The 57,671-nt window shown below is 61.0% G+C and carries 48 protein-coding genes and 1 pseudogene (2 of these 49 running past the window's edge); 19 read left to right on the top strand and 30 right to left on the bottom strand.

What is annotated here, in order from left to right; translation table 11 throughout:
- From ATC00_RS21145 to ATC00_RS21135, 3 genes are all read right to left on the bottom strand, one after another.
- Positions 1-741: the start of an ABC transporter ATP-binding protein gene (locus ATC00_RS21145; RefSeq protein WP_064254265.1), read on the bottom strand. 1,152 nt of this gene lie to the left of the window's left edge; only the first 741 of its 1,893 coding nucleotides appear in the window; the start codon lies at positions 739-741; the stop codon falls past the left edge of the window.
- 210 nt (positions 742-951) lie between these two features.
- Positions 952-1,923 carry a polysaccharide lyase gene (locus ATC00_RS21140; RefSeq protein WP_082912474.1) on the bottom strand — a complete coding sequence of 324 codons (972 nt, stop codon included), beginning with the start codon at positions 1,921-1,923 and terminating at the stop codon, positions 952-954.
- 7 nt (positions 1,924-1,930) lie between these two features.
- A complete protein-coding gene (locus tag ATC00_RS21135; RefSeq protein ID WP_037384582.1) occupies positions 1,931-3,277 on the bottom strand; it encodes an adenylate/guanylate cyclase domain-containing protein in 1,347 nt (448 codons plus the stop codon).
- A 403-nt stretch (positions 3,278-3,680) separates the two neighbouring features.
- On the opposite strand from ATC00_RS21135, the gene ATC00_RS21130 reads away from it, so the two are divergent.
- Positions 3,681-5,024: a nucleotide sugar dehydrogenase gene (locus ATC00_RS21130; RefSeq protein WP_082912473.1), complete on the top strand. Its 1,344-nt coding sequence runs from the start codon at positions 3,681-3,683 to the stop codon at positions 5,022-5,024.
- Positions 5,025-5,030: 6 nt separating this feature from the next.
- On the opposite strand, the gene ATC00_RS21125 is transcribed toward ATC00_RS21130, so the two are convergent.
- On the bottom strand, positions 5,031-6,209 hold the full coding sequence (locus ATC00_RS21125) for a DUF3095 domain-containing protein (protein ID WP_064254264.1): 1,179 nt from the start codon (positions 6,207-6,209) through the stop codon (positions 5,031-5,033).
- A gap of 272 nt (positions 6,210-6,481) precedes the next feature.
- Between ATC00_RS21125 and ATC00_RS21120 the strand changes: the two genes are divergently transcribed.
- A complete protein-coding gene (locus ATC00_RS21120) occupies positions 6,482-7,312 on the top strand; it encodes an MBL fold metallo-hydrolase (protein WP_064254263.1) in 831 nt (276 codons plus the stop codon).
- On the opposite strand, the gene ATC00_RS21115 is transcribed toward ATC00_RS21120, so the two are convergent.
- From ATC00_RS21115 to ATC00_RS21100, 4 genes are all read right to left on the bottom strand, one after another.
- Positions 7,299-8,069 (bottom strand): polysaccharide deacetylase family protein, encoded by a 771-nt coding sequence (locus ATC00_RS21115; RefSeq protein ID WP_064254262.1) that lies wholly within the window; start codon positions 8,067-8,069, stop codon positions 7,299-7,301. The genes ATC00_RS21120 and ATC00_RS21115 overlap by 14 nt on opposite strands.
- Positions 8,066-9,163 carry a glycosyltransferase family 4 protein gene (locus ATC00_RS21110; RefSeq protein WP_064254261.1) on the bottom strand — a complete coding sequence of 366 codons (1,098 nt, stop codon included), beginning with the start codon at positions 9,161-9,163 and terminating at the stop codon, positions 8,066-8,068. The genes ATC00_RS21115 and ATC00_RS21110 overlap by 4 nt, the downstream gene beginning before the upstream one ends.
- Before the next feature lie 74 nt (positions 9,164-9,237).
- Positions 9,238-11,343: a mechanosensitive ion channel family protein gene (locus ATC00_RS21105; protein ID WP_064254260.1), complete on the bottom strand. Its 2,106-nt coding sequence runs from the start codon at positions 11,341-11,343 to the stop codon at positions 9,238-9,240.
- Between the two features lie 203 nt (positions 11,344-11,546).
- Positions 11,547-12,725 carry a glycosyltransferase family 4 protein gene (locus ATC00_RS21100; RefSeq protein WP_064254259.1) on the bottom strand — a complete coding sequence of 393 codons (1,179 nt, stop codon included), beginning with the start codon at positions 12,723-12,725 and terminating at the stop codon, positions 11,547-11,549.
- 318 nt (positions 12,726-13,043) lie between these two features.
- Between ATC00_RS21100 and ATC00_RS21095 the strand changes: the two genes are divergently transcribed.
- Positions 13,044-14,279, top strand: a complete 1,236-nt coding sequence (locus ATC00_RS21095; protein ID WP_234782390.1) for a hypothetical protein — start codon at positions 13,044-13,046, stop codon at positions 14,277-14,279.
- Between the two features lie 46 nt (positions 14,280-14,325).
- On the opposite strand, the gene ATC00_RS21090 is transcribed toward ATC00_RS21095, so the two are convergent.
- From ATC00_RS21090 to ATC00_RS21075, 4 genes are all read right to left on the bottom strand, one after another.
- Positions 14,326-15,513, bottom strand: coding sequence for a DegT/DnrJ/EryC1/StrS aminotransferase family protein (locus tag ATC00_RS21090; protein ID WP_064254258.1), 1,188 nt, complete (start codon positions 15,511-15,513; stop codon positions 14,326-14,328).
- 91 nt (positions 15,514-15,604) lie between these two features.
- Positions 15,605-16,291: a PIG-L deacetylase family protein gene (locus ATC00_RS21085; RefSeq protein ID WP_064254257.1), complete on the bottom strand. Its 687-nt coding sequence runs from the start codon at positions 16,289-16,291 to the stop codon at positions 15,605-15,607.
- A 126-nt stretch (positions 16,292-16,417) separates the two neighbouring features.
- Entirely contained in the window at positions 16,418-17,092 is a 675-nt protein-coding gene (locus ATC00_RS21080; RefSeq protein WP_064254256.1) for a sugar transferase, read from the bottom strand.
- 55 nt (positions 17,093-17,147) lie between these two features.
- Positions 17,148-18,305, bottom strand: a complete 1,158-nt coding sequence (locus tag ATC00_RS21075) for a polysaccharide biosynthesis/export family protein (protein ID WP_234782392.1) — start codon at positions 18,303-18,305, stop codon at positions 17,148-17,150.
- A gap of 393 nt (positions 18,306-18,698) precedes the next feature.
- Here ATC00_RS21075 and ATC00_RS21070 point away from each other — a divergent pair, with 393 nt between their 5' ends.
- Together ATC00_RS21070 and ATC00_RS21065 are read left to right on the top strand one after the other, a co-directional pair.
- Positions 18,699-20,027, top strand: a complete 1,329-nt coding sequence (locus ATC00_RS21070; protein ID WP_082912471.1) for a lipopolysaccharide biosynthesis protein — start codon at positions 18,699-18,701, stop codon at positions 20,025-20,027.
- 45 nt (positions 20,028-20,072) lie between these two features.
- Positions 20,073-20,909 (top strand): sulfotransferase family protein, encoded by an 837-nt coding sequence (locus ATC00_RS21065; RefSeq protein WP_064254254.1) that lies wholly within the window; start codon positions 20,073-20,075, stop codon positions 20,907-20,909.
- A gap of 18 nt (positions 20,910-20,927) precedes the next feature.
- Here the strand turns inward: ATC00_RS21065 and ATC00_RS21060 are convergent, their stop codons facing one another.
- The 7 genes from ATC00_RS21060 to ATC00_RS21030 all read right to left on the bottom strand — a co-directional run bounded on the left by ATC00_RS21060 (position 20,928) and on the right by ATC00_RS21030 (position 29,775).
- Positions 20,928-21,821 carry a hypothetical protein gene (locus ATC00_RS21060; protein WP_064254253.1) on the bottom strand — a complete coding sequence of 298 codons (894 nt, stop codon included), beginning with the start codon at positions 21,819-21,821 and terminating at the stop codon, positions 20,928-20,930.
- Positions 21,822-21,888: 67 nt separating this feature from the next.
- Positions 21,889-23,379, bottom strand: coding sequence for a hypothetical protein (locus ATC00_RS21055; RefSeq protein WP_064254252.1), 1,491 nt, complete (start codon positions 23,377-23,379; stop codon positions 21,889-21,891).
- A gap of 29 nt (positions 23,380-23,408) precedes the next feature.
- The gene (locus ATC00_RS21050; RefSeq protein ID WP_064254367.1) at positions 23,409-24,335 is read right to left on the bottom strand and encodes a sulfotransferase family protein; all 927 of its coding nucleotides are present in this window, start codon (positions 24,333-24,335) and stop codon (positions 23,409-23,411) included.
- Positions 24,336-24,732: 397 nt separating this feature from the next.
- Entirely contained in the window at positions 24,733-26,004 is a 1,272-nt protein-coding gene (locus ATC00_RS21045; RefSeq protein ID WP_412458410.1) for an O-antigen ligase family protein, read from the bottom strand.
- Between the two features lie 30 nt (positions 26,005-26,034).
- Positions 26,035-27,225: a glycosyltransferase family 4 protein gene (locus ATC00_RS21040; protein WP_064254250.1), complete on the bottom strand. Its 1,191-nt coding sequence runs from the start codon at positions 27,223-27,225 to the stop codon at positions 26,035-26,037.
- Positions 27,226-27,387: 162 nt separating this feature from the next.
- A complete protein-coding gene (locus ATC00_RS21035; protein ID WP_064254366.1) occupies positions 27,388-29,388 on the bottom strand; it encodes a polysaccharide biosynthesis tyrosine autokinase in 2,001 nt (666 codons plus the stop codon).
- A 189-nt stretch (positions 29,389-29,577) separates the two neighbouring features.
- Entirely contained in the window at positions 29,578-29,775 is a 198-nt protein-coding gene (locus ATC00_RS21030; RefSeq protein WP_064254249.1) for a hypothetical protein, read from the bottom strand.
- Between ATC00_RS21030 and ATC00_RS21025 the strand changes: the two genes are divergently transcribed.
- The 3 genes from ATC00_RS21025 to ATC00_RS21015 all read left to right on the top strand — a co-directional run bounded on the left by ATC00_RS21025 (position 29,774) and on the right by ATC00_RS21015 (position 33,252).
- Positions 29,774-30,688: a methionyl-tRNA formyltransferase gene (locus tag ATC00_RS21025; RefSeq protein ID WP_064254248.1), complete on the top strand. Its 915-nt coding sequence runs from the start codon at positions 29,774-29,776 to the stop codon at positions 30,686-30,688. The genes ATC00_RS21030 and ATC00_RS21025 overlap by 2 nt on opposite strands.
- 189 nt (positions 30,689-30,877) lie before the next feature.
- Positions 30,878-32,611, top strand: coding sequence for a sensor histidine kinase (locus ATC00_RS21020; protein ID WP_161951935.1), 1,734 nt, complete (start codon positions 30,878-30,880; stop codon positions 32,609-32,611).
- A complete protein-coding gene (locus ATC00_RS21015) occupies positions 32,572-33,252 on the top strand; it encodes a response regulator transcription factor (RefSeq protein ID WP_064254246.1) in 681 nt (226 codons plus the stop codon). Before ATC00_RS21020 ends, ATC00_RS21015 begins: the two co-directional genes overlap by 40 nt.
- Positions 33,253-33,295: 43 nt before the next feature.
- Here the strand turns inward: ATC00_RS21015 and ATC00_RS21010 are convergent, their stop codons facing one another.
- Positions 33,296-34,627, bottom strand: a complete 1,332-nt coding sequence (locus tag ATC00_RS21010; protein ID WP_064254245.1) for an SGNH/GDSL hydrolase family protein — start codon at positions 34,625-34,627, stop codon at positions 33,296-33,298.
- Between the two features lie 426 nt (positions 34,628-35,053).
- On the opposite strand from ATC00_RS21010, the gene ATC00_RS21005 reads away from it, so the two are divergent.
- The 3 genes from ATC00_RS21005 to ATC00_RS21000 are packed head-to-tail and all read left to right on the top strand — an operon-like array spanning position 35,054 to position 37,539.
- Complete coding sequence (locus ATC00_RS21005; protein ID WP_064254244.1) at positions 35,054-35,485, top strand: hypothetical protein; 432 nt, start codon at positions 35,054-35,056, stop codon at positions 35,483-35,485.
- Between the two features lie 59 nt (positions 35,486-35,544).
- Entirely contained in the window at positions 35,545-35,694 is a 150-nt protein-coding gene (locus tag ATC00_RS33000) for a DUF5989 family protein (protein WP_082912469.1), read from the top strand.
- 12 nt (positions 35,695-35,706) lie between these two features.
- Positions 35,707-37,539: a carbamoyltransferase family protein gene (locus ATC00_RS21000; protein ID WP_064254243.1), complete on the top strand. Its 1,833-nt coding sequence runs from the start codon at positions 35,707-35,709 to the stop codon at positions 37,537-37,539.
- A gap of 78 nt (positions 37,540-37,617) precedes the next feature.
- Here the strand turns inward: ATC00_RS21000 and ATC00_RS20995 are convergent, their stop codons facing one another.
- A complete protein-coding gene (locus ATC00_RS20995; RefSeq protein WP_064254365.1) occupies positions 37,618-38,109 on the bottom strand; it encodes a hypothetical protein in 492 nt (163 codons plus the stop codon).
- 635 nt (positions 38,110-38,744) lie between these two features.
- Here ATC00_RS20995 and ATC00_RS20990 point away from each other — a divergent pair.
- From ATC00_RS20990 to ATC00_RS20975, 4 genes are all read left to right on the top strand, one after another.
- On the top strand, positions 38,745-40,898 hold the full coding sequence (locus ATC00_RS20990; RefSeq protein WP_412458411.1) for a polysaccharide biosynthesis protein: 2,154 nt from the start codon (positions 38,745-38,747) through the stop codon (positions 40,896-40,898).
- A 57-nt stretch (positions 40,899-40,955) separates the two neighbouring features.
- Complete coding sequence (locus tag ATC00_RS20985; protein WP_064254241.1) at positions 40,956-42,152, top strand: glycosyltransferase family 4 protein; 1,197 nt, start codon at positions 40,956-40,958, stop codon at positions 42,150-42,152.
- Between the two features lie 168 nt (positions 42,153-42,320).
- Positions 42,321-43,403, top strand: a complete 1,083-nt coding sequence (locus tag ATC00_RS20980) for a glycosyltransferase family 4 protein (protein ID WP_064254240.1) — start codon at positions 42,321-42,323, stop codon at positions 43,401-43,403.
- A 230-nt stretch (positions 43,404-43,633) separates the two neighbouring features.
- Positions 43,634-44,797 carry a calcium-binding protein gene (locus tag ATC00_RS20975; protein ID WP_064254239.1) on the top strand — a complete coding sequence of 388 codons (1,164 nt, stop codon included), beginning with the start codon at positions 43,634-43,636 and terminating at the stop codon, positions 44,795-44,797.
- A gap of 83 nt (positions 44,798-44,880) precedes the next feature.
- Here the strand turns inward: ATC00_RS20975 and ATC00_RS20970 are convergent, their stop codons facing one another.
- The 9 genes and pseudogenes from ATC00_RS20970 to ATC00_RS20935 form a co-directional block, all read right to left on the bottom strand.
- Positions 44,881-45,825 (bottom strand): NAD-dependent epimerase/dehydratase family protein, encoded by a 945-nt coding sequence (locus tag ATC00_RS20970; RefSeq protein WP_064254238.1) that lies wholly within the window; start codon positions 45,823-45,825, stop codon positions 44,881-44,883.
- A gap of 15 nt (positions 45,826-45,840) precedes the next feature.
- Complete coding sequence (locus ATC00_RS20965; RefSeq protein ID WP_064254237.1) at positions 45,841-46,833, bottom strand: ATP-grasp domain-containing protein; 993 nt, start codon at positions 46,831-46,833, stop codon at positions 45,841-45,843.
- Positions 46,830-47,570, bottom strand: a complete 741-nt coding sequence (locus tag ATC00_RS20960) for a PHP domain-containing protein (RefSeq protein ID WP_064254236.1) — start codon at positions 47,568-47,570, stop codon at positions 46,830-46,832. Before ATC00_RS20960 ends, ATC00_RS20965 begins: the two co-directional genes overlap by 4 nt.
- Positions 47,571-47,609: 39 nt before the next feature.
- The gene (gene asnB, locus ATC00_RS20955) at positions 47,610-49,571 is read right to left on the bottom strand and encodes an asparagine synthase (glutamine-hydrolyzing) (RefSeq protein WP_064254235.1); all 1,962 of its coding nucleotides are present in this window, start codon (positions 49,569-49,571) and stop codon (positions 47,610-47,612) included.
- A 41-nt stretch (positions 49,572-49,612) separates the two neighbouring features.
- On the bottom strand, positions 49,613-50,416 hold the full coding sequence (gene cysQ, locus ATC00_RS20950) for a 3'(2'),5'-bisphosphate nucleotidase CysQ (RefSeq protein WP_064254234.1): 804 nt from the start codon (positions 50,414-50,416) through the stop codon (positions 49,613-49,615).
- Positions 50,413-52,314, bottom strand: a complete 1,902-nt coding sequence (nodQ, locus tag ATC00_RS20945) for a bifunctional sulfate adenylyltransferase/adenylyl-sulfate kinase NodQ (RefSeq protein ID WP_064254233.1) — start codon at positions 52,312-52,314, stop codon at positions 50,413-50,415. Before nodQ ends, cysQ begins: the two co-directional genes overlap by 4 nt.
- Positions 52,314-52,650, bottom strand: a pseudogene (locus ATC00_RS33675) (phosphoadenosine phosphosulfate reductase domain-containing protein); the annotation flags it as partial. The gene nodQ and the pseudogene ATC00_RS33675, both read right to left, overlap by 1 nt.
- A gap of 1 nt (position 52,651) precedes the next feature.
- A partial coding sequence (locus ATC00_RS33670) for a phosphoadenosine phosphosulfate reductase domain-containing protein (protein WP_234782391.1) occupies positions 52,652-52,954 on the bottom strand: 303 nt, incomplete at its 3' end.
- Positions 52,955-53,175: 221 nt separating this feature from the next.
- Positions 53,176-54,405 (bottom strand): ROK family transcriptional regulator, encoded by a 1,230-nt coding sequence (locus ATC00_RS20935; protein ID WP_064254232.1) that lies wholly within the window; start codon positions 54,403-54,405, stop codon positions 53,176-53,178.
- A 204-nt stretch (positions 54,406-54,609) separates the two neighbouring features.
- Between ATC00_RS20935 and ATC00_RS20930 the strand changes: the two genes are divergently transcribed.
- The 4 genes from ATC00_RS20930 to ATC00_RS20915 form a co-directional block, all read left to right on the top strand.
- On the top strand, positions 54,610-55,848 hold the full coding sequence (locus tag ATC00_RS20930) for an extracellular solute-binding protein (RefSeq protein WP_064254364.1): 1,239 nt from the start codon (positions 54,610-54,612) through the stop codon (positions 55,846-55,848).
- Positions 55,849-55,943: 95 nt separating this feature from the next.
- Positions 55,944-56,825 carry a carbohydrate ABC transporter permease gene (locus ATC00_RS20925; protein ID WP_064254231.1) on the top strand — a complete coding sequence of 294 codons (882 nt, stop codon included), beginning with the start codon at positions 55,944-55,946 and terminating at the stop codon, positions 56,823-56,825.
- A complete protein-coding gene (locus tag ATC00_RS20920; RefSeq protein WP_037384314.1) occupies positions 56,825-57,670 on the top strand; it encodes a carbohydrate ABC transporter permease in 846 nt (281 codons plus the stop codon). Before ATC00_RS20925 ends, ATC00_RS20920 begins: the two co-directional genes overlap by 1 nt.
- On the top strand, positions 57,667-57,671 hold the start of the coding sequence (locus ATC00_RS20915; protein ID WP_064254230.1) for an SIS domain-containing protein. 1,021 nt of this gene lie beyond the right edge of the window; 5 of the gene's 1,026 nt are visible here — the first part of the coding sequence; the start codon lies at positions 57,667-57,669; the stop codon falls past the right edge of the window. The genes ATC00_RS20920 and ATC00_RS20915 overlap by 4 nt, the downstream gene beginning before the upstream one ends.

Here is a 57,671-nt window from a genome sequence, read left to right as displayed (position 1 = left end):
GGCCTCGACGATGTCGCCGTGATAGATGACGACGACCTCGTCGGCCATGTTGGCGACGACGCCGAGGTCGTGCGTGATCAACAGCATGGCCATGTTGAGCTTCGACTGGAGCTCGCGCAGCAGCTGCAGGATTTGCGCCTGCACCGTCACGTCGAGCGCCGTCGTCGGCTCGTCGGCGATCAGCAGTGCCGGGCGGCAGATCAGCGCCATGGCGATCATCGCCCGCTGGCGCATGCCCCCGGAAAGCTCGAACGGGTACATGTCGTATGCCCGCTTCGGATTGCCGAAACCGACATAGCCCAGAAGCTCCTCGGTTCGCGCCCGCCGCTCCGCCTTGTCAGCGTCTGTGTGGATCTTCAGCACTTCGGAAATCTGGTTGCCGATCGTGTGGAGGGGCGACAGCGAGGTCATCGGCTCCTGGAAGATCTTGCTGATCCGCGCACCGCGGATTTCCTGGATCTCGCTGCCGTCGGTTTCGAGCGAGAGCAGGTCGACCGGCTTTGCCCCGGCCGCGGTATCGTTGAACAAGACCCGGCCGCCCACCTTAGCGACAGTCGGCAGAATGCCCATTATCGCCTGGCTGATCGCTGACTTGCCCGAGCCGGACTCGCCGACGAGCGCCGTCACCTTGCCTGGCAAAATCCTGAAATTCGCTCCCCGGACGGCCTCCACATTGCCGCCAAGCACGGAGAATGTGATCCGCAGACCCTCAACCCTTAGTAGGTCCGCTCCTGAAGTCATTGCAACACACCGCCCTCATTACCCCTCCTGCATGATCCCCAGCCTTATGGCAGGGATATTATGCAGCAATTTCAAGTGTCACAGCGACCTTGACATGCCCCGCGGCGCTGTAGCGTCCGCCACCGTCGAAACAGTAGCTTAGCTTCCGCAGGCTGTCCAGCGCACCGCCGGTGGGGCGCGTGGAGGGGCTAGTCAGATGGCGCCCGGACCTTATGGAAAGGGGCAAACACCGTCCGTCAGGACATCGGCACAACGCGATGAGCGGCGGAAGTCGTCGTAATAGAGCGTCCAGTCCGTCGTGTCGGCAGCGCGATAGGGGCCGAATTTGAAATACTGGTTCTCTCCCAGCCCCTTGTCGGCGTGGCCGATATGGCCTTTGACCGTTATGATCGGCTTACCGTTGGCAAATAGCTCGATGTGCCCCGTGCCGTCCGGCCCGGGCTTGGTGAAGATGGCGAAATCGATCCAGCCGGAACTCGGCTCCGGAAGAGCGTTGCCGTGGCTGGTGACCGTCACCGCCTTCGTGCAGGAATTGAAAAGGCTGCTGTCCTCAGTCGTCCAGTTCGGGTCGGTGGCCACTAGGATGCGCACCTGGTTGACGTCGGGCCGGGCCCAGGCCGCCACCTCGCCCGGCCCGCAACGGGCCGGCTTGCCGTCGGGGCCTGTCGAAACCGGCTGCTGATAATTGGTCTCGACTGTGGCGAAGAGCTTCCCGAGGTCCATCCGCAGCGCCAGGAAGGGGCTGAAATCGCCATCCGCGCCAGGATCGATCTCGCGCTTCCATTGGGCGATCAGATAGCGATGATCGCCGCTCGGAATCGGCTCTTCGAACTTGACGGCGAAGCCGTACCAGACGCCCTGGTCATAGGGGACGCGCAGGGCCGTCTTTTCCCAGATTTCCGCCCGCTCGCTGCAGCCGTCATTCAATGTCGGGCAATGCGGCTCGACGCTGAGCTTCAGCCCACCATTGCCCGTCCGTTTGACCGCAGTTTGAAACTCGACGGTGCCGGCGCTCTGCTCGAAGTTCTCGCGGTAATAGAGGCCGCCTTCCGGCGCAAAATCCTTGCCTTCGAAACCGTCGACAAGTTTTTGCTCCAGAGGCGGTTGTTGTTGCTGCAGTGCTTGAGCATTTGCGATGCTCGGTACGAAAAGAGTCACGGCCAGCAAAGCGACGCGAAGCATATATCCCTCATTGGAGCATCTTGTCGATCAGGCCGCGAGGCCCCGGCGGCCCGATCTTGTTGCGATAGAGCAGCATGACATGCTCCGCTTCGGAAAGTCCATCCTCCGTCTCGTCGAAGGCGCGTTCCTGTGCGATGGCAGCAAGGGCCGCGTCCTTGGGGTAAAGGACGGTGAATTTCTGGCGCACGCCGCGCAGCCTCTCCTGCCCGAGCGTCAGCCATTCGCCGCCGCAATAATTGACGAAGGCTTCGCTGGCGACGACGTTGTGGCCGTATTTCTTCGTCAGGTTCTGCAGCCGCTGCACCTCGTTGACTGACGAGCCGAAGGCCGAGAACGTCAGCCGGTCCCGCAGTCCGACATTGCCGAACATGACATTGCCGACATGCAGGCCGACGCCGTAGCCGATCGGCTCGCGGCCCTGCCTCTTCCGTTCGGCATTGAGTGCGGCGAGCCGGGCCCGCGCCGTGCCGACCGCGGCGAAGGCCTCGCGGCTCGCAAGCTCGGAAGGTTCCTTGTGCCGGCCGCAGGGATAGACGGCGATGAAGCCGTCGCCGACGAAGCTCAGGATCTGGCCGCCATGGCGGTTGAACGGCGTCGCGATCGCGTCGAAGAACCCGTTCAGCGTTTCGATATAGGCTTGCCGGCCCTCCCGCTCCGCAAGAACGGTCGAATCGCGCATGTCGGCCATGACGAGCACCGCGCGAACCGTCTCGCCATCCCCCCGGCGAACCTGGCCGCTCAGCACCCGCCGACCGGCATTGGCTCCAAGATAGGTCGTCAACATGTTGTCGGCGAGCTTGCCGAGCACGGCGACCTTGGCGGCGATCGCCAGATGGTTCTGCAGCCTCAGCAAGGCCGCGATGACGTCGTCGCTGAAGCCGCCGTGTCGATCGGTCGTCCAGGAGCCGACCATGCCATGCTCGGAGACGGCGCCGAGCGGCTGCATGAAGGCGATATAGTCGGTCGCCCCCTGCTCCTTGAGCTCATCGAAGATCGGGAATTCCGAAGGCTGCGCCGGATCGATCCGTCGCCGCACATGGTCGAGGTTGTTGCTGAGCAGGTAGTAATAGGGGCTCTTGAGGAACCGATCGGGGTTGAGCGCCAGCTCCTCGTGGCGAAGGCCGCTGACCTCGACGCCGCGGCCGCGCCACCAAGTGAAGCCGAGCGCGTCATAGAGCGGATGGAGCATCGAAAAGGACAGGTGGACGCGCATGAGGGGCAGGCCCGCCGCGGCCAACCGCTCGCAGAAGCCACGCACGATCGTCTCCAGCGATTCGTCGCTGAGCGATGTCCGCATCAGCCAGTCCGCGACCTTGTCGAGGAGGATTTCGGAAACATTGTCGTTGATACTCATTCCACGTCCTCATCTGTCGCGATGGCGGATGTCGGCAACACTCCCGCCGCGCCCGGCGAACAACATCGCCTGCCCGACAGCATCGGCTGTGGCACCCGTCCGTATTGAAAGGCTCCGGCCGCATCTGACTGCGGCGCGCGCGGCGATTGGATCGCCGCGATTTCGCCTTGCAGATATTCACCGCCGGACCCGATTTCCAGAGACGTTCGCGATTTTTAATCGTGGAGGAATGCTACACGGAACTACCCCTCCGATTACACCCTGCAATTGTCGGGGTTACCGATCGGACGCTGCTCGACGATCCTGGCCCGCGCTTGACTTCGCGCCGCTTTGTCGCCAACAAAACCGAACCAGCTCGCGCGGCTGCCGGTCGAAAAAGCCGCGTGTCCGCCAACAATCGGAAATGATCTTGACCTCCGCTCATCACGACAGGCTGCTCGAATCGATTATCGCACGCACGGGCAGGATCGGTGTCATCGGGCTCGGCTATGTAGGCCTGCCGCTTGCCATCGCGGTTGCCCGCTCGGGTTTTCCGGTGACCGGCTTCGACATCGATCCGGCAAAGATCGTCGCGCTCGACGGCGGCCGTTCCTATATCGAGGCCGTGCCGGACGATGCGCTGAACCGGGAGGCCGCAGCCGGGCGGTTTCGCTCGACGACCGATTTCAGCGCGCTCGGCGGCTGTGACGTCATCGTCATCTGTGTACCGACGCCGCTCACCAAGCATCGCGATCCGGACCTCTCCTTCGTGGAGAAAACGTCGCGGTCGATCGCAGCTTGCCTGCGGCCGGGCCAACTCATCGTTCTCGAGTCGACCACCTATCCGGGGACAACGGACGGGATCGTCCGCACGATCCTGGAAGAGACCGGCCTGAAATCGGGCGAGGATTTCTTCCTGGGCTTCTCGCCCGAGCGGGAGGACCCTGGCAACCGGAAATTCGAGACGGCGAGCATCCCCAAGGTCGTCGCCGGCGACGGGCCGCTCGCGGCAGCGCTGATGGAGCGCTTCTACGCGGCCGTGGTCGACACCGTCGTGCCCGTTTCATCGAATGCGACGGCCGAGGCGGTGAAGCTCACGGAAAACATCTTCCGGGCCGTGAACATCGCCCTCGTCAACGAGCTCAAGGTCGTCTACGAGGCGATGGGCATCGACATCTGGGAAGTCATCGAGGCGGCGAAGACCAAGCCGTTCGGCTACATGCCGTTCTATCCCGGCCCTGGGCTTGGCGGCCACTGCATTCCCATCGACCCCTTCTATCTCACGTGGAAGTCGCGCGAATACGAACTGCCGACCCGCTTCATCGAACTGGCAGGGGAGATCAACTCGGCCATGCCGCGCCACGTGGTGACGCGGCTTGCCGAGGCGCTCGACCGGAGACAGGGCAAGGCGCTCAGCCGATCGAACGTGCTGATCATCGGACTTGCCTACAAGAAGAACGTGCCGGACATCCGCGAAAGCCCCTCGCTCCGGCTGATCGAACTCATCGAGGAACGCGGCGGCAAGGCTGCCTTCTACGATCCGCATGTCGAGGAAATTCCGCCAACCCGCGAGCATATTGCCCTCAAGGGCCGCCGGTCGATCGTCTTGGACGAAGAGACCGTGCGTAGCTTCGATGCCGTGCTGGTGGCGACGGACCATGATGCCATCGACTATCCCGCACTTTGCGAATGGGCGCCGTTGATCCTTGATACGCGCAATATCTTTGCCCGCCGTGGCCTCGCCTGCGATCACATCGTCAAGGCGTGATCGCGATCAGGCGGCTGTACCGTGAACCGGTCCCGAAAGCGTGGCCTTAAGATTTCTTGCCGCCATCGCATAACCACCGGCCGCGCCATCGATGAAATGCATGTGGTCGCGGCTCATCGGTGAGGGAACGATGCATGTCATCAGGGCGGAGTCCTGCTGGTGCAGCCCGTAGCTGCATATGCTGGCCGCGACACCCTGCTTCAACCGCTCCTCGATTCGCTGCAGCCGATCGATGCTGACGTCGATCGTCATCTTCAGGCCGTCGTCGAATTTGCGGAAATCGGAATTGCTGGCAAGGTCATGCGCGTAGCGTGTTACATCGAACGGCCCGAAATTCACCCCGAGCCTGAAGCAGAGAAAAAGCAGGAAGCTCTGCACGGCGACCAAGGGCCAAATCAACAGCCGGCGGGCGGCCGAGGCCCTGGCGCGCGTTTCCATGGTCACCCCTCGCAGCGACAGGTGGGGCTCCGGACCGGTTTCCGGAACGGGATGGCCCCCGCGCTCCTCGCCCTCGGCCAAAGCCACGATGTCGGCGATCAACGCCTGGAACTCCGGGCCGTTGCCGAGCGCTGCGGGAACGGCGATGATCGAGACGATGGACCCGTGCCGGGAGGCTATCGGATTCCAGCGGCAGGAAAGCCCGGTCAGGTCCGGCCTCGTGCCCGGCGCCGCAGCGTCGATCTGGTAGCGGCCCGCCTTCATCTCCGCCTCCGCCCAGCTTGCACCGCCGCCCGAAAACATCGCATAGGAAACCTCTTCGCTCGCCTTGAAGCGGGCGACGCGCATATCGAGACCTTTGGCTCGAATGTCGGCGACCGGAACGAGGGCGGCGCGGAGTTCAAGGCCGAGCTCTTCGGCCACCCAAGTCTTGGCCGCGGCGAGAGCCGTGCGCGCCCTTGCCGCCAGGGCGGTGGGTATTGCGGCTAGCGCACCGTCGCCGCCGAAGACGAAAGGCAGGTCCCTTTCCTCGAGCGCGTTCATGAGAGCCGAGATCACGCTGGCGCCGGCCATGTTGACGCTCTTGTAGCGTCCCTCGGCGATCGCCCCGGTCGAATTGACGATGTCGGCAACGGCCAGCGACCAGCCCTCCGGCAAAGGCCGGTAATTCGCCTCGTCGGCCACGCCTTCGAACGCTTCGAAAAGCGGCAGGCTTTCGTAGAATCGCATTTCGGCTGGCTCTGCCATCGATGCTAGACCCCTTGGCCAGGTGGAATTTGGCCGCCACCAATTTTTAGGGTGGGAGCGGAACGTCTCAGTCCTGAAACGCTCCACACAACCTTTAAATCACGTTGGGGCTGACGATAAGGCTTTCAATTCAGGACCGGTACGGGAAATCGTCGACAAGCATTCCGCGGCGCCGAGTGCCAATGGCATTGCAGGACCCTCATGATTTGTGCTTGTCTAGTCAGCGCGCCTGGGCAAAGTGCCCGCGGCGGGTAGGATGAAATCGAAACGGAATGCAGGACGACACCTTTCGAGTGAAGTTTTGGGGCGTCAGGGGCAGTTTGCCGGTGTCCGGCGAGCAGTTCCTGCGCTATGGAGGCAACACGCCCTGCATCGAAATTCGTTGCGGTGCCGAGGTGCTGATCTTCGATGCCGGCTCGGGATTGCGCGAGGCCGGCCTGTCGCTGATGTCCGAGGGCGTCTCCGAATTCGACGTCTTCTTCACGCACACCCATTACGATCACATTATCGGGCTCCCCTATTTCAAGCCTATCTACCGCTGCAGCTCGGCGGTGCGTTTCTGGTCCGGGCATCTCAACGGTGCAATGTCTACGGCGGAGATGATCAGCGACTTCATGCGGCCACCGTGGTTTCCGGTGGGCCCGGGCATCTGTCAGGCGAGCCTCGATACGGTCGATTTCCGTCCGGGCGATACGCTTTCGCCGCGCAAGGACGTTTCGATCCGCACGATGAGCCTCGTCCATCCGGGCGGCTGTATCGGCTACAGGGTCGACTGGGGCGGCCGCGCCGTCGCGCTCATCTATGACACCGAGCACGAGCCGGGCATACTCGATCCCGCCCTCCTCGATTTCATCGCCGGCGCCGATCTGCTGGTTTACGACTGTACCTATCTCGAGTCGGAAATGGCCGCCTTTCGCGGCTACGGCCACTCGACCGGGATACACGGTTCGCGCTTGGCGATGGCCGCCGGCATTCCACGGCTTGCCATGTTCCACCATGACCCGTCGCGCACCGACGCCGCGCTCGCCGCAATGGAACAGGAAGTCCAGGCATTCTTCGCGGGCGCCTTCGCGGCCCGCGATCACCAGGTCATCGACCTATGAGATCGGACACCTTCCGCCAGCAACTGGCCGGATGAGTGACGGTGACCTCGAACAGCTTCGACAGAAACGCCCAGACATTCTCGTCATGGACGAGGTGATGCGTCAAAATACCGACCGAGCCTCCGCCGTTCACCACCTGCTCCAGCCTCGCGAGAATGTCTCGAACGATCTGCGCATGATCGCGGCAGCCGCGCGTTCCGCGCCAGTCGATGACATCCACGTGGGTATTGATGATCTGTAGGCCGGGCCGCAGAAGAGTGGCGGCCTTGCCGCTTCTCTCCGGACCGAAGACGGACAGCGCCCCGAATCCGATGGCGCCCAGGCCCGATATGACTTCCGCATCGATCCGGTTCCATGGCGGGACGAGCAGCGGCACGAAGAAGGCGGGAAAAAGGGCCTCGAGGCGCGCATATCCGGCGCGCAATTCGTCGGAGACCGTGCCGCCCGGTCGATGGCTGCCGAGTTCCTGGCGCTTCTCGCCTGCGAGCGCATGGTTCTCGTGTGACCAGCCATGGACCGCGACGCTGACGTCCCGGCGGCCGGCGAGGCAGCGCTCGAGGCGCTCGTCGGTATGTGCCGGAATCACCGCCAGGGTCAGCGGGACCGAAAACCGTTCCGTCAGATCCAGCAAACGGTGGAGCGCCGCGGTCGGTTCGACCGCATCGTCGTCGCGCAACCAGAAATCGGCGCTCTGACCGGTCTCCTGCATCTGGTCGAGCCTGTCTATCAGCGCCTGCCAGATGGCTTCAGTCTTCATCCTGCCCTCCTGACAAACGCGCCGAAAATCGTCTCCAGACGCTGAGCAGCGGCCGTGAGCGAGCGCTCCTCGAGCACGAAACGGCGCGCCCTGCTGCCGAACTCCGCGCGCATGGCAGCGTTACCGAGCAAGCGTCGGATGGCTTCGGCGAAATGCGCGATGTCGCTCGCCGCGGTTAGCAGCCCGGTCTCCTCATTTCTGACGACCTCAGGGACGCCGGCGGTCGCCTGCGCCACAACCGGCAGGCCGGCCGCCTGCGCCTCCAGATAGGAAAGCCCGTAAGCCTCGCCGCATCCCGGCCAGACATAGAGGTCGCTCGCAAAGAGCAGGTCTGCCACCGCTTCCGGCGCATTTTCGCCGACCCAGGCGAGCCGCTCCGCCGGCAATGCTGCGAACGCCTGCTGCACCTCCGCGCGCGCCGGGCCGTCGCCGACGACGGTCAGCGTCCAGGGTATGTCGACGACCAGTTGGAGCGCGGCCGCGAGCATCCTGTAGCTGTCCATCTTGTCGCCGGGGCGCATCATGGCGACCGCGATCAGGCGGGCCGCGCCCTGCATCTTCCGCGGCGTTCCCTCAAATCGCGCTGCGTCGATGAAGGGAGGCAGCATGGCATATCGCCCCTCCGGTATCGCCTCTTCGAGCCCTTTGCGGTCGCGCGCGGTAAAACAGATGTTCACCGCCGCCTGTCTTGCGCCGGCTGCGATCGCCTCCTGGGCAAGCTTCCGCGCCCCCTCATTGCGACGCGAAGAATAGGAGCTTTCGGCCGTCACATAGGGAATGGAAAATCCGCCGGCCAGAGCAGGCCCGATAAGATCAGGGGACTTGTAATAAGGATGGTAGCAGAACCATGCGTCCGGCGGGCCCCCGCTCGCCCACTTCCGGCGAAGCCGGGCGATTTCCGCCTCCGCTTGCTTGCTCAGATCCAGATAGGCCGCATCCGATGCTTCGCGTGAATAGGCGCGCAGTTGCGACGAGATCTCGACCTCATGTCCGCACAGCCTGAGTGCCTCGATTAGCATGCGCGCCATCTGCCTGTCGCCAGAGGGGACAGGATGATCCGGGGACTTCAGCGGCGCGTAGAAGGCGATCCTCATGCGCCGCGAGCTATCCCGTCTTCTCCTCCTGATGTCAACACGGACCGGCAGGCCGCGGCGCCCCCTGCCCCGATCTACTCGGCCGCGGCCTCCCCTCCTTGCTGCGCGGCCAGAGCCGCCTTTTTCTTCTCGATGGCATCCCGGGTCGCCGCGGCGGCGGCGGTCGCTTGCCCCTCGTCACCGGCGACCTGAACGGTCGGCGAGGCAAAATTGATTCCGTTGGCGTCAAACGCCTCCTTGATCATCGCCTGAGCCCGGCGCCTGATCTGGGTCTGGTGACCTGGCTTGGTCGTCATGGCGAAGCTCAGGGTGATACCGTAGTCGCCAAACTGCTCGACGCCCTTCATCTTGACGGTCTCGATGATCAGCGGCCCGAGTTCCTCATCCTCGAGGAGCGCAGCACCTATGCCCTTCACGACCTTCTTCACCTTGGCCACGTCGGCATCGTAGGAGACGTTGATCATGAACTTGTCGATGACCCAGTCGCGGCTCATGTTCTGGACGGCGCCGAGCGAGCCGAAAGGCACGGTGAACACGGGCCCCCGGTGATGGCGCAGCTTGACGGAGCGGATGCTGAAGGATTCGACCGTTCCCATATAGCTGCCACTCTGGATGTATTCGCCGACCCGGAAGGCGTCGTCCATCATGTAGAAGATGCCGCTGATGATGTCCTTGACGAGCGTCTGCGAGCCGAAGCCGATCGCGACGCCGAAGACGCCGGCGCCGGCGATCAGCGGGCCGATTTCGACGCCGAGGCCGGAGAGCACCATCATGCCGGCGACGACGGCAATGAAGGCCGCGAGAAAATTGCGCAGGATCGGCAGCAGCGTGCGCAGCCTCATGCCGCGGGCAAGCTGAACCGGGTCGGCGACGTCGACACTCGCCCGTTTGACGTGCAGGTTGATGAACTCCTTCGTCAGTTGCCAGATCAGATCTGCGGCGAGCAGGATGACGATCCCGGAAAGTACGCCCCGGAAGACGCGGTTGAAGACGTCGTCCTGCATCATCGCGCTGCCGTTGAAGCGGAAGACGATGGCGAGCCAGGCGGCCGCAAGCGCGATGATGGCGAACCGCGCCCCGCGGTCGATCAGCACATTGCGCATCACCCGGACATTGTCAGCCGCCTCTGCAACCAGCATCGTCCGCGTCGCGGCACTGACGAAACGCAGCAGTGGCGGCAGACCGAGGACATAGACGCCGAGCCAGAACAGAACCTTCATGCCGGCAACCCAGACGACCCACAGCAGGATGAGGAAAGCAACGAGCAGCGCGTTGCGCAGGATACGCCGCCCGCCCGTCAGTTCCTGGGCCGGCCGGCGGAGCACCGTGTCGACGCCGATGCCGAGCACGACGAGGCCAAGGCCGGCGCCGGTGAGATCCCGGACGTCGGGGGGGAACGAAAGCGCCTGCATCATGTCCATGACTGCCCACAGGACCGCTACGGCACAGACCATGACGACGAAGCGCTTGTACCAGAACCTTGTCACGTCGGCGGCGGGCGACACGCCTGCCTCCTCCGCATTCTCATCTGCCGGCTTCGCCATGGCCGCAGCGACGGCAATCAGCAGGCGCGCTACGATCCAGGCGATCAGGAGCGGTGCGACCGCCGCCTCCAGCTGCCTCGGCCAATCGGCGAGGACGAAGGCGGCGATCGCCGCGACCGCAAAGACGACGAGGGGCGCAATGCGAACAAAGGCCGCAAGGCCTGGCCCAGACTGTCCTGCGCTTCGGTTTGCACTCCGCCGCAGCAAATAGCGCAGAAGAAATTCGGCGCCGTAGCCGACCAACAGCACGAAGCCGAAGCCGCGCAGGATCGGCATTGTTCCTTGGTCCATGTCTGCCGTTATGCGCTGTCTTGCCGCCATCCATTCGGGAACCAGCCGCGGGGCGGCTTCACGCATGCCGCCAAGATGTCTCCTGATTTGCGCAACCCATTGCGAAGCAACGCCGCTCGGCGGCGTGGCGGCCGCAGACGGGGGCGTGGTCTGCTTGGCGGAAAGCCATTGCCGCACCTCGGGATCGTCCAGCAGCTCGATCAACTGCTGGACCTTGGCCGGCGGCGCCGTCGCCGCGGCCTCCTGCGCAGCCAGAGAAGAGCGGGAACCCAAACCCAGTTGCAGAACGAAGACGAACAGGGCCAGGACTGCGCCTTGCCCAACAAGCCTGAACATCGAACTCATGGAAACGCCCCCCTCACCGCACGGGATAATCGCGCAACGCAAATTGTATCAAATATTTGCGGCATGCGTCAGGCCGGAAACCCAGCCGCTCAGACAGGCAGTGCAACGGCGCTCGGCCGAAAAGGCGCTCGGGATCGCTGCAGCCACAGCGAGAGCCCGGCTTCCGGTCACCTTGCCATGGGCGCAGGCCGACAAAGCGCGGATTAGCCTGCATTATCAGAGATCTGCGAACCCCTCTTCGAATCCTGCTTTAACACGCATGCGGCCAGCATATCCCATTCGGCGAGGACCTGCTCGGGCCTGTACCTTTGGGCGCTCGCCGCAGCCCTTTTTCCCAGTCGTTCCCGGAGGTTACGATCGGAAAGCATCCTGTCGAGGGCCTTCGCAAGCGCTTCGACATCCTCCTTCGGCACAAGTATGCCGTCGCTCTCATGCGTTATCATGACCCGTGGACCCCACTCGCATTCAAAGGAAACGACAGGCAAGCCGGCAGCCATGGCTTCCAGCAGGACAATTCCCCATCCCTCGTAACGGGAGGAGAGGACGAACGCATCCGCGGTTTCAATCCAAAGCCCGGGCCGTTCGGTGATCCCGGGCATGTCAACACGCTTCTGCAGTCCGAGCGTGTCGCGCAAGGTCTCGAGATTACGCCGTTCATCGCCCTCCCCCCAAATGACCAGGCGCCATTCGGGATGAGTGTCGGCAATCCTGGCGAAGGCTTCGAGCAGGAGGTCGAAGCCTTTCTGCCGGGTCAATCGGCCGACCGCTGCCAGGATGTTCTTGCCGCGCCGGTTCTGCCAATCCCGCGGTAGGTCGACCGGATTGGCGATGACCCAGCCCTTTCGGCGAATGTTCGATGGAAAAAAATCCAACGCGCCTTGGGTCATCGTCACCAGGCCGAATGCCCGAGGATATAGGCTTGCCTGAAGCCGCCTCCAAAACGGCCCGAAGGGCTGTGAAGCCGGGTTGTTGCGCTCGGAGACGATGACCGGAACCGTAGAGCCGATCATCGCCAGCAGCGTCAGGACATTCGTTCGCGTCAGAAAACTTAAGACGAAATCCGGGCGAGTGCGCCGAATGGCAGACCGCAAGCGTCCCAATCGCTGCAGCACCAGGAGGGACGACCGCAGCTTCGATGCTTTGCGGGGCGGTACGCCCAGGCGGACGACGTCAATCTCGGGATCAAACTCGTAGTAGGGCTGCGCATCCGGCCGTTCCAGGGTGATGAGTGTCACCGCGCACCCGACGCTTTTCCAATGGTTGGCAACGAGATTGACGATGTGCTCGGTACCCCCCGCGCCCAAGGCCGGCACGACGATCGTTATCCTTGCCCCGGCGATCTGCGGCAGTGCGAGTTCTCCAGAATCTGAACCTTTGTCCATCCCGAATTACCCTCCCCATGCTGAGGTTTCTACTGGCCGCGTCACTAAACACATGGTAGAAATTACGGGAACAAGACTTTGCAGTATAGAAGCACTTGTATTTCTAGACAGTACGCAAATGCATTCCTTGGGGCACAACAAGTTTCGTTCCCTCGCAGAGCAACTGTGAATTGCAGAAGGGGCGCTAATACTAACCGCTTCGTCTAGCTTTCCAAAACCGCAGCCATCCGGCCGTAGCCGGATCACGGTAGACAGCGAGCCGGATCGCTATGCGAGCGCGATCTCGTCTGATCGTTGCGAAGAGGCGGGAGGGGGCACTTGAAAAACCTGATCGCACTCCTGGTTTCGGTGATCCTGGCGTTCGGAGCCGGAGAAGCCATGCTGCGCATGTTTACGCCGTTTCCGATCGGCACGCAGTCGCATCGCAATATCGACGCGAAGTACGGCTATCGCCTCGATCCCGCTCTTGGCGACGTTGACGAGCAGGGCTTCCGGAACCTGGCTGGCGCGTATCATGGCTTTCAGGTCGCGGCGGTCGGCGATTCGATGACATACGGCAACAACGTCGAAAGTGCCAATGCATGGCCGGCGGTCTTCGAGGCAATCACAGGTGAACGCACCTACAACTTCGGAATCGGCAGCTACGGCATATACACCTATCACGCGATCGTGGTCGATGCACTGGCTGCCGGCGCCAAGGGGGCTATTGTCGCCGTTTACCCTGCCAACGACTTCGCGATCGTATTTTCCGCTTGCGATATCATGGACGCACGGTCCGACTTCTGGCTTGCAGAGCAGAAGCGACTTCAGCTGCAAGCCCTTATCGGTCAGTCCGCAGGTCATTCGCAATGCACCAAGGCCCGATCGGCAAGCCTCAAGACGAAGCTCTTCGAGAATGTCGCGATTTTGAGCGCCTATCATTACGCGATCAGGGATCGGGCAAAGAGCTTGTACGCGCGCTTTTTCGCTGCCAGCGATCAGGAATTATCCGAATACTATCGCTTTCCGGACGGATGTCCGCCAGTGTCGAAGCGCTATGTCGACGAAGATGCTCGGATGGCCGATCTGAGCTCGCCCGAGGTCGCAGCAATGCTGGCGGATTTTGAGCGCTTTGCGACCGATTGGGCTGATCGAGGGCGCGGCCGGGTCGGACTTTTGGTGCTTCCGACAAAAGAGCGGGTGATCTACGAATATCTGCGCCGTCGTGACCAGCTCGCAACCGCCGAACCTGGCTTCATCGCCAGCGTTGAAACGCAGATTGCGCTCGAGGAAAAAATCCGGCAGATCGCCGACCGGCTCGATCTGCCGCATCGCAGCGCCGCTGCTGCAACTGCCGACGCTTTGCAGGAAGCTATCCTGGCCGGGCAACGCTTTTACCCTGACAGCGACGGCCATCCGTTCGAAACCGGGTATAAAGCTTTCGCAAGAACCGCATCGGCGCTGTGGGATGAAATGAAGGCGGCGGCTTCCGAGAGACGCGCCATTAGCTGCGACGGCGTTTGCCCGAGCACGATGCTGCAAAAAGACGGATCCGACGTGGATCAACATAGGTAGCAGGACCAAGGGTTTGTTGCCCGTTCCTCAATTCGTTCCTGCGGAACTATGATGTCCGACGGCGCGCTTCTGCCGTCGAGCTGGCGCATGCCATGACCTCGCGGAGAACCTGTGCAGCCCTCCCGACGGCAGCCGTGTCGAGAGCCGGATCGACGAGGAATGCGAGGCTTGTTTCTCCGAGCTCCCGCGCGCTCGGTAATCGCTTAACTGGACCCATGTTCAAGTCCGCAAATGCCTTCTCGAGGTAAATCTCCGGGCAGCTGCCGCTGAAGCAAGCGACCCCGGCACTATTGATTTCCGCGACGATCCGGTCCCTGCTCCATCCCGGCATCAGTAGCTCCGGCTTCAAGAACGTGTAGAACCTATACCAGGCATGTTGGACGCCTCGGGGAGGAAGGGGCGTCCGCAGAGCGTCTATCTCAGTGGCCGCCTTGGCGAGGATGGCAGCATTCTGCGCCCTGATGCTGCGCCATTGCTCGAGGCGCCGCAATTGACGCGATCCCAATACCGCCTGGAGAGATGTCATACGCCAGTTTGTCCCGATCGACTCGTGCAGCCAACGAAACCCGGGCGGGTGCGTTCTGTTGTAGACGGCGTCGAAGGACTTGCCGTGGTCCTTACGGCTCCACGCCTTCTTCCACAGTTCGTCATCGTTCATCGCCACGAGGCCGCCCTCGCCTCCGGTCGTGATTATCTTGTCCTGGCAGAAGGAGAAGACTGCAATGTCGGCGAAACTGCCGACCGGGCGACCGTCTATTTCGGCGCCGTGCGCCTGGGCGCAGTCCTCGATGACCCACAGCCCGTTTTCGCGGGCGAATTCCATGATCGCCGGCATGTCGCAGGGCCAGCCGGCAAGATGGACGGCGATAATGCCCTTGGTCTTCGGCGCCAGTTTCTCGCTCACGGTCTCTACCGTGATGTTCTGGCTGTCCCGGTCGACATCGGCAAAAACCGCTACCCCGTCCGCCATCGGCACCGAAGAGGCCGAGGCGATGAAGCTGCGCGGCGTAACGATCACCTCGTCGCCGGGCTGAAGCCCAAGCGCAAAGAGCGCGAGGTCCAGCGCAACGGTTCCGTTCGCCAGGGCCACCGCGTGCTTCACGCCAAGAAAGCGCTCATAGTGCGCCTCGAAGTTGCGGACATGCGGTCCCGTCCAGGCATTCACCTCGCCCGATCGAAGGACCGAGACGACGTCCTCGATTTGCTCCTCGTCGTAGATAGGCCAGCGCCCCATGTTTCCCTCCCGCTCCTTTCACCGCCTCCGGCCAGGGCCGAAAGAGTGCATCGAATGTCGACGGGCAATGCCGCGGCCGGTGGTCCGCGGTTCAAACGACGTGTCGAACCAGAACGAAGGCTTCGGCCGCAGCACACATCACCGTCGATCCACGCAAGGTGGCGAGCGCGCGCAGGGCCGCGATGGAGCGCTCGTGCGGTGGTTCGCGCAATTGCGATGCGAAGAGCTGCATTGCCTTGACCTTCGCCTCGACATGCTCGCTGATGTCGACGAAAAAATTCGGCAGAAAGCCCGGCGATAAGTACGGAGCGTTCCAGTTCGTTTCCGAAAGCGTTTCGTAGGCGAGGATCAGCTTCGGAAACCCAGCCTGGTGCGGTCGACAGGCAACCAGCGCCGAGGTGAAGGTCAGCTGATGATCCATGTGCATGTCGCCCACAAAGGGAACGAGCACTGTTTGCGGGCGGAGACGGCGAACAAGGTCAAGCAGTGCGCCGTTGACGGAGGCGTGCGCGGTTTCCGCGAGCTGTGCAGCAGGCAAGCGCAGCCAAAGGGTTTCACGCACGCCCAAGGCCCGGTGTGCCTCCGTCGCCTCGGCCTGCGTCCTGGCGATGATTGCGGCGTCGAAAGTCGGCGGCTTTCCCTCGGTTACAATCGCGACGAAAACCTCCTCGCCCTTCGAAGCCAGCTTCGCGATTGTCCCGCCGGCGCCCAGCACCTCATCGTCAGGATGCGGCGCGACGACCAATGTCCGTCCGAAAGAGAAATGCGAACCGTCCATTGAACCTCCAAGAGACCCTGCCGCCATCCACGCGCATCCGCCTGGCGACTAGGTTTGCGTGAGGCGCCCTCTGCCAGGGGCCGACCCTCGCCTCCTCACCGAACCTCCTGTCCCGCCGCTGTCACATCATTGTCCGTGGCTGCGGCCCGCACGAATGACATGCAGGAAATCCTTGGCGGCTTTTACATGCATATCGTTGACACGCTCGCCGAAGACGATTGTCTTCAGTGTCAACAGGAGAATTCGCAGATCGAGCCAAAGACTGGCATGCGCGACATACCAGAGGTCAAGTGCGATCTTCTCCTCGTCCGACAGCAGCGTATTACCATTCACCTGCGCCCAGCCCGTCATGCCGGGAGCGACAAGTGAGCGCAGGCGGCCAAGGTCGCCGAAGCTCGCGACCGTCGCCAATGGAAGCGGGCGGGGGCCGACGATCGACATGTCGCCTGCCAACACCGCAAGCAGTTGCGGCAGCTCGTCGCAGCGAAGCCTGCGCAGTAGCGCGGTCGCAACCGTCTGTCGCATTTGGTCCGGCAACAATGCGCCGTCCGGTCCGCGCGCGTTCGTCATCGTTCGAAACTTGGTAACCGTGATGACTCGCAGGTCCGCACCGGCGCGCGTCTGGGTGAAGAGCAACGGCAAACCGAGGCTCGCCCAAACTGCCATCACCGTTACCACCATCAGCGGTAGACAGAGGATGACAAGCAAGCCGCCAAGCGCACACTCAACTATGCGCTTGAGACGGTATGATCCCGAGGAGGCAGGCAGAGCGAAAACTGCATGCTCTCGACTGGGCTTCACTTCAATGTCCCTTGGCGCGTGGAGCACGGTTTCCAATATCACTTGGCAGCGAACGCTACATTCCGGCGATACTCACGACGACGACATCGCCCGGCAGCAATTCTGTGACGAGGGACGCCTGCAGGCTGGTCGGCTTGCCGCCAACCGCGCTTCGACGGACCTCATAAGCATAGGAGATCTGATTTTTCTTCGATTCATCCCGGGCCACCGCGGCCAGGAGGAGTATCTGCTCTTCAGCCGAGCGTTGCTCCGCTATCAGTTTCTTGATGGCAATCTCACGCTCCTGGAGCTGGGTCAGGATATCCTTCTTCCTGTCTGCTGCGAGCTTTGCCAGTTGCAGTTTCAGCTCACTCATTTCCTGGCGCGTCCGCGCAAGGGTTGCGAAGGTTTCCAGGAGCTGCGCCTTTTCCGTTGCCGCGCTGTTCTCCGCACGAGAGAGCTCGCTCTCCGTGTTCAGACCACGTTGACGGAGCGCGCCGACCCGCGCCACATCGTCGACGCTGTTGCTCACGATATCCTTCTGCTGCTGCACCAGCTCGTTCAGGATCTCTATCCCACCCTCGGCCTGGGCAATTCCTTCCGTCAGAATTTGCGCTTGCGATCGATAGGCGGCGAGATCCTCCTTCAGGATCTTCTCCTCAAGTTCGATGACGCCGTCGACAGGCAACTCCTCGACATGCGTGCGGGCGACTTCCGGGACGTCTTTCAGGTCGACCTTCTCGCTGGATTTCAACTGCGCGGCAAGTCTCGCCGCATAGACGGCCTCGTGAACGATTTCGGCTTTTGCGGCCTCTATCTCTGCACGCAGGCGGGCGCGTACGATGAGCCGGTCGGACGCGTTCGCGGTGACGACCTGCATACCGCCCGCGAGGCCGATCGCCTGCTCTACCGTCAGGCCGCTGTAGAAGGGGAACGATCCGGGGCTCCTGACTTCGCCGAGGACGAAAATCGGCCGGAAGGTCGAAATATTGAGAGACAGCTTTGGATCGACGAGGATGTCGCGTCTCCGATACTCGCTGCGAAGCTTTTCAATCGCCTCCGTAATCGTAAGACCCACGATGTTGACCCCACCGATAAGCGGAAACTGTGCTTCGCCGTTACCGGAAACGGTCGCCGTTATGGGAAGCTCGGCGTCGTCGAGGAAGTCGAAGGTCAGAACATCCCCTGCGTTGAGCCGATAGTCACTGGCAGACGCACGCGGCGTCGGGCCCATCAAGAGTCCGGCTGCCAGCAGCACGATTGCCAAAATATACGTGCCCCAAACCCTTAGGGACGAGCTCGTGGCCGATAGCGGAGGTAACGTCCCCATCGCAACCGCCTCCAAAAGCAACAAAGAAAAGGCTATCAAAATATCTGGCGCGACTATATTCTCCCTCATACTGTCCCGTCAAAGGATTTTAGTTGTTTTTTGCGCCGGTGACCGGCAAGGCGACTTGGCCGGACGCTCAAACTCGATTGCGCCGAGGGGGCCGTGCGGGTGTTCCTGCCCTGCGGAGTCAGGCTCACTCCTGATAGATTTATGCGTGCATCACATCGGCCCTGCGCCACGGGCGAAGGGCGGCGCCTTTTTTGATCAGGCGGCCTCGCTGGAGGCGGGAGGTCTCGTTTGGCGATACGAGAAGAGCTGGCCGGATATTTCAACCGCCTTCACAAGATGCTCGCTCGGGAAAAAGGCCTGAAGGGTCGCCTGGGAAATATAAGGCACCTCCTTACCGGGAATGCGCTTACCTCCCTGCTGGGGCTTGTTGGATTCGCCTTGACAGCCAGGGCGCTTGGTCCGTCAGAGTATGGCATCCTGGCGCTTTGCTTCACCTACACGAGCGCCATAGAGCGGCTCGTGAACTTCCAGTCCTGGCAGCCACTGATCAAGTTCGGCGCAGAATCGAAGAGCGCGGAAACACTTACTTCGTTGTTCAAATTCGGCCTTCTGCTTGACGTTTGCGCGGCCGCGACCGGTTGCGTGATTGCCGTGGCGCTCGTGTGGGCCTTCGGTCCCTCGCTCGGGATCTCCTCCGAGATGTCCGGACTCGTCACCCTCTTTTGCGCCATTCTGCCGTTTCGCATCTCCGGCATGCCGTTGGCCGTGCTGCGCCTGTTCGGGAAGTTTCGATCAATCGCCTATGGTCAAGTCGCTGCCAGTATTTTCCGCGCCGGATTGTGCGCAACCGGCTTTGCCTTCGGCGGCGGCTTGCAGGAATTCGTCCTGATATGGATGGCGGCCCAGATCTTTGGCTCGCTGTCTGTTGTCTTCCTTTCGTTTGCGGAGTTGCGAAGACAGGGGATGTTGGCGAGCATGCTTCGGGCTCCCGTTCGCGGTATCACCGCTCATTTTCCAGGCCTCTGGAAATTTGCGATCTCGACGAACCTGTCATTGACCCTGCGCTCGAGCGCCAACCAGCTCGACACGCTTCTCGTCGGTTACCTGGCCGACCCGACTGCGGCGGGCCTTTATCACATTGCCAAGCGCATTGGCCGAATGACGCTGCAAATCGGAGATCATGTGCAGGCCGTGCTATACCCCGATCTAGCTCGGGCCTGGGCCGCAAGCGCGATTGAAGCGTTTCATCGGGCCGCCTCACAGATGCGAGCGCTTCTTCTCGGCTTCGGAATATTGCTGGTCGGCGCCGTATATTTGACGATCGATCCGGTGCTACAACTGGCCGTCGGTCCGGAATTCGAGGCGGCGGGCCCTTTGGTCGTCGTTCAGTCCATCGCGGCGGCTATGACGTTGTATGGTACAGTCACACGCTCAGCGCTTCTGGCCATGGGGCGGGAGGACCGGGTTCTAACGAGCGTGCTCGTCGCGACAATCGCGTTTCATGGCACCGCCTTGGCGCTGATCCCGCGGATCGGCCCAATGGGCGCCAATTTGGCCCACATCGTCATGGCCGTCATCTGGCTTTGGATGATGGCGGTCGCGTATCGGCAGACATAGGCGAGATGGCAGAACGCTTCTCCCGGCACCTGACGGAGGGAATCCATGAAGCTGCACGATATCGATTTCCTGATTATCGGCGCGACCAAGAGCGCCACGACGTGGCTGCAGCAATCGCTGCAACAGCACCCGTACATCTACATGCCGGCTCCCGAGCTGCATTATTTCAGTCGTTACTATGACCGCGGAGACGAATGGTATCTCTCGAACTTCGAAGGGCAGAAGGATCGACGTCTCGTCGGCGAAAAGTCCAATTCCTATCTGGATACAGAGGGCGCAGCCGAGCGGATAAGCCAGAAGCTTCCCGAGGCGATGCTGATCGCCCAGCTGCGCAATCCCATCGAGCGCGCCTACTCGGACTACTGCATGCTGTACCGCAGGGGCGAAGTCGGCGGCGATATCGCCAAATATCTTGATCCACGCATGGGTGCCGGCGGGCGTTTCCTGAACGGCGGCCTCTACTTTCAGCAATTGCGCGCCTATTTTGATCGGTTTCCGGCCGAGCAGATCCTTGTCGTTCTTTACGAGGACATGAGAATTGATGCGTCCGCACAGCTCGATCGGGTTCGAAAGTTCATGCGGATGACCGACGATCTGCCGCTCCAGCCTCTGGAGAAGAAGGTCAAGGACAAGGCGGAGCCGATGATCAACCCGACTTTGCGCCGTCTGCTGCGCCCGTTGAAGCCGATCGTCGCTCCTTTCAGGAACAATGCGGGCTTCAAGCGACTGCGGTCAATCGCCGCTTCCGAAGTGGAGTATGCGCCGTTGACCCGAGAACTCAGGGAACGCATGGGCGATTTCTACGCCACGGAGATAGAAAAGCTCGGCGCCATCGTCGGTCGGGATCTAAATGGGTGGCTGAAGAATGGGAGCGTTCAGTAGTTCAGCTCGCCCGCTACGCTATTGGTGCCCGATCGATAACTCTCCGATAGCCGTCCGCAGTTGCGGGCAGCGGAAATCCAGCACGAGCCTCTCGATCTCCGACCCCCCGCCCACGCGCTCCAGTGCGGTAAATGATCCGACCCGGTTCAGCTCAAACAAGGTCGCAGCGTTTTCGCCAGCGCGATTGGTGCGGCCGACAATGAGCAAGGCGCCAGGACCGCGGAGATAGGCGTGAATATTCCCGATGGCGATAATAATCTGATCCGGAGAAAAGTAACCTTTGTTCAGAATGTTGGCGGCGCGTATCATGTCGAACCGCCGGATAAAGCGCTCCGACCGACACATGATGTCATTTTCAACAAAAACGATCGCACCATTCGAGGGCAACGACCGGGTAATCATTCGCACTGGTCTGCTCACACCCGCGCTTATGCGTGATCGCAGGCGTGCCTTTAGCATGCTGCGGCCAAGCATGAGCGGAATGAATGCAAGCGTCACGTAATCCAGTCTTCGGATCCACGGACGGATCGCTATACCCCGCAGGTCATACTGCAATGGCCAGCCCTCCGGATCGCAAAAGACTCTGAACCCCGGAAACAATTCAACGATATGGGCCTCGATGAAGAGATCGGTTGCGGTGATGCTGGCAGCACTGCCGCAATCACCCAGGAATTTGGCGAGTTCCACGGTTGTCAGCCCGGTGGAAACGCCCACGTCGAGAACCTCGCGAAGCGAGCCTGCCCGCTCCTCGACATGGGGTCGGAAGGCGACCTCCAGCTCCTGGAAGCGTGATGGCTGGGTCAGCTTGAAAGTGCCGTTTCGCATCTTGAGCTTGGCGAAGAAGGCAGACTCCAAGACCACATCGGTCGTATCCGCGCCCGATGAATAGAACTCGCTGGCACTCAGGTTCATGGCCCCCTCAACCCTGCTGCATGTCTTACCCCTAGATCGACAATGATTTAGGGAAGTCTAAGGTAGCTCATTGCGGATCCGGAAGCGGCCGGACATCGCTGCCTCCCGGATCGCCGGCCATGAAGTGGAGAAACTCTTCGAGGTTCGACCACCCGTCACCATCCATGTCCTGCTGACCATCGTCGGCCTTTGCCGGATCGAGGCCGTATTTCACCTCCCAATCATCTGAAATGCCGTCCATGTCCCCGTCCTGGTATGGCGTTCCAGCATCAAGGTCGGGCCATCCGCCAACATCCCGCGGATCCGTTTTCAGCAGTCGCCCGCCGCGACTTTTTACATCCTCGACGATGCGCCGATCCGCCTCGTCGCGCTCAGGCTTTGTGGCACCTGCGTTCGCCAGGACTTCGTCATAGGCGACCATAGGCAGGGAGGCGCGGATCGTCGGCGCCTCGAACGGCGCCTTTACAACAAACTGTCTTTGATCCTCGGCTAGAACAAAGCTGTCATCCTGGTCAGGCGCAGTACGATAGGGTTCGTCGTAGTTGTCCTTGACATAGATCGAGTGTCCGAGACCGCTTTCGGTAAAGAGATGCACCAGGTGGTCGTTGCGCAACTTCCGTCCTGCGATCTTGTAGTTGCCCACCACATTGGCCTGAATATGCGTCCATTCATCGCCAAAGCTCACGACATATTGCCACTCTGGCGAGAAGAGAACATTGTTCACAACATCCGCCACTGCACCGGGGAGTTTCATCTTTATCTGCGGATTTCTGAACCTCCCGAATGCAAAGAGCGAATGGTGCACCGAAACGCTGCCGCCTTTGGTGAACAACATGTTGCGAGCACGATTGTTTTTCCCCGGGCCGCCTTTCAGGAGCGGTTCACTGGCAATTCCCCATTGCCAGGTGAAATTGCTGGCGTCTTCCGAATCGACCGTCTCGTCCGATCCCCAGCTGGCGGAGATATGATCGAGCATGATGTCACTTGCCGCCTCCGAGTACATTCCGAGACCGCCAGAACAACAAGCCTTGCGCGTATGCGGACCAGGGCGAAGGCGAATGTGCCTTATGATCACGTCGTTGGTCCAAATTTCAATCGAAGGTCGAATTTGTGTTTCACCGTTGCGGATGGCGACCCCGCCGCCCGGGGCCGTCTCTCCGGCAATCGTCAAGTACGGATTTCGGACCACCAGCGACTTCTCACGCAGCGTAATCGTGCCGCCCGTGCGGAAAATGCAAACGCGTGGCCCGGACGCTTCGACGCAATCACGCAGAGATCCTGGGCCTGCCTCGTCCGTGTTTAGAACGTAGATCACCTTGCCGCCTCGGCCTCCGACGGCACCGGCGCCGAAGCCTTCGGCCGTCGGAAAGGCGCGCTGCCGACCGTCCGGAAGCTTCGGTGAAAGAGGTTCCTGCACTGCCGTTGCAGCCTCGGCCTCTCGCACCGGCCCGGTCCACAATAGAAGGATTAGCCCTGCCAACGTCAGCGGAGCCACGACAAAGGCGGAGCCGTGCCATTGTCGAGCCCTTCGCGGAACAACTGAACGCGCAGCCAGCATAGGTTTTCCCCCGCTCCTGCAGGCGATGCTTAAAGATAGCCATAGCGTCTGAGCATCCAGCCGCACAACCGCTCGAACGAGACCTGCTGACCGGCCGGCATCCGGGCCCGCCAAGACTCGTCTCGCGTGAGTGCGACAGATCCATTCATGCGCAGCCGGTTGCCCGCGACCTGGTGCCCTGGACCGACCGGCTCGCCATTCTGCAGAGAAGAGCCGATTTGGTGGAGGTCAAGCTCGAGAAACGCCCCGATCTCCCGCATGATGGCGACGGGGTCCGAGACAAAATCCTCATACCTCACACGCAACACTTTATCCGGGCCGAGCTTCCGCGAGAGATACTCGACCGCAAGATTGACTATGCTCCACCGCAACGCCGTTCTGAACACCGATTTTGGCCGGATCTCCTTCTGCAATCCCGAGTTCGCGTCACGCGCATAGGGTTTCAGCAATGACCAGGCCACTCCGCGCCCGTCACGCACCATGTGAATGACCCGCATGTCAATTCCCGGTATCTGCGCAAGCGCCATCGCCCTTCCCGGCAATTTCGAAGAATCGACGATGACGTGCTTGCCGGAACAGGACAGCATCGCGTTCATCAGGCGCTCCGTATGAAGCGCATAGGTCGCAAATTGCTTGCCGAAACTGCGCCCGGGAACCATCCTTGCAAGTACGGGCAGACCCTCGAATTTTTCTTGAAGGCCGCAATAATCCGACATGAGTGTCGAATCCGAGTTCGCGAGCCATTCTTGGCAAACGGTGCTCCAGAAACGGCAGTCCCGAATCCGATTGCCGCAGGCACAGTATTCGTTGTTACGCCAAACATGCCGGGTGAGCGACGTTATCTCCCCCGCCCCCAACACGGCATCGTGCTGCCCCAGCGCAATGTCGAGTATGGTGGTCCCGCTGCGTCCGTAACCTGCGATGTAAGCAATACGAGCGGCCTGCGAGGGCATCATCATAGCCTTTCATAAGAGCGGCTGCTTGAGCTTGCCTTCAATTCTGCTTGCACGCGTCGCGGCCGGCTGCGCATTCCCACCAGCGGATGCGATCGACTACATTCTTCTAGCCGCGGACGTCAGCACGCGCCGACCAGTTATTTCCAAATTCATGCGGGGGAATTGGCCGCTCTCGTTCGACAAAACAAGTGAAGCAAAGAATATATGATAATGCATGCACGCCTGATTAGCAACCCGGCCGTATTTACTGCGGATCGGCGTTGAACGTACTTCCTCTTGAACTATTCACCGACTATTTATTCCACATAAAAACGCGTCGCGTGAATAGATATGATGCGACGCAGATGGGCGACTGATTGCTTGAACGAGAAAGCCCTCGGGGCCAAGTTCCGAGCTGTCAAAGTTTTGCTGCCTGGCGGAATTGCGAGAGGCTTAGTCCGCAGCACAAGAAAATCGGGATGGTCCAATACCGCGCATACATATGCGGATTGAATAGAGCAATCGTGAGAAAAACGACAATGGTCGTCGTCATCGCTGCTAGCGCCCGCTTATCTCCCCCGGCCTTTCTGAGGGTAAATCCATGCAGCAGGCCGACTGCCGAAAACATGATCCAGCCCATGAGCGCAAGCAATCCGCCTTCGACCCAGAGGAGAAGATAAAGATTGTGAACAGGAGCAGTTTGTACACTTCTCACCCGGAACTGGTCTGCGCCCAATCCCACGAACGCAATCTGCCTATCGGATATGGTCTGGAGTGCTTCCTCGATCAGTGCGGCTCTCGAAACAAATGTTCCCGCTTCAGATATGTCGCCGGAGGAAAGCGCGCCCAACACACGCGTCTGAAATGTCTTGGGCAACAGGTCCTTGCTTCCAAATCCCGCTACAACCGCAACAAGCATGCCGCCGGCAAGCGCCAACCGTAGCAACAACTTGGGTGTGGAAAGGAACGCCGTGAAGACAGCCAGGCAAAGCAACGTTACGAATAGACCGCTATTCGAGCTGGTAAGTATCACCGTACCTATAAATACCGCTATTACAGGTAAGGCGACGTATGACTTGATCCGGCCAGTCGCCCATAAAAAGAGCGGAATTGGCAGCGTCAGAGCATTCATTGCCGCAGCCAAGTTCGGGTTTCGAAGGACTGTAGCCAAACGCCGTCCACCGGTCACGACGCCCTTTCCTTCCCCAGGCACATAGCCAACCGTGTAGAAGGTAATGATGCCGTGAATATCAATGAGAACCATGCTGAGCAGGAAAATGGCCGCCAGACGATAGGCTACCCTGGGCTCATCTCGGATCAGAATGAACATCAGGAATACGTAGGCGAACAAATACTGTGCCGTCACAATCAGCCCGCGTTCGGGGCTGTCATGCAACAGGCTGCCGACCATTAGCCCGACGAACAAGAGTGTGAACGCGATAAGCCAAAGCGGCGTTGCTTCGCCGAGCGGCTTGCTCCAGATCCGCCCGGTTATGAAAAGAAGAGAAAGACTGAGGCAGAAAAAGAAATCGCTGAGGGTAAAGAAAAGCTCGGAAAACCGCAGTGTCGCATAGGGCGCTAGAAACACGCCCATGTAGAGGACAGCACGTTCGATTGCAGGCAAGGCCGGCGCGCGCAGATGGCTGTCGGAATGAACGTGACGTGTCGTTGTTTTGCCGATGTCTGACACTGTCGCCTCGCGTCGCATATCGCTGCTCCGTCACCGGGTATGGGCCTGCCTTCGGTCAGCATTCCTTCCAGGCAGCAAATCGTCGTAGACGGCCATGATTGCGTGGACGTGGCGTTCGATGCTGAAGCGGGCGCGTGCTTCGTTGCGAGCCGTTTCCACGATGTGCGCAAGATAGCTGGAGTCGCCGAACAGTTTTAAGCAAGCGCTTGCGAATTGAGCCGGATCGTCCGGGCGAACGAGCATGCCCGTTTCGCCGTCCTCTACAACCTCGGGATTGCCCCCTGAGTCTGCTGCGATAACAGGCGTGCCGAGCAGCATCGCTTCGACAAGCGTCCTTCCGAGCGGTTCATTCACCGCCGTCACCAGAAGGGCATCCAAGCCTGCGATCCAAGGTTCGCTCGGATAGCGGAAACCCATGAAATGAATGCGGTCGCTGACGCCAAGGGCTTGCGCGCGCGATCTTGCGGCGTCGTCAAGTCCGTTCAGTGCGTTGCCCAGGAACAGCCCGGCGAATTCGACATTCGGCTCCAGCCGCTTTAGAGCCGCAAGCACCTCGACGAAAAGGATCGGCCGCTTGCGATCGACCAAGGTTCCTACATATCCGAGGAGCTTCGTTTCCGGCGAGCATCCGATCGCGGCTATGACGCTTCTTCGACTATCTTCCCGCCCGACTCCTGTCGCTTTCATGACGTCGAATGGACTGTGAACGACACTGCATTTGGCCGCAGCGGAAAAAAATCCCGGGCGCGGCGAGGCAAATTTCGAAACGGCGACGAGACGGTTCGGAAGCCACGGCGCGATGCGCCGCAATCCGAAGGAAGTCGCGTCGCCACGGTGGTGCCAGAGGTGCTTCGATCCGGCCAATCGCGCTGCAAGACCCCACATGAGATGTGCGCGACCGTCATTGGTGTGCACGATCGCGACGTTTCTGGAACGCAAATATCTGACAAGCGCAGGAAGAGTGCGGGCGACGTTGAGTGCCGCCGTGCCGTTGCGCGCACCGGCCCGCTGCAGGCGGTTCAAAACGGGCGCCCGTTCAAAGTCGATACCTTCGCGGCGAAACAGTTCCGCCACCGGCCCCTCGGTATCGTGGAGGACAACGAGCGGCGCAAACAACGGTTTCGGAAGATTTCGTATCAGTCCAAGGGCGGACAGGTGGCTGCCGCCTATGAAATCCCCGATGAAGGGAAAGCACACGGTCCGCGGCTCCCCGTTGCTCATGTTGGAGCTCTCCCCTCTGCAACCAACGCTAGGCCCGGGACCGACCTGAGATCGAAGTAAAAACTCGGCCCAGCCTGTTCAGACGATCTCCTCCGACAAGCGAGCCTTGCTGGATCTCAGCAAGCGCGATACGAACGCCAGCCCAGAGTTCCGGAATCCGAATTACACCATCTTCGACGGAGAACTGGGCGCGGCTCTGACCGAAAGGACGGACGAGGTATTCGCTTCCTTGACCGGGCGGTCGGCGATTGCTGCATTTCCGCGGGAGCGGCTCCTGATCCATCCACCTGCCGGAAAACGCCTCGAGGTTATCACATAGCCTCCGTATCGGTGGCGTCTATGAATTTCAGGATTGACTTGATTAATTGCGGTGCCGATCAGTGGCGCATGGTTCATTCGAAGCTGGGAAACGGCCACCAACAATTGATCCTCGGTTGTCTCGCCCCAGGACACCATCAGGATGACCCCGTCGACAAAGGGTGCGAGCCAAGTCGCATCGCCCGAGCTGAGGACCGGCGGGGCGTGAAGCACAATGAAATCATACCCGCTCTGCCTGAGCGCCTGGATCAGTTCACATAGCTTGTCGGAGTCGATGAGTCTGAACGGCTCCGTCATTGCCAGCGTCGCGTCGAGATAACCTAGGCCCGGCAAGGTCGGAATCGTCTGCACGACATCGGCGAGGGTCGCTTCATTGTTGAGATAGCGCTCGAGGAGTTCGGGTGAGCGCCCCATGCTCTTCAAAAAGGGAATGCTGTGCTGATGGAAGTCCAGGTTCACGAATGCGGTGGGGCGGCCGTCCGCCGCCGCCGCCGTTGCAATTCCCCACGCAGTCGATGCGTTTGCAATGTTGTGACGGCATGAGGTGACCATCACGACGCGATGCAGCTGCTTGGCCTCCGAGAAGCGGGACGCCATATAGATCGAACGCTCCGCTTCGGCCGATGTCACATTGCTCCAGTCCGGTATGCATGACGATCGCTTGGTGCCGTGCGACGAAAAATGTTTCGGGATTTTCGGCACATAGCCCAAGTTGGGAATTCTCAGGAGTTCGGCGGTGCGCTGGCCGCTGCGGATTCGCGTATCAGTCGCCTCGAACAGGAGGGCGAGCAAGAAGGCCAACAACGTCGACCCGGCAAATGTCGCCGGAACAATGATGCTTGCCTTGGGAAAGGATGGTGAATTCGGGAGTTCCGCCGCCGATACAATCCGGGCGCTCGGCTTCAGCGATTCCGCCTCAAGGTCCAACAAGATGCGCCGAACCTCCTCTTCGATCATGCTGCGTACGCCCGCGATTTGCGAATCTGCATCGATCATCTGGGGGTGGTTCTTGCCGAACTTCGCCGCGATCTCCGCTTTGCTCTGCAGCAATCGGGCTTCTTCTGCCCGCAATGTGACCAGAAGCGGCTGCGTCATGCTCTGCCGAAGGAACCCCACGGCGCCGCCCGTATTGATGGCCCGCTGCTTGTCGGCGATCCGCTCGTCCTGCTTGAATTCGAGCGAGGATTCGACGTACAGCTTGGCAATCGTATTGGCGATTTCCTGAGCGAGCCTAGGACTGGGATTCGATACGGTAATTCTTACCGCAAGGCTCTCTCCGGTCCGGCTGACATTGAGCTGGGGCAGCAGTGTCGAGATTGCGCGGTCCCGTTGAGCCTTCAGATCCGGCAGAGTTCTGACCGGATAGGGCGACTGTTCGATTCCGATTATTCCCTGTAAGTACGCAAGAAGTCCGCCACCGATGTTTTGCGGCTGTTTGGCCTGGCGAGCATAGGGATTGAAGTTGGGATTGTTGATGAGCTTCAATCTGTCGACCACGCGGCCGGCAAATTGTCTGGACTGCAAGACATCCATCTCGGTTTCTGCCGCAGAGCGATCACGGTCGACGGTCGTCAAAGCAGCGTCAGTAGCAAACGGTCGAACGTCTTTCCGCTCGAGCACCACTTCAGAACTGGCCGTGTAGGTTTTCGGCAGCGTGAATGATGCTACCGCAGAGAGCAAAGTGCACCCGACAATTACTGTCGCAAGGAGCCGCATGCGCCGTTTGACCAGAGCCCAAGCATCGAGCAGGCCTACCGAATTCCCATTGCGCTGAACGGCAAGTTCAACGCTTTCTCGGTAGTGGGAGCGAGCAGAGAGGCTGCCATTAGAAACGAACGTCGTCATGGAAACCATCTTAAGCAACAATTTTCGCTATCGCGCCAGATTAGTGAAATGTTTAGTAGGGTGCAATAATTTAGTTTCGCCCCATCGCCACCTGTAGTTTCGGAAGCGACGTATATCTTGTTCAATCGCTTCATCTTTTAGCCATTTCTTGGCGCGAATGCGACGGGTCACCAATTCTGAAACGCCGCTTCATCCGAGGGCAAGGGCGGCCGCCTTCTCCTTTTCGCGGCGCAAATCCAAGGTGCTGTCGCGGCGGACTGGCTGGTTCCTGCACTGGACATCATGGTCGTCCTTGGAGTTCAATACGGCCAGCATCGCATCACATCGTTCGTTGCCGCCGGGAAATGACATCCCGCGCTCGTCGATAGTCGACGGTTGTTGGATCATGCGTATCGTTTTCGTCGGTGCCGTGGAGAGCTCCGTAATCGCTCTCGAAGCGCTCATAAGAATGGGGTGCGCTCCCACGCTCGTTGTCACCCTGCCGCCTGAGCTGGCCGGGCGCCACTCCGATTTTGCCGATTTGGGGGCAATGGGACGCACCGCCGGTTGCGCCATTCGCTACACGGCGGACATCAATCACCCGGACGTCCTGGAGGCGATGACGTCGGTCGAGCCCGATCTCACCTTCGTCATTGGCTGGTCGCAGGTCTGCCGGCAGCCGTTTCGAGATCTCGCGCGCTTGGGGACGATCGGGTTCCATCCTGCCGCCTTGCCGCGCCTGCGCGGTCGCGCGGTCATTCCCTGGACGATATTGCGCGGCGAGGAAGTGACCGGATCAACGCTGTTCTGGCTCGATGAAGGCATCGATTCCGGCCCAGTCTTGCTTCAGCGGCTGTTCGCCGTCGCGGCCGACGAAACCGCTCGGAGCCTCTATGCCAAGCACACAACGAACTTGCGCGAAATGGTGGTCGAGGCGGTTACGCTCGTTGAGACGGACAATCCCCCACGGATCGAGCAGGATGACGACCAGGCGAGCTATTGTGCGAAGCGAACCGCCGAAGACGGCCTGATCGACTGGAATGCTTCTGCCGGCTCGGTACTCCGGCTTATCCGTGCAGTCGGCGACCCCTATCCCGGTGCATTCTCCTTCTACGACGGCGAGAGGATCCGTATCGACGCAGCCTTGGAGTTCGAAAAAGCCGGCCGTTACATCGGTCTGGTGGGACAGGTTCAATGCTATTCGAAGCGCGGCTTCGTCGTTCTATGCGGCGACGGTGCGTGCATCGAGGTGCTGGCCTGGGCTTCCCCGACTGGCAGCCGCCCGGCGGTACACGGCAGATTCCATCCACACGCCTCTTAGACAGCAATCGCGAGCGGCGCCGGCCCAGTCGAGGCGGCTGTCGTCTCGAAAGCCAGAAAGTCCGCAACAAATCTGGCCTTTGGGAATGCAATTCGACATAATTCCCTCCAGCCTGCCGAAGCGCCGGGCGTTAATCGCCTGCCTGAAGAGAGGACCTTGGCGGTGAAGTACTGGGCCTCCGCGATTTCCATGGTGCGGGCCGAAAACCGGTTGGCCACGGCGACCAATCGACAGACTTGGATCAATACATTCCGGGCTCGCTCGGATGCGGTTATCGCCATCGCTCGCATCGTTCTGGCGATCGGCAGCCTGTGGATTACGTGGCTCGATGCCGCCATTTGGCCCCCTCGCTCGCAGCTCGTCTTTTGGCTGCTCATCGCCTATTTCGTCTACGCCATCGCTGCAGCCCATTTCGTATGGAGGGCCAAGGTCCATCGGGTCCGCGGGACCTTCGTGCGACATATCATCGACGTCGCCACTTTGATTGCCCTGGCGTTGCTTACAGGCCGGGTGTCTGGCCCGGTCTTCATGCTCATGCCATTCGTCCAGTTGACAGCAACGCTGCACTGGCTCTGGCGGGGCGCCTTGTGGACCGGTTCCATCGGCGTGGCTATCCTCGCATATCTGGCGCTTTCGAACACAGTCTGGCCGTTCAACTCGGACGTCGACGCGGCAGTCGCGCTGTCGTTCATTCTCTTCCTGCTGACGGCAACGGTTCTTCTCACATGGCTCGGGACTCATCAGGAGGCGGTGCGATCCGAGTTGTTGCGGTTGGTCGAGCGGACGCCCGGCGCGCCCGACGGCCGCGAATGGCCCGCCGAGGCGGCGCTGGCTTATGCCGCGCAGGTGATGCGCGTCGGCCGCGCGCTGCTGATCTGGAGTGACGGTGACGAACCCTGGACCCATCTGGCGATATGGGAGAACGGCGCATGCAAGGTGAGGCACTTGTCGCCGACCGCTTATCTGCCGTGGACACCCGAAGCACTGCAGCATGCAAGTCTCCTGATCATCGACGCGCGACGATCACGAGCCCTCATACATCGCGGCGAGGGACGTTTCGATCGATGGCGCGGAGACGAGATGCCAACGTCCCCCGCCCTCGTCGCCGAATTCTCGATTGCTTCGGCGATTTCGGTTCAGTTCCACGCGAGCGATGTCGAGGCGCGCCTGTTTCTCCTCGATCCGCCAGCCCTGACACTTGACGATGTGGCAATGGCGGAGATCGTCGCTGACCGATTGAAGACACTCTTCGAGCAAGCAATATTGTTGCGCCGTCTCAGCGATGCCGCCGCCCTTGAGGAGCGCATCAAGATTGGACGAGATATACACGATGGCGTGCTGCAGACCCTGGCCGGCATGGCCTTGCAGCTACAAAGCCTACGCTCCTCGAAGGCCGAACCCGAGGAGATCGACAGGCGTCTGATGGCCTTGCAGGCCATGCTTTCCGAAGAACAGAGAGAGCTCCGCGCTCTCATTCGCGCGCTTGAACCGGGATCTGACCAAGGCGGCGCGAGGGAGTCTCCACTGGTGGTGCGATTGGAAGCGCTGGCCAAACGCTTGCGGCAGCAATGGTCGATTGACTTTCGCTTCCTTGTGGAACCGAAAGATCTTCGCTTGCCGTCGGCGATCATCGGCGAGCTGACGCGGATGATTGCGGAGGCGACGGCCAACGCTGCACGCCATGGGCATGCGAGAACGCTCGAGGCCCGACTCCGGCTCGAGGGCGGGACGGTGATCCTCACTGTGGACGACGACGGAACGGGCTTCGGCTTTGACCGGCGGCTCGAGCATGCGGAACTGGAGAGCAGCAAAGTCGGTCCGCGAAGCCTGCGTGAGCGTGTGGCGACCTGGGGAGGAGAACTCTCGATCGACAAGGTGGAGCAATGGACCCGGTTAACCATCAAGATACCGGCCCATCCGTGAGCCCGCGTATCCTTGTCGTCGACGACCACCTGATCGTCCTGGACGGTTTGCGCCGTTTGATTGACGCCGAGCCGGGTTGGCAAGTGGCTGCAACATGCAAAACGGCTGCTGAGGCGATCGAAATCGTCTCGACCCGGCCGGTCGATCTGGTCGTCGCCGACCTGCGGATGCCCGAAATGAACGGCCTGGATCTCATTCGTCGCCTTCACGGCGACCGGCCGGGACTCGCCTGCGTCCTTCTGACCGCCGATATCAGCGAGCAGGAACTTGCCGAGGCGATGCGGCTTGGTGTGCGCGGCATCGTTCTTAAGGAACAGGCGCCGAGTGCCCTTGTCGAGTGCATTCGGGCGGTGATGGCCGGCCGAACCTCTGTCGTAGATCAAGGTTTGAGTGCGGAGATTGATCGAATTCGGGAACGAGACATAGAACGCCGCTCGGTTCTGCAGAAACTGACCCCGCGCGAACTCGAGATTTCCCGCCTCGCGGCCGCAGGTTTGCGCAGCCGCGAAATAGCCGTGCGGCTTGGAATAGCCCCCGGCACCGTCAAACTTCACCTTCATAGCGTCTACAGCAAGCTCGACATCACGACTCGCGTGGAGCTCGCCAATATTTTCCAGCGGCTACAGCTTGGTTCGAATTGAGCATCAAGGGCCGCCACCGAGGCAGGCACGCGGCGCCGCAAAATCATTTGATCGCTGCAGTTATCGGAGGGCCGGTCTCCTTCGCCGCTATCGACCGGAGGATCTCGTTCGCAACGAATTTGGCTCCGGCGCGACTGAAATGAGCGTCAGGCGCGTACAGTACAATGGGGTCGGCCTGAGCGCGCATGGCCTCATGAAGATCGATGACGGGGATCCCCTCTCCCGCGGCAGCAGCGAGAACCCTCCTCCTCAGCGGGTCGAAAGGCTGATCCGATGAGAACGGTCCGATGAAACGGTCCATCCGCGGTATGTAGATCAGTGTAAAAGTGCCACCCCAGCTCTCGGTCAGTTCTTTCGCGCGGTGCAGTATCTGTCTGAACTCCGGCTTATCGCCGGCAATCTTCGGATACACCAGCCCCAGCCTCGCCAGGGTTTGCTGCAGGGCGACGAAATTGCGCAACAGGGATGTTCTCGTGAGAAGGTCGACACTCGTCACCGGGCTATTTTTTCGCTCCGCCAAAATGCTCCTAGCCTCGCGCATGGTTGCTTGCGCCGTTGACTGCAAACCGTAATTCGCATTCGGCGAAAGCGCTTCTCGGAGCCAAGGCACCGCGAGTTCCCGCTCCAGATTCTCCCAATCGTTGCCTTCGACGAAAGCCATCATCACATGGCGCGGATGCAAAAGCTCACCGAAGCGACCGAGCATTGCGAGTTCGACCAAGGGGCCATTTCCTCGAATGCCTATGCTCGCGGTGGCAGCACCGCCCGCCCGGGCGCTCGATGCAAGGTCCTCGCCCGGAGGCAGGCAGAAGCCTTCGACGAACGAATCTCCGAGAAGCATCAGATCCAGCCGGCGGTCATACACATCGTCGGGATTGTTGAAGCCGTACCGGTCCGCCGTGTAGCTGACGATGCCGGCCTTGGACGTGCACAGCACCACTTGCGTCGCCGGAAAACCCGACAGCAGGGCCTCGGGGAGTTCATCGGTGCCGGAAAGCCGGTTCAGGCTGCGAAGCGTAAAGCCAGGAACCATGTTCTTGTTGCGCCTGAGCGTTTCGGCCTGCGCCTCGCTAAGCTGGCCAAGCATTTCCAACCGGACTGACACGACAGAGACCGTATGCATCGCCTCGAAGAGGAAGAAGCCGAGCAACATGCTCGAGGCACAGACGCCGACAAGTGCGGAAAAGCGCGGCTTCGTAAGCAAGCCGATGGCAATGAGGGCGGCTCCCAGCAGCCCTGGGATCAGCACGTAGCGGATGAAATGCGGAGTTTCGGCTGCGAACAATTGGTAATGCAGCAGCGCGTAGACGGGGCTTAACAACAGGTACAGGCCGGGAACAGTGCATGCCACAAGCCCGAGATGCCGCTTTGTCATGACATCTTGTCCTCTCCCGCGAACCGTTCAGCAAACGTTCCTTACAGGTCTCCTTGTTCAGGAGGCCGATCCGTTTCTGTTCTGACGGTTTTGGCTGATAAGAGTCGTATCTCTTGCACTTGAACTCACACAAATGAATTCAGAATAGGAATTTGATACGAGAGCGTTTTGTGCTGCGGAATATACGGCGTTTTACCGATCGAGTCTCCCCCAAAAACTGGCCGGAAACGCAAGTTTGATCAATGCCGCCGTTCCGTTTAGAGCGCAACTACACGTGACGCGCCTTCTATATCCAATGGTATATTGACCGGATCGGTCGCCGCTTGTTCTATACGATGCGTCCTATATTATTCCTCAACGAAGGCGATTGCATTTCGCTCAGTATCCTACTTTAGAGATTAGCACTGGCCGCTGAGGGCGTTCCCGATGAACCAGGCGCACGAGTCTTTTTCCGAGCATGCCTTGGAGGGGCCGTCGAACCGCAGCTTCGGCTACACGGTCGGTGGCATCCTCCTCGCTTTTGTTCTGGTGCGGTGGTTTATCAGCGGCGGGCTCACTCCGATCACCACAGGGCTTGCAGGCATCTGCGCTGTCCTCGTCCTGTTGGCGTTTGCCTCTCCCGACCTGCTCGCCTTGCCGAACCGGCTGTGGACGAAACTCGGCCTGTTGCTGTTCAAGATCGTCAATCCCATCGTGATGCTTCTGATTTATGCGACGGCCTTCGTTCCGATCGGGCTCTTCTTGAGGCTGCGCGGCTACGATCCGCTCGTCGCTTCGTTCGACAAAGGCGCGGACACTTACTGGAATAGGCGGCCACCGCATGAACCGGACCCGATGACGATGCGCAATCAGTTCTGAACGCGAGACAGTTGTGAAGCGACAAGACCGTTGTCGGTTGAGAGTGGAGGAAATGCGATATGGAACTGATCCGTGAACTCTGGGCCTATATGGGCGTCCGCAAGAAGTTCTGGCTCCTGCCTATCTTCATCATACTCGGAGTGTTTGGCGGATTGGTGGTGCTGACGCAGGGTACCGCTGTAGCGCCGTTCATCTACACCCTGTTCTGAGCCGAGCCATCCATGCGTATTCTCGGTATCTCGGCATTTTACCACGACAGCGCGGCGGCGATGATCGAGGATGGGCTGATCGTCGCTGCCGCGCAGGAGGAGCGCTTCACTCGCAAGAAGCACGACGCCGGATTTCCGGCAAATGCGGTGGCCTATTGCCTGGCTGCGGCCGAATGCGACATGGCCGACGTCGATCACGTCGTCTTTTACGATAAGCCGTTTCTGAAATTCGAGCGGTTGCTCGAGACCTATCTCGCGACAAGTCCGCGCGGTTTCAGCTCCTTCAGGATGGCGATGCCGCTCTGGATTAAGGAAAAGCTGTTTCAAAAGAAGCTGTTGCGCAGGCAATTGGGAAAGCTTGCCGGATCAAAGGAATGGGTCGGTTCGCTGCTGTTCACGGAGCATCACCTGGCCCATGCGGCAAGCGCGTTCTTTCCGTCGCCCTTCAAGAGCGCCGCGGTGCTGACGATGGACGGGGTCGGCGAATGGTGCACGACGTCGATCGGCCATGGCCGCGACAACGAGCTCGAGATACTGAAGGAGGTACGCTTCCCGCACTCCCTGGGGCTGCTGTATTCCGCCTTCACCTACTACACCGGATTTAAGGTGAATTCCGGAGAGTATAAGGTGATGGGATTGGCGCCCTATGGCCGCCCGCTATTCGCGCAGAAAATACTGGATAATCTGATCGACCTGAAGGACGACGGCTCGTTCCGGCTCGACCAGCGCTATTTCGACTATTGCACCGGTCTCACCATGACATCCCCCGCCTTTCATCGACTGTTCGGCGCCGAGCCTCGAAAGCCGGAATCGCCGCTGACGCAGCGCGAGATGGATCTCGCTGCTTCGATACAGGCGGTCACCGAAGAAGTCGTTTTGAAACTTGCGAGTTTTGCCCGAGGGGAAACCGGCGAGCGTCACCTCTGTCTCGCCGGGGGCGTTGCCTTGAACTGCGTCGCAAACGGCAAGCTGCTCAAGAAGCGGATTTTCGACGACATCTGGATCCAGCCGGCGGCCGGCGATGCAGGCGGCGCGGTGGGCGCGGCCCTGGCCGCCTGGCACGGCTATCTCGGACACAACCGCACTTTCGACGGGCGGGACCGCATGGCCGGCGCCTATCTCGGCCCAGCCTTCGACCAACGCGACATCGAGAAGCGACTAACGGCCGCCGGCGCCGTTTACACGGTCCTCGACGACGACCAGGTGATCACACGCACCGTTGATGCGTTGGTCGATGAGAAGGCGGTCGGCTGGATGCAGGGTCGCATGGAGTTCGGACCGCGGGCGCTCGGTGCAAGGTCGATTCTTGGCGATCCGCGCTCGCCGAGGATGCAAAAGACGCTCAACCTCAAGGTCAAATACCGCGAAAGCTTCCGTCCCTTTGCCCCTTCAGTCCGGCGAGAGGACGTGGCGGAGTGGTTCGACACCGACGCCGACAGTCCTTACATGCTGCTCGTCGCCGATGTCCTCGACCGGCGGCGATTGCCCCTCGGTCCCGACGAAGCTGCATTGTTCGGCATAGATCGCCTGAACGTTCCACGATCGGAGATTCCGGCAGTCACGCATGTCGATTATTCGGCCCGGGTGCAGACGGTGCATCAGGATACCAATCCACGATACTGGGAGCTGCTCAGCGCGTTCAAGGAGCGGACCGGCTGTCCCGTACTGGTCAACACCAGCTTCAATGTCCGCGGCGAGCCGATCGTCTGCACCCCGGAGGATGCGTTCCACTGCTTCATGGGCACCGAAATCGAGTGCCTTGTCGTTGGCAATTGCTTTCTGCGGAAGGAAGATCAGCCGTCACACCTGCGGCAGGACTACAAGGAGCATTTCGAGCTCGACTAGAGCAGGATGCACTCACATACGCCGCCGCTCGATGAGCGATTTCGCGCCCGTAAATCAGCCAAGAAGTATGAAAGTCCTTCAGACGGCGACCTTCGAAGGATGCCTATTCGACGTGTCCGACGCACCCCAGCGGATGTAGTGGATGGCCGGGATCGGCATGACAAGATGGGGCCTGGCGATCTTTGGCGCACGGACATCTCTTTCGGACTGGAGCGTGCGACTTTCCAGTCTCGGAACGGCGCCGACGGCGGACCGAATGCGACCCGGAGCGATGCCATAGTGAACCGCCAGTCGACGGAAGATGCCGGTCGCGGCATAAATCTCATCGGCGCATCGTAAAGCCTCGCATACGCGTGCCTTGTCCATGAGGCTGATATAAAGCACGCCCGGGATAGACAGAGGCAGGGTTGTCACGATCGGGTCCAGAACCAAGTTGATCGCTTGGGGGGTGACACCATTGAGAACATAGATCACGACACCGGCCTGGCTTGCCCAGTACCCGGCCACGATCAGTTCAGTAGGCAGCCGCCCGCGAGACTCCACGATCTCGATAACGCTTCGTGCTTGCATGTTTCCGCCCACCTCGGTGAAAAATGAGGGGCTGACGCCATGACCATTATGGCAATGCGCCGGATGGCGCATGATTCGATTACACTTTCATCGAAAGCTTGAATGTCTAAGCCTCAAGTACGGCGTTGAAGACTAGCTTCTTCATCCGCGTTACGCCATATGCCTTTGGATATATAGCCTCGTTAGCTATACACCTTTCTCGTGAGATACAGATGGGCCACGGCCGCATTGTGCGCACGGCGAATTTCATCTGCCAAAACCTCGAACTCCATGCCCGTCGGGTGGCTTCGGCATGCCAGGGGCTCGACCGCTCAGCACAGTAAACTTTTGTGAAAAACTATACGCCTTTGACTTAAGAGCATTTACAACTACTGAATTACGTGTTTCTTATTATGGATCATTTGATCGCGATCTAGCCCACCGCGATGAGTAACCTTTTGTCGAAGTAGATTTATCAAGCCTTTCGAGCTGGTCGACAACAGACTTACAGACGCACCGTTCTCTACCCCACCATTAAACCTTCTTGAGGGAGGTGCGGTTTTCGTTCGGCGGAACGGCAGGCTTGCAGAAATTAGGAAGGGCCCGTCATGCAGCGTTTTTACGACGCCGCGAAGGCAGTGCGCGATAGTTTCCTAATGTTGCCGAGAGGCGGAGCAGCAAGATCATCGGCCAAAATGTTGCTACCGGTATTCGGTGCGGCCCTCGATATCGGTTATCGGCGTCTGCGAGGGGCCGTTTTCAGCATTCAGAAATATCCTGCCTTGTATCTTGCCGACCTTGGCTCCGCAGGCGTCGCGCTGGCCGTGGCGCTGCTGCTGCGTTACGGCTTTGCGGAGCTCAGTACGAGGCCTGAAACCGCCTCCGTCCTGTTGTGGTCCGGTGCTCAGTACCTCGCCATTTGCGCAATCATTTTCCCGTTGTCGGGCCTTTACAGCCGAAACTGGAAATACGGCTCGATCTCCGATCTCCTGATCATTCTTCGCGCAGTGCTCGCGACGTCTCTCTTGCTCATTTCGCTCCTGTTCTTTTCGACAAGACTGATCGATATGCCGCGATCCGTCGTGCCGATGCAGTCGCTGCTCCTGATCGCCTTCCTCGCCGCCGCGCGGCTGAGCTTTCGCGCCGATGAAATCCCACTGGCGCGTCCCGTTTTCAAGAATGGGCGGCGCAACAAGGGGATGGGCGACGATCACCAAGTACCGCTGCTGCTCGTCGGAGCGGGCGACGCCGCAGAGCTTTACCTGCGCGCACTCGCGCGGGATCCGAATGCCACCCATGTGCCGGTGGCCTGCCTCGACAAGAATGCAGACCAGCTCGGGATGAGCCTGCGCGGCGTGCCAATTGCGGGCCGGATCGAGGATTTCGAGCAGGTGGTGGCGGAACTGCAGCAAGCCAACAGGCGGCCGCGTCATGTCGTCTTCACGGAAGCGCCGGCGAACTTCGGCGAAACCGCGTCGGACGAGCTGCTACGGTCCGCCGAAAGGCTCGGCATCGCCGTATCGCGCCTGTCGCAGCCGACCGAGTTCAAGCGCGCCAAAGGAGACAATCCTTACGAACTGCGGTCGGTCGAACTCACCGATCTGCTGGAGCGTCCGCAAGCGGCACTCGACCGCGAGGCGATCGCCCGGCTTGTTCGTGGACGGCGCGTGCTGATCACCGGAGCCGGCGGGTCGATCGGAAGCGAGCTGACCGCGCAGGTCGCTGCCTGTGAGCCGGCGGAAATCGTGCTGGTCGACAATTCGGAATACAATCTCTACTCGATCGACATGACGCTCGCCGAAACCCTCCCGAACGTAACTTCGAGGAGTTACCTTTGCAGCGTCCGCCGCAGCCAGCGTGTCGAGGAAATTTTCGAGCGGCATCGGCCGGAGCTGGTCTTCCATGCTGCAGCCCTCAAGCATGTGCCTATGGTGCAGATGAACCCGCGCGAGGGCATCCTCACGAACGTCATCGGCACGATGAACGTCGCCAATGCGGCAAAGAAATACGGCACACTGGCCATGGTGCAGATATCGACCGACAAGGTTGTGAACTCGACAAGCATGATGGGTGCGACGAAGCGGCTCGCTGAGCTCTATTGCCAGGCGCTCGACCTGCAGGGCCTCGAAACCGGCAAAGGCCCGCGGTTCATGACCGTCCGCTTCGGCAACGTGCTGGGATCGAGCGGATCGCTGATCCCGCTCTTCAAGCGCCAGCTTGCAAGAGGCGGACCGTTGACCGTGACCGATCCATGCATGACGCGTTTCTTCATGACGATCCGCGAGGCCGTGGAGCTGACATTGCAGGCATCGGCCTATGGTTTCGAGAAACAGCTCGGACAGGGAGAGATCTTCGTTCTCGACATGGGCGAGCCGGTGAAAATCATCGACATCGCGCGCCGCATGATCCGGTTGGCCGGCTTCACACCGGACCAGGATATCGAGATCAAGATCATCGGTTGCCGCCCGGGCGAAAAGCTCTACGAGGAGCTCTTCGACGAGACCGACAAACGCATAACCTCGCCGGTGCCTGGCGTTCTCGGCGCGGTTCCGGAGCCGATTCCCTTGCCGACGCTCCGGGACGCGTTCGCTCGCCTGCAGCGCCATGCGGAGCGGGGCAATGATCCGGCGGTCGTGGCGGTCATGCGCGAGCTGCTTCCGCGCTACGAGCACGAGGCCGCCATGACGAAGCCTCCCGCCGTGAACAAGAAGCGGGGCCGGCTCCAGCCCGCAAGGCGCAGCAAGCCTGGGGGTCCACGCCGGCAAATCTACCAAAACAGCGCCCGCGGCGGACTGCGATTGCCGGATTAGATAAGATGGAAAGCACGCGGGAGGTCGGCCTTGAGGTCCGCTGAGCATTTTCCGCGCATGCAAACCGAGGAGATCGTCACTGCAGCGGGTCCCTCCGGTGTCGCACAGCCTCCGACGCGCAGACGCGTGATCGCCGTCGTCGCAAGCCTGACGGCGTCTCTGACGATTTTTCGGCTGGAGTTGCTGAAACGATTGGTCAGCGCCGGCCACGAAGTCATAGCCTTCGCTCCCGAGCAGGACCCGCGGGTCGAGCAGGCGCTCGCTGAAATCGGCGTTCGCTTCGTCCGCATTCCGATGGTGCGGACCGGTCTTAATCCGCTGCAGGACATCCGGACCTTCTGGTCGCTGCGGCGACATTTCAAGCGGCTGAGACCGGATATGGTCCTTCCCTACACGATGAAGCCGATCATCTATGCCGGCATTGCCGCCCGAACGCTCGGAATCAGGGAGCGGTGCTTCCTCGTCACAGGACTCGGCCACATCTTTTCCGACACCCGCGGTCGCTCCTTCAAGGCGCTCGCCATCCGCCACCTGTGCGTCCAGCTGTATCGCCTCGCGTTCAAGCGCGCGAGGGTCGTTTTTGTCTATAACGACGCGGATGCAGAAGACATTCGCCGCTATCATATGCTGCCGGATGCGTTGACGCCTACGATGGTTCCCGGATCCGGGGTAGACCTGGAGCATTTTGCTTTTGCGCGAGCGGCTGGCGGCGGGCCTGTCTTCCTTATGATCGCACGGCTCCTGCGCGACAAGGGAGTGATGGAATATGTCGAGGCCGCGAGGATCGTGCGACGCACTTTCCCCGATGCCCGATTTCAACTGCTCGGTCACTTCGACAGCAACCCAACGGCAATCTCGCGCGAGGAGATCAAGGATTGGGTCGGCGAAGGAATATTGGAGTATCTTGGCACCACCGACGACGTGCGCCCCTATTTGGCGGGATGTAGCGCCTTCGTCCTACCTTCCTACTATCGCGAAGGCATTCCGCGGAGCATCCTCGAAGCGCTGGCGGTCGGCAGACCGGTAATCACGACGGATCTGCCGGGCTGCCGCGATACGGTGCAGCCGGGCGTGAACGGCATGACGGTGAAGCCGCTCGACGTCCCCACGCTTGCAGATGCGATGACGGCGTTGGCGCGCGATCCGGATCTCGCCAAAAGAATGGGTAGGCGCTCGCGGGAACTCGCGGAAAACCGATTTGACGTGCATATGGTCAACAGAATCCTCTTCGCGGGCATGGGCCTGACCGATTGAAGGACGTTCAGCGGATCGTTCCTCCGATCGATGCATGGGCAGCGCCGAACTTACAGTGCCGCGCGTCATATCAGGCGCGCAAAGGTCGCTGTAGAACTTTTGAATTGCTGCATGTCTTTGTCCATAAATCGAGGTCGATCTAAGGAGATATGCAGTAGGGCCGCCGCAATGATAATGCATGTCATTACCAACTTCACCGCCAGCGCAGGCGCTGAGACCATGCTGGCACGCCTGCTTCAGGGTTCAGCCGATGAACGCGTCGTCGTCGTGTCGCTGATCGGTGTCTCGGACCGGAACCGCAATCTCGCCGACAATCCGAGAGCTGCCTATGTATCTCTGACCGCCTCCTCCCTCGGCGCGCTTCCAGGTGCGGTCCTGCGGCTCGCCCGGCTCATCCGGAAGGAACGTCCCGATGTAATCTTGTGCTGGATGTACCATGCGATGATCGTTGGCACGATCGCGGCCCAAATGGCCCGGTCCGAAGCAGCGGTTTACTGGAACATTCGCCAGTCCTTGGACGATCCGGCTTCGCTTACGCGCAGTTCGCGCCTCGCAATTGCCGGTGCGAGGCTTCTGTCGAGCCGGTCGGCCGGGATCATCTACAACAGCGCGCGCGCCCTCGAGTTGCATCGGGCCTACGGCTACGCAAACCGGAACATGGTCGTCATCCCGAACGGCTTCGACTTGCCGCGTGTCGATCCCCCCGAAGCGGCAACCGCCCGCCGGATCGGCATCGTCGGTCGATTCCATCCGCAGAAGGATCACGCCACCTTTTTCAAAGCCGTGGCTGCCGTCCGCAAGACGCACCCGCAAGCGCACTTTTCCGCAGCCGGCAACGGGCTTTCCCGCGAAAACCGCGCTGTGGTCGACTTAATGGCGGAGGCGGGTCTGCCCGAGCACGCGGTCGATCTCAGGGGCGAGATCTCCGACATGCCTTCCTATTACCGCAGCATCGACGCCTTGGTGCTGTCGTCGAGGACCGAGGGCTTCCCGAACGTGATTGCAGAAGCGATGAGTTACGCCAAGCCGATCGTCACGACGGACGTCGGCGATGCCGCCACAGTCGCAGGAAATGCCGGCATCGCCGTACCCGCGCGCGATCCGGAGGCACTCGCCGAGGCGATCCGCGAAATCCTCGACCTTTCCCCGACCGAATATGCCCGTTATGCCCACAACGCTCGAGAGCGTGTGAAAAATGAATACGCAATCACCGCGATCAGGGCAAAATACGCAAGTTTTTTAATGCGTTAAACTCCGGATTGATGAAGTGTGGTCCTGATATCATTTCATTCCGACAGAAGAAGCGAGAATTTTCAACGCTAACGCTCTCAATTTCAGTTGTGAAAACCATTGCACATTTCTAGAATAGGTAGTATAAGGCCTTCGTCTCCATACAATTCTACGTATTGGATTAGGCTAAAGTCCACTTTTGCGCCCTATTCTGAAATTATCCGCCCTCCTGCAACTGCTAGGAGATCATGATGATTTTTAAGGGAACCAACCTCACCGATACGATTCTCGGCACTCTCTATGACGACGAGCTGTGGGGCTATGCCGGCGACGATTACCTCGATGGCCGCGAAGGCAATGACCGGTTTTTCGGTGGACTCGGCAACGACCACATCAAGGCAGGCATCGGTGACGACTACGTCGAAGGCGGCGATGGCAACGACCGCATCGAGGGTGGGCTTGGGACCGATACGCTTATCGGCGGTTTCGGCAACGATATCTTCGAAGGCGGTGATGGCAACGACATCATCGACGGTGGCGACGGCCATGATCACATCCTGGGCGACGGCGGAAACGACAAGATCTACGGTGGAGCAGGCGAAGAGTACATCGACGCAGGCTACGGCGATGACATCATTTATGCCGGCTCGGGAAATGACGGCTTCAACAATCGCATAGATCCGGCCACTGGAAAGCTGACGCAGCAGGCCGTCTCGGGTGGCGCCGGCAACGACACGATCTATGGCGAAGAGGGCAATGACGCCCTGAAGGGCCAGTCGGGGCACGACCGCGTCTATGGCGGCATCGGCGACGACATCGTCGATGGCGGTGACGGGAACAACTATCTCGACGGCGGCGACGGCAATGACGTCCTCGACTCCGAAAACGGCGTCGACGAAGCCCACGGCGGCATGGGCAACGACAGGATCGCGGTCGGCGACGGCAACGACATCGCCTTTGGGGATGACGGCAACGACATCCTGACTGGTGAAGGCGGGGCCGACTCGCTCAGGGGCGGCAACGGTATCGACCTCATCTATGCCGGTGATGGCAATGATACCGTGCGCGGCGACGCCGGGAAGGACACCCTCATCGGTGAAGGGGGGAGCGACATCCTTTGGGGCGGCGCCGACTCCGACCGTTTCGTCTTCAAGGCAACCCCAGCGCTCAACGGCCAAGACACGATCATGGATTTCCAGGATGGTGTGGACTTCCTCGTCATCGAGAAGCTCGGAGTCACGCAATATTCAAGCTCCGGCGCCAATGGCACCGTCTATGCCTACAACACCACGGATGGCGACGTGCTGCTCAAGGGTCTCAACTCCGCGGGCCACGCCTTCTCCATCCTCGTGGACGATCCGAACGGCAGTCTCTCCGCCTCCAACTTTTCGAGGGGCGACTTCATCTTTGCCTGACGCTACACACGCCTAGCTGCGTAGGATTGGGAAGGCGCCGAACGCCCGCGCCTTCCCCTTCCAAGCATGCCGGCCGGACATCGTCAGCGTTGGCCTTGTGTGTCCTCGAACTCCGCAAATCCGGTCTCCGTCTTCCAGGCTTCGATGCCCTCGCGAAAGGAGCGAGGCCGATAATCGAGATGCTTCGCCGCCTTGGCGACCTCGAGCGCCCTGAAGCCCCGAGCGGCCGCATCGGTGACGGCGGCCTCGACCCCAATGAGGGCCCGGTTTCCCCCGACGACATCGGCAACCGTCTGCGCCGCTTCCAGGGACGCGCAGGAGCGACCGCTCCCGGCATTGAAAACCCCGTCCACGCTCTTTTCCACCGCCCTGAGCGCCAGCGTCACGACGTCGTCGACATAGACGAGGTCGACGCTGTATTGTCCGCCGTCTGCTATGATCAAGGGGCGCCCGCCCGCGAGCGTCCGCAGAAAGGCAGGCACCATTCCCGTGCCCTGCATGCCCGGACCATAGACGGACGCGAGACGGAGGACCGTCACCGGCATCGCATTGGCCCTGCCGAAAGCCAGCAGGCAAATCTCGGCAGAGAGCTTGCTCGCCAGATAATAGCTGGCTCGATGGACGGGAAAAGTGGCGCTCGTTTCCGATGCGGCACCGGGATCCGGCGCATAGACCTGCGCGGATCCGAAGAGAACCAGCCGCTTCAACCCCTGGGAAGCCGCCTCTATCGCGACTTGCAGGGCGCCGTTCGTATTGACCTCGAAACACCTCGCGGCCTGGCGGGCGTCGCTGAGATCGGCCGGAATGTAGGCGGCGAGGTGAAGCAGGGCATCCGCTTGCCCTACCACGGGCAGGGGATCGCCGATTGACCATTTCTCGATCCGCAAGTGAGAGACATTGCGCGCGGCGACCCGCTCGGGATCGCGTACAAGTGCCGTGACGGCGTAGCCTCGCGCAAGTGCCTCCTCAACGAGTCTCGCGCCGACAAAGCCCGTTGCTCCAGTTATCACCAGTTCCTTGCGACTCACGGCAGGTCTCTTCCCTCAGGCTTTTTCTTCCCGACGAGCGGCGGCCGCGACGAGATCGCCGGATTTGACCACTGTCTCCGACCAGTGGCGCAAAATGGTCACCGGCATGATCTCCGGCTGAACGACCGGCTCTCCAAAAAGCAAGTGCCGGATGCACATCTCCACTTCATTGAAGCCGGCATGGATCCTCACCGCGGTGGTGCCCGAAAACCGCGCATTGATCTCGAAAATCCTGGGAACGCCGTCGTCGAGGCGGAACTGGAAATTTGCGGGCCCGTGGGCGCCAAGGGCGTTTGCCGCCTGTGCCATTGCCGCGTTGAGGGCCGGAAACGGCTCGGCAAAGGCTCGATAGGTATTGCCGTCGCGCAGGTCACGGCGCATGACGATAGTCGCGCAGCATTTACCGTCGAAGGTAAGTGTGCCGGCCGTGTACTCGGTGGCATCGGAACCGACATATTTCTGTATGACGATGCCGGGCTGCTCGGCTATGGCGCGCCTAAGCTCGTCTCGATCGCGGACGATGCCGAAGCCGATCGACCTGGCGCCAATTCTCGGTTTGACGACAAGCGGAAAGCCGCACTCTTCGATCAGCGTCTCCTCGTTGCCTGGCAGGCAGGAAGGAACGAACCCCAGTCGGCGTTGCCGGAGGAACTCGGAGGTAAGCCACTTGTCGTCGGCGATGGATACGACATGCGACGAACTGATGATCACCTTGGTTGCGTAGGTGCTTTCGATCGCTTCCCGATTGGCTGAAAGGATCGGCAACTCCACATCCGTCCCGGGAATGAGGATGTCGGGCCGCTCCGCTCGCAGCAGATCGCCCAGCCTGTCCAGATATTCCGGGTCCTTCGCCATCGGAACGAGATAGGCGGCATCGCCCCAGTAGAGCCCGGCCGAGAGCGGGCTCGGGTCCCCCACGACTATGGTCGCTCGGAGCGCGGAGCGCCGCAAGGCGCGAATGATACCCTGTCCCAGAAGGGCGCCCGCACCGGTGATGAAGACCTTCATGTCAGCCCTACCCCCAGCTCAAGAAGCTTGTCGCGGCAACGGCCCAAGTCGCTCAGCTTATGCGCATCGGATCCAATCGAAACAAACGGATTGATCTCGTCGCACAACGCCAGGAACGCGGGCATATCGACCAGGTACGAGGAGTTGATCTCGATGGCGATCCCCCGCGCGAGCGTCGCCGTCATCAGCTTGCGAAAATAATTCTCCGGAAACTGACCGTATCGCCTGAGGCTCATCCCACCCGGATGCCCGAGCACGTCGATCGCCGCATTCGCGATCATTCCCATCGACAGACGAAATTCGATTTCGGCCGTCCGCTCGAAGGACAGTTGCCTGAAATCGAGATAGCCGCCTCGCCCGTCCGGCAGGCGGTGGACGACGCCAAGAACGATATCGCAGGCGTCGAGCACGGATCGCGACACATCCAGCCGTCCATCACCGTCCATGGCTTTCGTCTCGCAGCCGACATAGACGCGCAAATCGCCGAAGCCATCCGCAGCGGAAAGGATCTCGGCCTTGAAATCGGGAAACCAGGACGTGTCTTCCCGCACATGCTCCGTGAAGGCGAGCTCGGCGAGGCCGCGTTCCTTTGCCGTTTGCAGCACCTCGAGCACCGTCGCCTGCCCGTCGGTCCAATTGGTGTGGACCTGGAGTTCCACATTCAATTGCTGACGACCGAGATCCCGAAAACGGGAGAACACAGGCTTGCCGCTGTCCGTCTTTCGTTGAGGTTCCATATTTTCGTCGCGCCCTTGATAGGCTTCCTTCTGTCTCGATCAGTCGGAGCGCATCCAGCGCTCGTGCCAAAGGTTGAACATCAGCACCGCCCACAATTGCGGACCCCAGTCGCGGCGACCGGCAAGATGTGCCTTCCAGCGACTGACGATCGGCTCGGCCCAAAAAATTCCATCGCGCTGCAGGCGAGACGGCGACAGCATCTCTTCCGCCCAAGCGTGCAGCGGTCCGCGTAACCAAGCATTGATGGGAACGCCGAATCCGCGTTTTGGAAGATTTATGAATTGTTCCGGCAGCCTCCTGGACAAGAGCTTGCGTAGTGCGGGCTTGCCCGGAGCTTCGGCAAAGCACAAAGCCCTTGGCGCGCGCCAGGCCAGTTCGACGAAGCGGTAATCGAGCAACGGAGCCCGCATCTCTAGCCCCACTGCCATCGAAGCCCGGTCCATCTTCACGAGGATGTCGTCGGGCAGATAATCGACCATGTCGCTGTACATCATTCTGTCGACTGGGCCGAGGCAAGCCGGTATCCGCTTCGAGGTCATGGCGGTCGGAGGCTCCGCTCCGCCGAACACGACCTCGTCCGGATGTGACCAGATCGAGCGAAAGTCGAGGTAGCGGGCGTCCGGGTCCTCGATCTCCAGGAGCTCGGCAAGTCTTCTCAGTCGATTGCCGGTCACTTCGTCCTGAAGCGAGGACGGGCGCGCATGGCGAGCCGCCGCGGCGGCCACTTCCAGTGCCCAGTGGGGCGCATGCCTTGCCGCCTGCAGGGCAACGGCAGGCGTTTTCCTCGCCAATCGGTCGAAGGCGAGCATTTGCCGATAGCGCTTGTAGCCGCCGAAAAACTCGTCGCCGCCGTCACCCGAAAGTGCCACGGTTACGGTTCTTCGCGCCAGTTTCGATACAAGCAGCGTCGGAATCTGTGAAGGATCGGCGAAGGGCTCGTCATACACGTCCGGCAACTCGGTAACGACGCCCAGTGCCGTGTCGGGTTCTGCCGTGATCTCCGTATGATCGGTGCCGAGCTGCCTCGCGATACCTGATGCCAGGTCCGCCTCGTTATACTGTTCCTCCAGGAAGCGCACGGTGAAGGTTTTTACACGCGAGGTCGAAACTTCCTGCATGACGGCCGACACCAAGGAAGAGTCGACGCCGCTGGAAAGGAGGGCCCCCACCGGCACGTCGGAGACCAGCCGTTCGCTCACCGCCCGTTTCAGCTCCGCGTCGAGCGCGTCCAAGGCTTCGCCCGGGCATTCGATCCGCTGCGCATAGCCTCGCTCCACCGCCTCGAAAGCATCCCAATAGCTCCTGGCTTCGCTCAGGGCGGCGGCAGCCGACGCCGGCGGCGTGTCGACCGAGAGGCTCAGCCAGGAGCCATGCGGAAGCTTGAAGATGCCGCGGTAGATCGAATAGGGGGTCGGCACGTAGCCGTATCGCAGGAAAAGCGTGGCAGCCTCCGTGTCTACTTCGACGGAGTGGAAAGACGGATGCGCCCTGATGCTTTTCAGCTCGGAGCCGAAGGCAACGCCGCTCTTGGATATGCCGATATAGAGAGGCTTCTTTCCTATGCGGTCGCGAGCGAAGATGATCTGCCGCGTGACGCTGTCATAAAGCGCAAAGGCAAACATGCCGTTGCAGCGCTGCAACGCACTTTCCAGACCATAGGCTTCGATCGCCTCCAGGAGCACTTCGGTATCGGCGTGGCCGCGGAAGCGAGCGCCCTGCTCCTCCAATGCGGCCCTCAGGTCAAGGAAGCCATATATCTCGCCGTTAAAGACAATCGAGTAGCGGCCGCTGCTCGAATGCATAGGCTGGGCACCCGTGGGGGAGAGGTCAATGATGGACAGGCGGCGGTGGCCGAGCCCTACACGACCATCGCGATCAAGCCAGGTACCCAAGGCATCCGGCCCGCGGTGAGCGAGGGTGTCGGTCATGCGCGTCAGTATCTGCGCCGCCTCCCCGCCACCGTGCTGCGCATAATCTATCAGGCCGGCAATTCCACACATGAGAATTCCTCCTGCCCGTTGCCTGCGAACGGCTGGCGGTCCTAAGGGGCCGTCAACAGCGGAGAGATATTCGCCCAGGCGACGAAATGCGGATTTGCGAAGTCGCTGTCGTCCGACTGCTTCATCTTGCCGTAAGGGAGGCGTGAGCCGTCCAGCCGGACGACCGATCCGCCGGCGGCGTTGAGCACAGCGTTGCCTGCCGCCGTATCCCATTCCATGGTCCGGCCGAAACGCGGATAGACATCCGCCCTGCCTTCGGCAAGCAGGCAGAATTTGAGTGACGATCCGACCGAGGTCAGATCCATGACGCCGTGGCCGGCGAGAAAGGCCTCGGTCTCCGAACTGTTGTGCGAACGGCTGGCGACGGCGGTCAGCACCGGACCTCTGGCTCGAACGCATATTGCCTGCCGTTCTCCCACAGGACCGCTGCCGAAGACGAGCTTCTCCGCCCGGCCTTTGTCGGCGACATAGGCGCAGCGCAGCGCCGGAGCATAGACGATGCCCGCAACAGGGACGCTGCCTTCGATCAGGGCGATATTGACGGTGAAATCGTCGCGCCGGTTGATGAATTCCTTCGTCCCGTCAAGCGGGTCGACCAGGAAGAACGTGCCGCAACTGATGTCGGGTACGCATCCCGAGGCGACGGCCTCTTCGGCGACGACCGGGATATCCGGGAAGGCGGCCGCCAGCCTGGCGAGGATGATCGCTTCGGCCCGCTCATCCGCCTCGGTCACGGGCGAACGATCATCCTTGTAGCAGACGGTCGGCCCCGCTTCGTAGACGGGGAGGATCGACGCGCCGGCCTCCAGCGCGATGCGCTCGAGGAGTTCTGAAAGCGGCGTCATTTCTCCTCCCTGTGTCTGTCGAGGAATGCCTCGATCTTCAGCGCAAGGGCGACCGGGTCCTCTTCGACCGTCTTCAGGTGCAGCTCCGGGTTCTCCGGCGCCTCATAGGGCGAGGAAACGCCGGTGAAATTGGCGATCTTGCCGGCGAGCGCCTTCTGATAAAGCCCCTTCGGATCGCGGCGCGCGCATTCCTCGAGCGGCGTGTCGACGAAGATTTCGATGAACTCGCCCTCCTCCATCAGTTCTCGGGCCATCCGGCGTTCGCCGCGGAACGGCGAAATGAAGGACACGAGCACGATCAGCCCGGCATCGGCCATCAGCTTGGCGACCTCGGCAACGCGGCGGATGTTCTCGACGCGATCGGCTTCGGTAAAGCCGAGGTCGCGATTGAGGCCGTGGCGCACATTGTCGCCGTCGAGCATGTAGGTGTGCTTGCCGCGGACATGCAGCATCCGGTCGAGCGCATTGGCGATCGTCGACTTGCCCGAGCCGGACAATCCGGTGAACCACAGAACGGCGGGGCGCTGGCTCTTCATCGCCGCACGCGCCCCCTTGTTCACGTCGGTCGCCTGCCAATGCACGTTGTCGGCGCGCCTCAGCGGAAAATCGATCATGCCGGCGCCGACCGTCGCATTGCTGGCCCGGTCGACGAAAACGAAATTGCCGGTCGCCCTGTTGTCCTTGTAGGCGTCGAAGACGATTGGCGCCTGCGTCGAGATGTTGCAGACCCCCACCTCGTTCATCTGCAGCGATTTTGCCGCCTCGCGGCCAAAGCTGTTGATATTGACCTGGTGCTTAAGCGCCGTGACCGTTGCGCCGACGCTGTCCGTCTCCGTTCTCAGGATATAGCTGCGCCCGGGAAGCATGGGATTGGCGTCGAACCAGATGATATGCGCCTGGAACTGGTCCGCCACGAAAGGCCTCGAGGCGGGCGCGACCAGCATGTCGCCGCGCGAGGCGTCGACCTCGTCGGCAAGGACGAGGGTCACCGGCTCGCCCTCGACCGCGCTCCCCAGATCGCCTTCGAAGGTGACGATCGCCTTGACCGTCGAACGCTGTCCGGATTTTGCGACGACCACCGGATCGCCGGCCGAGATCCGGCCGGAAGCGATCTGCCCGGCATAGCCGCGGAAATCGGCGTTGGGACGCGTGACCAGTTGGACCGGGAGCCGGAAGGGCCGCTCCGCCTCGGGCGGATCGAGCTGCACGGTCTCCAGATATTCGAGAAGCGCCGGCCCCTCGTACCACGGCGTGTTCTGCGATGCGGAAATGACATTGTCGCCAAACCGTGCCGAGATCGGGATCGGCTGGATGCTGATAAAGCCAAGCGTCCTCGCAAAAGCCTCGTAGTCACCGGCGATTTCGTCGAATACCTGCTGACGGAACTCGACGAGATCGATCTTGTTGACCGCCAGCACGACGTGGCGGATGCCGAGCAGCGAGGCGATATAGGAATGGCGCCGGGTCTGCTGGAGAAGGCCCTGGCGGCTGTCGACGAGGATGACGGCCAACTCGGCCGTCGAAGCGCCGGTTACCATGTTGCGCGTATATTCCTCGTGGCCGGGCGTGTCGGCGACGATGAATTTGCGCTTCGCCGTGGCGAAATAGCGGTAGGCGACGTCAATGGTGATGCCCTGTTCGCGCTCCGCCTCGAGCCCGTCGAGCAACAAGGCAAGATCGACTTCCTGGCCATTGGCTCCGCCCGAAGAACCGACCCGACCCAGATTCGCCAGCTGGTCTTCGAAGATCAACTTGGCGTCGACGAGTAGCCGGCCGATCAGCGTCGACTTGCCGTCGTCGACGGAGCCGCAGGTGATGAAGCGCAGCACCGACTTGCCGTCGTGATCGGCGAGATGCGCCGCCAGGTCGTGCGGCGGCACGGATTGAAGATACGACATCAGAAGTACCCCTCGCGCTTCTTTTTCTCCATGGCGCCTGCCTCGTCCGTATCGATCAGCCGACTCAGCCGTTCGGAGGTGCGCACCGTCAGCATTTCGCGCAATATGTCCGGAACCGTGGCAGCCTCGGAGTCGATCGCGCCGGTCAGTGGGTAACAACCTAGCGTACGGAAGCGGACCATCCGCTCCACGACCTCTTCGCCGGGTTCAAGCGGCATACGTCTGTCGTCGACCATGATCAGCATGCCGCCGCGGCTCACCACCGGCCGGCGCGCCGCAAAGTAGAGCGGCACGATCGGGACATTCTCCTGATGGATGTATTGCCAGATATCGAATNCGTAAAGGGATTGATACCCTGCTCGACGCCGTCCTGGTTGACATGGACGAGAAGTTTGAAGTCGCGTTCTCGCGCCATCCTATCGCGAAACTCGATCATTTCCCGGAACTTCCACGTCGTGTCCACATGCAGGAAGGGAAAGGGCGGCTTTGCCGGAAAGAACGCCTTCATCGCCAGATGCAGGAGAACGGACGAGTCCTTCCCGATCGAGTAAAGGACAACCGGGTTCGAAAACGTCGCGACTACTTCTCGAAGGACATGAATGGCTTCGGCTTCAAGTCTCCGAAGGTTGGCAAGAGACATGCCGCAACCCCTCTGACTTTTGAAGAAAAGACTTTTCTCTAAGCATTGATCGAATGCGCCACCCAAGAAATCGTTCGGGTGTTTATCAGCAATCGTATGGCGGCAGAAATCGCTACGCCGAAAGGCGGCATTTAAGCGCTATATTGCTAATATTTCAAGTAACAAAGGTTACATCGCGTGGAGATGCATGCCGGAAAACGATCGCTATCCGACGTTCCCGGTCACGAGGGCCCGGGCGTGCGGGTCTTCAGGATGGCGGAGAAACGCGGATCAAAGGTCCGGCTGATCGGCTCCGCCGCTGCGCCGATCGCGACCGCCCAGGGATTGGTGAGCCCGAGTTGCAGGCGCGGTGCGCTGCGCATGCGCCGTTCGGCGATTGACGGCAGCAAGGGATGGATGGCATCGATGAGCCGGCGGGCGAGGCCTGGCGGCATGCCGCCGCAGAGCACGATCGTCTGCGGATCGAAAGTCGTCTCGAGGATCTGGACGGCGCCTCTCAACTCATAGGCCGCGTCGGCGATCCAATCGGCAACTCTGCCGTCCGATGCAGCGGCCATATCGTCGAGGTGCCGGTAAAGGTCGGGGTCGGCAGGGTCGAGTTCGAGGATCTTGCACAGCGAGGCGATCGACGCGCGGTGCTCAAGCGGCGCCCGCTGATCTTCCGTTCCTCCCCGCGGCCGGGTGAGAATCATGCCGATCTCGCCGGCATTGCCATTGGCGCCGCGATAAAGTTCTCCGTCAAGGATCAGTCCGGCGCCGAGACCGTAACCCAGATAGATGCAGATCGCCTGTTCGAAGCCATGGGCTGCACCGACCATTTTCTCCGCCGTCGCCGCCGCGGCCGCATCGTTCTGCAGCCGGACATCGAGCCCCGTCCCACTCGCCAGGGTTTCAGATAGCGGAAATCGCTGCCAGAGGGCCATCATCCACGGGTCGTCCGGATCGGTATCGATACCGAAGGGACCCGGCATGGCGACGCCGAGCCCGACGAGGCGATCCCGCGATTGCGGTGCCACCCGGACCAGTTCCCGTCGTGTCCTGTCGATAAGCGAGAGGATGATCTCCGTCCCCCTCTCCGGCCCGCCGGCGGGCAAGTTCACCTCGCCCCGGGCAAGCACCGTACCGACGAGGTCGACCGCGATCGTGCGCGTCACATGCCGGTCGATCTGCAGGCCGATGGCAAAGGCACCCTCCGGCACCAGCCGGTAGGGGGTGGAAGGCTGCCCCCTTCCCTTGCGCACGACGGCGAGCGAGGCGACCAGTCCGTCGCCCTCGAGTTCCTCGATGATGTTCGACACCGCCTGCTTGGTGAGCGCCGTCGCCCGCGCCAGATCGGCCCGCGACAATTGCCCATTGAGGCGCAGCGCGTCGATCATGACGCGGCGATTATGGGCACTCGCGCCCTCCTGATTGGTGCCGCTCTTGGCCCGGATCGGGCGCATCTCGTTCATCCACAAATCCCGCTTGACTCATCTAGAATATTGAACAAGAAATAAGTCAAGACAATTGACTTAATAAGAGGTCGCAAGAACCTCGGGGAACGACGGCAGCGGCAAGACAGCGCCGCAAATGCTTCGATCGATTTGTCGACGGCCGTCGCCGCGAGCGACGAATTCTCGCATGCAGACTGCAACGATCAGCTATTGGAGGCAGCAATGTTGAAATCCATACGCAATGCCTTACTGGGAGCGACACTCATTGGCACCGCCTTCGCGAGCCCGGCCCATGCGGAGACGACGCTGAATGCCCTGTTCATGGCGCAGGCCGCCTATAGCGAGGCCGATGTGCGCGCCATGACGGAGGCTTTCACCAAGGCCAACCCGGACGTGAAGGTCAATCTCGAATTCGTCCCCTATGAGGGGCTGCACGACAAGACGGTATTGGCGCAGGGCTCCGGCGGCGGCTATGACGTCGTGCTCTTCGACGTGATCTGGCCGGCCGAATATGCCAGCAACAAGGTCCTCGTCGACGTTACCGACCGCGTCACCGACGAGATGAACAAGGGCATCCTGCCGGGCGCCTGGACGACAGTCGAATATGATGGCAAGCGCTACGGCATGCCTTGGATTCTCGACACCAAATACCTGTTCTACAACAAGGAAATCCTCGAGAAAGCGGGCATTAAGGCGCCGCCGAAGACCTGGGACGAGCTTGCCGAGCAGGCAAAGACAATCAAGGACAAGGGGCTCCTCCAGACGCCGATCGCCTGGAGCTGGTCGCAGGCCGAGGCCGCAATCTGCGACTACACGACCCTGGTCAGCGCCTATGGCGGCAAGTTCCTCGACGGCGGCAAGCCCGCCTTCACGAGCGGTGGCGGGCTCGAGGCACTCAACTACATGGTGACGAGCTACACCTCCGGCCTCACCAATCCAAACTCCAAGGAGTTCCTCGAGGAGGATGTGCGCAAGGTCTTCCAGAACGGCGAGGCCGCTTTCGCGCTCAACTGGACCTACATGTACAATCTCGCCAACGATCCCAAGGAGAGCAAGGTCGCCGGCAAGGTGGGCGTCGTGCCGGCTCCGGGGGTTGCCGGCAAGAGCGAGGTTTCCGCCGTCAACGGTTCGATGGGCCTCGGCATCACCGCGACGAGCAAGCATCCCGAAGAGGCGTGGAAATATATCGTCCACATGACCTCGCAGGAAACGCAGAACGCCTATGCGAAGCTCAGCCTGCCGATCTGGGCCTCCTCCTATGAAGACCCGAACGTCACCAAGGGCCAGGAAGAGCTGATCGCCGCGGCGAAGCTGGGGCTTGCCGCCATGTATCCGCGGCCGACCACGCCGAAATACCAGGAGCTCTCGACCGCATTGCAGCAGGCGATCCAGGAGGCGCTGCTCGGCCAGGCCTCGCCGGAGGATGCGCTGAAGACCGCCGCCGAAAACAGCGGCCTCTAACGCAGGACCCTACCAGTCCCGCGCGCATGTCGTGCGGGACCTTCCTTTGCGATCTCGTCGCAATCCCGACCACTGCCCCAAGCGAAGGTACACCGATGCCGGCCAACTGGATTTCAACGCGTGCATGGCTGCTGATGCTGCCGCTGCTCGTGGTGATGGTTTCGGTGATCGGCTGGCCGCTCGTCGACACGGTGCGGCTCTCCTTCACCGATGCCAAGCTCGTCGGCACCGAGGGAAGCTTCGTCGGCATCGCCAACTACGAAAAGATGCTGACGGGGTCGAACTTCCAAAGGGCGCTCGTCACGACGACATGGTTTGCCGTTGTCTCGGTCGCCGCCGAAATGGTGCTCGGCGTTCTTGCCGCCCTTCTCTTGAACCAGCAATTCCGCGGCCGAGCGGCGCTCAGAGCCCTGATGATCCTCCCCTGGGCGCTGCCGACGGTGGTGAATGCGACGCTTTGGCGGCTCATCTACAATCCGGAATATGGCGCGCTCAACGCCGCGCTCACCCAACTCGGCCTGATCGACAGCTACCGCTCCTGGCTCGGCGAGCCGGGCTCGGCGTTAACCGCGCTCATTGTTGCGGACTGCTGGAAGAACTTCCCTCTGGTGGCATTGATTGCTTTGGCCGCGCTGCAAGCCGTTCCCCGCGACATCACCGCCGCCGCACTCGTCGACGGTGCCGGTCCCTTCAACCGCTTCCGCTTCGTCGTCATGCCCTATCTGGCCGGCCCATTGCTCGTCGCGCTGGTGCTGCGCACCATCGAGGCCTTCAAGGTGTTCGACATCATCTGGGTGATGACGCGCGGCGGACCGGCGAACAGCACGCGCACGCTGTCGATCCTCGTCTATCAGGAGGCCTTCTCCTTCCAGCGGGCAGGTTCCGGCGCTTCACTGGCGCTGATCGTCACGCTGCTCGTGACCATCCTTGCAGCTGCCTATGCAGCGCTGCTGCGCAGGGCCGCGGGAGCCTCTTGATGGAACGCCAGAGCCGCCTGTTTTCCGTCTTCGTCCACGCGAGCGCCCTGCTTCTGGCGGCCGTCATCCTGGCGCCGGTCGTCTGGCTCTTCGTGATGAGCATCTCTCCGGCCGCCGACCTTTCTGCCAAGCCGCTCAACTGGTGGCCGAGCGACATCGACCTCTCCCGCTACCGCACCCTGCTCTCGGCCGTCGAAAACAGCGCCGGCGCCGCTTTCGTCGCCTCGCTCGTCAACAGCCTGCAGGTCGCCGGCATGGCAACGCTCGCTGCGATCGTCGTCGCCGTTCCGGCTGCCTGGGCGGTGTCGCGGACGCCCGCCGTCTCCTGGTCGCTCTATGCGGTGATCGCCACCTACATGCTGCCGCCGGTGGCGCTCGCTGTGCCGCTCTATATGGGACTTGCCTACTTCGGGCTGCTCAATTCGGTCTTCGGGCTGGCGCTCGTCTACCTCACCATTCTCGCGCCCTTCACCACCTGGCTCCTCAAATCCGGTTTCGATGCCATACCGCGGGAGATCGAGAGCGCCGCGATGATCGACGGCGCGCGGCTCGACCAGATTCTCAGGCTGCTGACGCTGCCGCTTGCTGCTCCCGTCATGGCAACCTCGGCGCTCTTCGCGTTCCTGCTCGCCTGGGACGAGTTCTTCTACGCGCTGCTCTTCACCTCCGACCTGCGCGCCAAGACCTTGACGGTCGCCATTGCCGATCTCGCCGGTGGCCGCGTTTCCGATTACGGGCTGATCGCAACCGCCGGCGTGCTCGCCGCCCTGCCCCCGGTGCTGATCGGCCTCGTCATGCAACGCGCCCTGATATCGGGGCTCACCAGCGGCGGTGTAAAGGGATGAC

Source organism: Sinorhizobium americanum, assembly GCF_001651855.1.
Classification (GTDB): Bacteria; Pseudomonadota; Alphaproteobacteria; order Rhizobiales; family Rhizobiaceae; genus Sinorhizobium; species Sinorhizobium americanum.
The sequence above is the reverse complement of the archived record's forward strand: the minus strand, read 5'-3'. Positions and strand labels throughout refer to the sequence as shown.

What these genes read in the sequence shown, in the direction of transcription:
- cysQ (WP_064254234.1), bottom strand. Translation starts at nt 50,416, where the DNA reads ATGACGCCGCTTTCAGAACTCCTCGAGCGCATCGCGCTGGAGGCCGGC.
- ATC00_RS20985 (WP_064254241.1), top strand. Translation starts at nt 40,956, where the DNA reads ATGCAAACCGAGGAGATCGTCACTGCAGCGGGTCCCTCCGGTGTCGCA.
- ATC00_RS21085 (WP_064254257.1), bottom strand. Translation starts at nt 16,291, where the DNA reads ATGGACGGTTCGCATTTCTCTTTCGGACGGACATTGGTCGTCGCGCCG.
- ATC00_RS20995 (WP_064254365.1), bottom strand. Translation starts at nt 38,109, where the DNA reads ATGCAAGCACGAAGCGTTATCGAGATCGTGGAGTCTCGCGGGCGGCTG.
- ATC00_RS20965 (WP_064254237.1), bottom strand. Translation starts at nt 46,833, where the DNA reads ATGAAGGTCTTCATCACCGGTGCGGGCGCCCTTCTGGGACAGGGTATC.
- ATC00_RS21035 (WP_064254366.1), bottom strand. Translation starts at nt 29,388, where the DNA reads ATGACGACGTTCGTTTCTAATGGCAGCCTCTCTGCTCGCTCCCACTAC.
- ATC00_RS21125 (WP_064254264.1), bottom strand. Translation starts at nt 6,209, where the DNA reads ATGGCAGAGCCAGCCGAAATGCGATTCTACGAAAGCCTGCCGCTTTTC.
- ATC00_RS21040 (WP_064254250.1), bottom strand. Translation starts at nt 27,225, where the DNA reads ATGAGCAACGGGGAGCCGCGGACCGTGTGCTTTCCCTTCATCGGGGAT.
- ATC00_RS21015 (WP_064254246.1), top strand. Translation starts at nt 32,572, where the DNA reads ATGGACCCGGTTAACCATCAAGATACCGGCCCATCCGTGAGCCCGCGT.
- ATC00_RS20930 (WP_064254364.1), top strand. Translation starts at nt 54,610, where the DNA reads ATGTTGAAATCCATACGCAATGCCTTACTGGGAGCGACACTCATTGGC.
- ATC00_RS21025 (WP_064254248.1), top strand. Translation starts at nt 29,774, where the DNA reads ATGCGTATCGTTTTCGTCGGTGCCGTGGAGAGCTCCGTAATCGCTCTC.
- ATC00_RS21120 (WP_064254263.1), top strand. Translation starts at nt 6,482, where the DNA reads ATGCAGGACGACACCTTTCGAGTGAAGTTTTGGGGCGTCAGGGGCAGT.
- ATC00_RS21105 (WP_064254260.1), bottom strand. Translation starts at nt 11,343, where the DNA reads ATGAGTTCGATGTTCAGGCTTGTTGGGCAAGGCGCAGTCCTGGCCCTG.
- ATC00_RS21050 (WP_064254367.1), bottom strand. Translation starts at nt 24,335, where the DNA reads ATGATGCCCTCGCAGGCCGCTCGTATTGCTTACATCGCAGGTTACGGA.
- ATC00_RS21060 (WP_064254253.1), bottom strand. Translation starts at nt 21,821, where the DNA reads ATGAACCTGAGTGCCAGCGAGTTCTATTCATCGGGCGCGGATACGACC.
- ATC00_RS20990 (WP_412458411.1), top strand. Translation starts at nt 38,745, where the DNA reads ATGTTGCCGAGAGGCGGAGCAGCAAGATCATCGGCCAAAATGTTGCTA.
- ATC00_RS21005 (WP_064254244.1), top strand. Translation starts at nt 35,054, where the DNA reads ATGAACCAGGCGCACGAGTCTTTTTCCGAGCATGCCTTGGAGGGGCCG.
- ATC00_RS21140 (WP_082912474.1), bottom strand. Translation starts at nt 1,923, where the DNA reads ATGCTTCGCGTCGCTTTGCTGGCCGTGACTCTTTTCGTACCGAGCATC.
- ATC00_RS21075 (WP_234782392.1), bottom strand. Translation starts at nt 18,305, where the DNA reads ATGGGCCCGACGCCGCGTGCGTCTGCCAGTGACTATCGGCTCAACGCA.
- ATC00_RS20980 (WP_064254240.1), top strand. Translation starts at nt 42,321, where the DNA reads ATGATAATGCATGTCATTACCAACTTCACCGCCAGCGCAGGCGCTGAG.
- ATC00_RS21020 (WP_161951935.1), top strand. Translation starts at nt 30,878, where the DNA reads ATGGTGCGGGCCGAAAACCGGTTGGCCACGGCGACCAATCGACAGACT.
- ATC00_RS20975 (WP_064254239.1), top strand. Translation starts at nt 43,634, where the DNA reads ATGATTTTTAAGGGAACCAACCTCACCGATACGATTCTCGGCACTCTC.
- ATC00_RS21030 (WP_064254249.1), bottom strand. Translation starts at nt 29,775, where the DNA reads ATGATCCAACAACCGTCGACTATCGACGAGCGCGGGATGTCATTTCCC.
- ATC00_RS21000 (WP_064254243.1), top strand. Translation starts at nt 35,707, where the DNA reads ATGCGTATTCTCGGTATCTCGGCATTTTACCACGACAGCGCGGCGGCG.
- ATC00_RS20935 (WP_064254232.1), bottom strand. Translation starts at nt 54,405, where the DNA reads ATGAACGAGATGCGCCCGATCCGGGCCAAGAGCGGCACCAATCAGGAG.
- nodQ (WP_064254233.1), bottom strand. Translation starts at nt 52,314, where the DNA reads ATGTCGTATCTTCAATCCGTGCCGCCGCACGACCTGGCGGCGCATCTC.
- ATC00_RS21100 (WP_064254259.1), bottom strand. Translation starts at nt 12,725, where the DNA reads ATGGACAAAGGTTCAGATTCTGGAGAACTCGCACTGCCGCAGATCGCC.
- ATC00_RS21135 (WP_037384582.1), bottom strand. Translation starts at nt 3,277, where the DNA reads ATGAGTATCAACGACAATGTTTCCGAAATCCTCCTCGACAAGGTCGCG.
- ATC00_RS21110 (WP_064254261.1), bottom strand. Translation starts at nt 9,163, where the DNA reads ATGAGGATCGCCTTCTACGCGCCGCTGAAGTCCCCGGATCATCCTGTC.
- ATC00_RS21130 (WP_082912473.1), top strand. Translation starts at nt 3,681, where the DNA reads ATGATCTTGACCTCCGCTCATCACGACAGGCTGCTCGAATCGATTATC.
- ATC00_RS21090 (WP_064254258.1), bottom strand. Translation starts at nt 15,513, where the DNA reads ATGGGGCGCTGGCCTATCTACGACGAGGAGCAAATCGAGGACGTCGTC.
- ATC00_RS21065 (WP_064254254.1), top strand. Translation starts at nt 20,073, where the DNA reads ATGAAGCTGCACGATATCGATTTCCTGATTATCGGCGCGACCAAGAGC.
- ATC00_RS20920 (WP_037384314.1), top strand. Translation starts at nt 56,825, where the DNA reads ATGGAACGCCAGAGCCGCCTGTTTTCCGTCTTCGTCCACGCGAGCGCC.
- asnB (WP_064254235.1), bottom strand. Translation starts at nt 49,571, where the DNA reads ATGTGTGGAATTGCCGGCCTGATAGATTATGCGCAGCACGGTGGCGGG.
- ATC00_RS21055 (WP_064254252.1), bottom strand. Translation starts at nt 23,379, where the DNA reads ATGCTGGCTGCGCGTTCAGTTGTTCCGCGAAGGGCTCGACAATGGCAC.
- ATC00_RS21115 (WP_064254262.1), bottom strand. Translation starts at nt 8,069, where the DNA reads ATGAAGACTGAAGCCATCTGGCAGGCGCTGATAGACAGGCTCGACCAG.
- ATC00_RS33000 (WP_082912469.1), top strand. Translation starts at nt 35,545, where the DNA reads ATGGAACTGATCCGTGAACTCTGGGCCTATATGGGCGTCCGCAAGAAG.
- ATC00_RS20960 (WP_064254236.1), bottom strand. Translation starts at nt 47,570, where the DNA reads ATGGAACCTCAACGAAAGACGGACAGCGGCAAGCCTGTGTTCTCCCGT.
- ATC00_RS20925 (WP_064254231.1), top strand. Translation starts at nt 55,944, where the DNA reads ATGCCGGCCAACTGGATTTCAACGCGTGCATGGCTGCTGATGCTGCCG.
- ATC00_RS21010 (WP_064254245.1), bottom strand. Translation starts at nt 34,627, where the DNA reads ATGACAAAGCGGCATCTCGGGCTTGTGGCATGCACTGTTCCCGGCCTG.